This window comes from Flavobacterium sp. DW-iso2, from assembly GCF_058725285.1.
Window position 1 is genome coordinate 230,687 of record NZ_JBZXDY010000002.1, and the last position, 55,667, is coordinate 286,353.

The 55,667-nt window shown below is 34.0% G+C and carries 53 protein-coding genes and 2 tRNA genes (1 of these 55 cut by a window edge); 19 read left to right on the forward strand and 36 right to left on the reverse strand.

The window, feature by feature from the left end; all coding sequences use genetic code 11:
* Positions 1-1,018: the 3' portion of a glycerophosphodiester phosphodiesterase gene (locus AC4PRO_RS02405; RefSeq protein WP_492116158.1), read on the forward strand. Its footprint begins 182 nt before the window's first position; 1,018 of the gene's 1,200 nt are visible here — the last part of the coding sequence; the start codon falls outside the window, past its left edge; its stop codon occupies positions 1,016-1,018.
* A gap of 42 nt (positions 1,019-1,060) precedes the next feature.
* On the opposite strand, the gene AC4PRO_RS02410 is transcribed toward AC4PRO_RS02405, so the two are convergent.
* From AC4PRO_RS02410 to AC4PRO_RS02465, 12 genes are all read right to left on the reverse strand, one after another.
* On the reverse strand, positions 1,061-1,315 hold the full coding sequence (locus AC4PRO_RS02410; RefSeq protein WP_074721642.1) for a hypothetical protein: 255 nt from the start codon (positions 1,313-1,315) through the stop codon (positions 1,061-1,063).
* A gap of 139 nt (positions 1,316-1,454) precedes the next feature.
* Positions 1,455-2,330, reverse strand: coding sequence for an ACP S-malonyltransferase (fabD, locus tag AC4PRO_RS02415; protein WP_492116159.1), 876 nt, complete (start codon positions 2,328-2,330; stop codon positions 1,455-1,457).
* Positions 2,331-2,630: 300 nt separating this feature from the next.
* Positions 2,631-3,158: an NADPH-dependent FMN reductase gene (locus tag AC4PRO_RS02420; protein WP_074721638.1), complete on the reverse strand. Its 528-nt coding sequence runs from the start codon at positions 3,156-3,158 to the stop codon at positions 2,631-2,633.
* Between the two features lie 2 nt (positions 3,159-3,160).
* Positions 3,161-3,385 carry a (4Fe-4S)-binding protein gene (locus AC4PRO_RS02425; protein ID WP_492116160.1) on the reverse strand — a complete coding sequence of 75 codons (225 nt, stop codon included), beginning with the start codon at positions 3,383-3,385 and terminating at the stop codon, positions 3,161-3,163.
* Positions 3,386-3,387: 2 nt separating this feature from the next.
* A complete protein-coding gene (locus tag AC4PRO_RS02430) occupies positions 3,388-3,795 on the reverse strand; it encodes an OsmC family protein (RefSeq protein WP_492116161.1) in 408 nt (135 codons plus the stop codon).
* A 35-nt stretch (positions 3,796-3,830) separates the two neighbouring features.
* On the reverse strand, positions 3,831-4,115 hold the full coding sequence (locus AC4PRO_RS02435; RefSeq protein ID WP_492116162.1) for a GNAT family N-acetyltransferase: 285 nt from the start codon (positions 4,113-4,115) through the stop codon (positions 3,831-3,833).
* A 13-nt stretch (positions 4,116-4,128) separates the two neighbouring features.
* Complete coding sequence (locus AC4PRO_RS02440; protein ID WP_074721632.1) at positions 4,129-4,845, reverse strand: pirin family protein; 717 nt, start codon at positions 4,843-4,845, stop codon at positions 4,129-4,131.
* Positions 4,846-5,055: 210 nt separating this feature from the next.
* Positions 5,056-5,631 (reverse strand): Crp/Fnr family transcriptional regulator, encoded by a 576-nt coding sequence (locus AC4PRO_RS02445; protein WP_492116163.1) that lies wholly within the window; start codon positions 5,629-5,631, stop codon positions 5,056-5,058.
* Positions 5,631-5,966, reverse strand: a complete 336-nt coding sequence (locus tag AC4PRO_RS02450) for a DUF6370 family protein (protein WP_492116164.1) — start codon at positions 5,964-5,966, stop codon at positions 5,631-5,633. The genes AC4PRO_RS02445 and AC4PRO_RS02450 overlap by 1 nt, the downstream gene beginning before the upstream one ends.
* 2 nt (positions 5,967-5,968) lie before the next feature.
* Entirely contained in the window at positions 5,969-7,129 is a 1,161-nt protein-coding gene (gene purT, locus AC4PRO_RS02455) for a formate-dependent phosphoribosylglycinamide formyltransferase (protein WP_492116165.1), read from the reverse strand.
* A gap of 300 nt (positions 7,130-7,429) precedes the next feature.
* On the reverse strand, positions 7,430-8,617 hold the full coding sequence (locus AC4PRO_RS02460; protein ID WP_492116166.1) for a pyridoxal phosphate-dependent aminotransferase: 1,188 nt from the start codon (positions 8,615-8,617) through the stop codon (positions 7,430-7,432).
* Between the two features lie 83 nt (positions 8,618-8,700).
* On the reverse strand, positions 8,701-9,792 hold the full coding sequence (locus AC4PRO_RS02465; protein WP_492116167.1) for a fatty acid desaturase family protein: 1,092 nt from the start codon (positions 9,790-9,792) through the stop codon (positions 8,701-8,703).
* Positions 9,793-9,900: 108 nt separating this feature from the next.
* On the opposite strand from AC4PRO_RS02465, the gene rsmG reads away from it, so the two are divergent.
* Positions 9,901-10,530 carry a 16S rRNA (guanine(527)-N(7))-methyltransferase RsmG gene (gene rsmG, locus AC4PRO_RS02470; RefSeq protein WP_492116168.1) on the forward strand — a complete coding sequence of 210 codons (630 nt, stop codon included), beginning with the start codon at positions 9,901-9,903 and terminating at the stop codon, positions 10,528-10,530.
* A gap of 74 nt (positions 10,531-10,604) precedes the next feature.
* On the opposite strand, the gene AC4PRO_RS02475 is transcribed toward rsmG, so the two are convergent.
* Genes AC4PRO_RS02475 through AC4PRO_RS02485 form a run of 3 tightly spaced genes read right to left on the reverse strand, consistent with a single transcriptional unit; the run spans position 10,605 to position 13,576 of the window.
* Positions 10,605-11,300: a LytR/AlgR family response regulator transcription factor gene (locus tag AC4PRO_RS02475; protein WP_492116169.1), complete on the reverse strand. Its 696-nt coding sequence runs from the start codon at positions 11,298-11,300 to the stop codon at positions 10,605-10,607.
* Between the two features lie 36 nt (positions 11,301-11,336).
* Positions 11,337-12,515, reverse strand: coding sequence for an alpha/beta fold hydrolase (locus AC4PRO_RS02480; protein ID WP_492116170.1), 1,179 nt, complete (start codon positions 12,513-12,515; stop codon positions 11,337-11,339).
* Positions 12,516-12,562: 47 nt separating this feature from the next.
* Complete coding sequence (locus tag AC4PRO_RS02485; RefSeq protein ID WP_492116171.1) at positions 12,563-13,576, reverse strand: sensor histidine kinase; 1,014 nt, start codon at positions 13,574-13,576, stop codon at positions 12,563-12,565.
* Between the two features lie 340 nt (positions 13,577-13,916).
* Between AC4PRO_RS02485 and AC4PRO_RS02490 the strand changes: the two genes are divergently transcribed.
* A complete protein-coding gene (locus AC4PRO_RS02490; protein WP_492116172.1) occupies positions 13,917-15,005 on the forward strand; it encodes an NHL repeat-containing protein in 1,089 nt (362 codons plus the stop codon).
* A gap of 289 nt (positions 15,006-15,294) precedes the next feature.
* On the opposite strand, the gene pruA is transcribed toward AC4PRO_RS02490, so the two are convergent.
* The 15 genes from pruA to AC4PRO_RS02565 all read right to left on the reverse strand — a co-directional run bounded on the left by pruA (position 15,295) and on the right by AC4PRO_RS02565 (position 33,494).
* Complete coding sequence (gene pruA / locus AC4PRO_RS02495) at positions 15,295-16,923, reverse strand: L-glutamate gamma-semialdehyde dehydrogenase (protein ID WP_492116173.1); 1,629 nt, start codon at positions 16,921-16,923, stop codon at positions 15,295-15,297.
* A gap of 169 nt (positions 16,924-17,092) precedes the next feature.
* A complete protein-coding gene (apaG, locus tag AC4PRO_RS02500; protein WP_074721615.1) occupies positions 17,093-17,479 on the reverse strand; it encodes a Co2+/Mg2+ efflux protein ApaG in 387 nt (128 codons plus the stop codon).
* Positions 17,480-17,560: 81 nt separating this feature from the next.
* Positions 17,561-18,817 carry a type IX secretion system plug protein gene (locus AC4PRO_RS02505; protein ID WP_492116174.1) on the reverse strand — a complete coding sequence of 419 codons (1,257 nt, stop codon included), beginning with the start codon at positions 18,815-18,817 and terminating at the stop codon, positions 17,561-17,563.
* A gap of 82 nt (positions 18,818-18,899) precedes the next feature.
* Entirely contained in the window at positions 18,900-19,670 is a 771-nt protein-coding gene (locus tag AC4PRO_RS02510) for a class I SAM-dependent methyltransferase (RefSeq protein ID WP_074721611.1), read from the reverse strand.
* Between the two features lie 50 nt (positions 19,671-19,720).
* Positions 19,721-19,888 carry a GxxExxY protein gene (locus tag AC4PRO_RS02515; RefSeq protein ID WP_317040259.1) on the reverse strand — a complete coding sequence of 56 codons (168 nt, stop codon included), beginning with the start codon at positions 19,886-19,888 and terminating at the stop codon, positions 19,721-19,723.
* Positions 19,878-20,135, reverse strand: coding sequence for a GxxExxY protein (locus AC4PRO_RS02520; protein ID WP_492116175.1), 258 nt, complete (start codon positions 20,133-20,135; stop codon positions 19,878-19,880). The genes AC4PRO_RS02515 and AC4PRO_RS02520 overlap by 11 nt, the downstream gene beginning before the upstream one ends.
* A gap of 48 nt (positions 20,136-20,183) precedes the next feature.
* Positions 20,184-21,002 carry a type I methionyl aminopeptidase gene (map, locus tag AC4PRO_RS02525; RefSeq protein WP_074721609.1) on the reverse strand — a complete coding sequence of 273 codons (819 nt, stop codon included), beginning with the start codon at positions 21,000-21,002 and terminating at the stop codon, positions 20,184-20,186.
* Positions 21,003-21,045: 43 nt separating this feature from the next.
* A complete protein-coding gene (locus AC4PRO_RS02530; RefSeq protein WP_074721607.1) occupies positions 21,046-22,434 on the reverse strand; it encodes a TolC family protein in 1,389 nt (462 codons plus the stop codon).
* Positions 22,434-23,783, reverse strand: coding sequence for an HlyD family secretion protein (locus AC4PRO_RS02535; RefSeq protein WP_492116176.1), 1,350 nt, complete (start codon positions 23,781-23,783; stop codon positions 22,434-22,436). The genes AC4PRO_RS02530 and AC4PRO_RS02535 overlap by 1 nt, the downstream gene beginning before the upstream one ends.
* Before the next feature lie 4 nt (positions 23,784-23,787).
* Complete coding sequence (locus AC4PRO_RS02540; RefSeq protein ID WP_492116177.1) at positions 23,788-25,446, reverse strand: peptidase domain-containing ABC transporter; 1,659 nt, start codon at positions 25,444-25,446, stop codon at positions 23,788-23,790.
* A gap of 3 nt (positions 25,447-25,449) precedes the next feature.
* Positions 25,450-26,127, reverse strand: a complete 678-nt coding sequence (locus AC4PRO_RS02545; RefSeq protein ID WP_492116178.1) for a TetR/AcrR family transcriptional regulator — start codon at positions 26,125-26,127, stop codon at positions 25,450-25,452.
* A gap of 15 nt (positions 26,128-26,142) precedes the next feature.
* Complete coding sequence (locus AC4PRO_RS02550; protein WP_074722056.1) at positions 26,143-26,751, reverse strand: leucine-rich repeat domain-containing protein; 609 nt, start codon at positions 26,749-26,751, stop codon at positions 26,143-26,145.
* Positions 26,752-26,887: 136 nt separating this feature from the next.
* On the reverse strand, positions 26,888-28,405 hold the full coding sequence (gene gpmI / locus AC4PRO_RS02555; protein WP_492116179.1) for a 2,3-bisphosphoglycerate-independent phosphoglycerate mutase: 1,518 nt from the start codon (positions 28,403-28,405) through the stop codon (positions 26,888-26,890).
* Positions 28,406-28,545: 140 nt separating this feature from the next.
* Complete coding sequence (locus AC4PRO_RS02560; protein WP_492116206.1) at positions 28,546-30,960, reverse strand: DUF5916 domain-containing protein; 2,415 nt, start codon at positions 30,958-30,960, stop codon at positions 28,546-28,548.
* Between the two features lie 137 nt (positions 30,961-31,097).
* Positions 31,098-33,494, reverse strand: a complete 2,397-nt coding sequence (locus tag AC4PRO_RS02565) for a DUF5916 domain-containing protein (RefSeq protein ID WP_492116180.1) — start codon at positions 33,492-33,494, stop codon at positions 31,098-31,100.
* A 191-nt stretch (positions 33,495-33,685) separates the two neighbouring features.
* Between AC4PRO_RS02565 and AC4PRO_RS02570 the strand changes: the two genes are divergently transcribed.
* The 3 genes from AC4PRO_RS02570 to AC4PRO_RS02580 all read left to right on the forward strand — a co-directional run bounded on the left by AC4PRO_RS02570 (position 33,686) and on the right by AC4PRO_RS02580 (position 35,208).
* On the forward strand, positions 33,686-34,399 hold the full coding sequence (locus AC4PRO_RS02570) for a murein L,D-transpeptidase catalytic domain family protein (RefSeq protein WP_492116181.1): 714 nt from the start codon (positions 33,686-33,688) through the stop codon (positions 34,397-34,399).
* Between the two features lie 477 nt (positions 34,400-34,876).
* A tRNA-Gly gene (locus AC4PRO_RS02575) sits at positions 34,877-34,949 on the forward strand.
* Positions 34,950-35,135: 186 nt separating this feature from the next.
* Positions 35,136-35,208 (forward strand) — tRNA-Gly (locus tag AC4PRO_RS02580).
* 33 nt (positions 35,209-35,241) lie between these two features.
* On the opposite strand, the gene pepE is transcribed toward AC4PRO_RS02580, so the two are convergent.
* Entirely contained in the window at positions 35,242-35,949 is a 708-nt protein-coding gene (gene pepE, locus AC4PRO_RS02585) for a dipeptidase PepE (RefSeq protein ID WP_492116182.1), read from the reverse strand.
* 164 nt (positions 35,950-36,113) lie between these two features.
* Between pepE and AC4PRO_RS02590 the strand changes: the two genes are divergently transcribed.
* The 7 genes from AC4PRO_RS02590 (at position 36,114) to AC4PRO_RS02620 (ending at position 42,247) form a co-directional block, all read left to right on the forward strand.
* A complete protein-coding gene (locus tag AC4PRO_RS02590) occupies positions 36,114-36,851 on the forward strand; it encodes a peptidase associated/transthyretin-like domain-containing protein (RefSeq protein WP_492116183.1) in 738 nt (245 codons plus the stop codon).
* Positions 36,823-37,566 (forward strand): peptidase associated/transthyretin-like domain-containing protein, encoded by a 744-nt coding sequence (locus AC4PRO_RS02595; protein WP_492116184.1) that lies wholly within the window; start codon positions 36,823-36,825, stop codon positions 37,564-37,566. Before AC4PRO_RS02590 ends, AC4PRO_RS02595 begins: the two co-directional genes overlap by 29 nt.
* Positions 37,556-38,305 carry a BamP family beta-barrel-assembly machinery protein gene (gene bamP, locus AC4PRO_RS02600; RefSeq protein ID WP_492116185.1) on the forward strand — a complete coding sequence of 250 codons (750 nt, stop codon included), beginning with the start codon at positions 37,556-37,558 and terminating at the stop codon, positions 38,303-38,305. Before AC4PRO_RS02595 ends, bamP begins: the two co-directional genes overlap by 11 nt.
* A gap of 135 nt (positions 38,306-38,440) precedes the next feature.
* On the forward strand, positions 38,441-38,944 hold the full coding sequence (locus AC4PRO_RS02605; RefSeq protein ID WP_074721586.1) for a DUF6702 family protein: 504 nt from the start codon (positions 38,441-38,443) through the stop codon (positions 38,942-38,944).
* A 64-nt stretch (positions 38,945-39,008) separates the two neighbouring features.
* Positions 39,009-41,249: a M1 family metallopeptidase gene (locus AC4PRO_RS02610; protein ID WP_074721584.1), complete on the forward strand. Its 2,241-nt coding sequence runs from the start codon at positions 39,009-39,011 to the stop codon at positions 41,247-41,249.
* Positions 41,250-41,357: 108 nt separating this feature from the next.
* A complete protein-coding gene (locus AC4PRO_RS02615) occupies positions 41,358-41,684 on the forward strand; it encodes a Sec-independent protein translocase subunit TatA/TatB (protein ID WP_074721582.1) in 327 nt (108 codons plus the stop codon).
* Positions 41,684-42,247 (forward strand): phosphatase PAP2 family protein, encoded by a 564-nt coding sequence (locus AC4PRO_RS02620; RefSeq protein WP_492116186.1) that lies wholly within the window; start codon positions 41,684-41,686, stop codon positions 42,245-42,247. The genes AC4PRO_RS02615 and AC4PRO_RS02620 overlap by 1 nt, the downstream gene beginning before the upstream one ends.
* Positions 42,248-42,411: 164 nt before the next feature.
* Here the strand turns inward: AC4PRO_RS02620 and AC4PRO_RS02625 are convergent, their stop codons facing one another.
* Positions 42,412-43,053: an O-methyltransferase gene (locus tag AC4PRO_RS02625; RefSeq protein ID WP_492116187.1), complete on the reverse strand. Its 642-nt coding sequence runs from the start codon at positions 43,051-43,053 to the stop codon at positions 42,412-42,414.
* 81 nt (positions 43,054-43,134) lie between these two features.
* On the opposite strand from AC4PRO_RS02625, the gene rlmN reads away from it, so the two are divergent.
* Positions 43,135-44,178, forward strand: coding sequence for a dual-specificity RNA methyltransferase RlmN (gene rlmN / locus AC4PRO_RS02630; protein WP_492116188.1), 1,044 nt, complete (start codon positions 43,135-43,137; stop codon positions 44,176-44,178).
* 82 nt (positions 44,179-44,260) lie between these two features.
* On the opposite strand, the gene AC4PRO_RS02635 is transcribed toward rlmN, so the two are convergent.
* From AC4PRO_RS02635 to AC4PRO_RS02645, 3 genes are read right to left on the reverse strand one after another with little or no spacing between them, the layout of a single operon-like run.
* On the reverse strand, positions 44,261-45,343 hold the full coding sequence (locus AC4PRO_RS02635; protein ID WP_492116189.1) for a phosphoglyceromutase: 1,083 nt from the start codon (positions 45,341-45,343) through the stop codon (positions 44,261-44,263).
* Between the two features lie 17 nt (positions 45,344-45,360).
* The gene (locus AC4PRO_RS02640) at positions 45,361-46,767 is read right to left on the reverse strand and encodes a SusD/RagB family nutrient-binding outer membrane lipoprotein (protein WP_492116190.1); all 1,407 of its coding nucleotides are present in this window, start codon (positions 46,765-46,767) and stop codon (positions 45,361-45,363) included.
* A 10-nt stretch (positions 46,768-46,777) separates the two neighbouring features.
* A complete protein-coding gene (locus AC4PRO_RS02645; RefSeq protein WP_492116191.1) occupies positions 46,778-49,867 on the reverse strand; it encodes a SusC/RagA family TonB-linked outer membrane protein in 3,090 nt (1,029 codons plus the stop codon).
* A gap of 219 nt (positions 49,868-50,086) precedes the next feature.
* Between AC4PRO_RS02645 and AC4PRO_RS02650 the strand changes: the two genes are divergently transcribed.
* The 4 genes from AC4PRO_RS02650 to AC4PRO_RS02665 all read left to right on the forward strand — a co-directional run bounded on the left by AC4PRO_RS02650 (position 50,087) and on the right by AC4PRO_RS02665 (position 53,655).
* Positions 50,087-51,064, forward strand: coding sequence for a polyprenyl synthetase family protein (locus tag AC4PRO_RS02650; protein ID WP_492116192.1), 978 nt, complete (start codon positions 50,087-50,089; stop codon positions 51,062-51,064).
* A gap of 208 nt (positions 51,065-51,272) precedes the next feature.
* Positions 51,273-51,833, forward strand: coding sequence for an RNA polymerase sigma factor (locus tag AC4PRO_RS02655; RefSeq protein WP_492116193.1), 561 nt, complete (start codon positions 51,273-51,275; stop codon positions 51,831-51,833).
* Positions 51,820-52,521, forward strand: coding sequence for a hypothetical protein (locus tag AC4PRO_RS02660; RefSeq protein WP_492116194.1), 702 nt, complete (start codon positions 51,820-51,822; stop codon positions 52,519-52,521). Before AC4PRO_RS02655 ends, AC4PRO_RS02660 begins: the two co-directional genes overlap by 14 nt.
* 30 nt (positions 52,522-52,551) lie before the next feature.
* Positions 52,552-53,655, forward strand: coding sequence for a hypothetical protein (locus AC4PRO_RS02665; RefSeq protein WP_492116195.1), 1,104 nt, complete (start codon positions 52,552-52,554; stop codon positions 53,653-53,655).
* Positions 53,656-53,709: 54 nt separating this feature from the next.
* On the opposite strand, the gene AC4PRO_RS02670 is transcribed toward AC4PRO_RS02665, so the two are convergent.
* On the reverse strand, positions 53,710-54,786 hold the full coding sequence (locus AC4PRO_RS02670) for a hybrid sensor histidine kinase/response regulator (protein WP_492116196.1): 1,077 nt from the start codon (positions 54,784-54,786) through the stop codon (positions 53,710-53,712).
* Positions 54,787-55,156: 370 nt separating this feature from the next.
* On the opposite strand from AC4PRO_RS02670, the gene AC4PRO_RS02675 reads away from it, so the two are divergent.
* Positions 55,157-55,606 carry a response regulator transcription factor gene (locus AC4PRO_RS02675; protein ID WP_492116197.1) on the forward strand — a complete coding sequence of 150 codons (450 nt, stop codon included), beginning with the start codon at positions 55,157-55,159 and terminating at the stop codon, positions 55,604-55,606.
* Positions 55,607-55,667 lie beyond the last annotated feature (61 nt).

Consider the following 55,667-nt stretch of genomic DNA (forward strand, 5'->3'; position numbering starts at 1 on the left):
TAACGCCATAAAAATGGGTGCTGATTTCATTGAACCTGATTTGGTGATGACAAATGATGGTTTTCTAGTAGTGCGGCATGAGCCTATGTTGTCTGGTACGACTAATGTTTCTGAGATTCCTGAATTTGCGGCAAAAAAAACAACCAAAAATCTAGATGGTAAAGCAGTTACAGATTGGTTTGTGTCTGATTTTACGTTAGTAGAAATAAAGCAGTTGCGAGCAAAACAGGCTTTCGCCGAAAGGCCGCAACAATACAACAATCAATATGCAATAGTGACTTTTGGAGAAGTGATTGCTTTGGCAAAACAAAAATCAAAAGAACTAGGACGCACCATCGGGATTTACCCCGAAACAAAGCATCCTTCTTTTCATGAAGCGCAAAATTTACACATTACCGATAAATTATTAGAAGAATTAACAGCTGCTGGCTGGAATAATCAAGAGGCACCTGTTTTTGTACAATCTTTTGAGGTTACAAACTTGCAATACATTCGGTCTAAATCTACCGTAAAAACCATCCAGTTATTGAGTTGTTATGATGTGGCGCTAAACGGGGATTTGATTTTCACCGTTCCTGAAGGCGAATTTATTTCTGACGGAATGCCTTATGATTGGTATTTAAAAGGCAATAAACGAGACTTTGGTTTTTTTAGAACAGCAGCCGGATTAGATTTTGCTAAAACGTATGCAACTGGAATTTCTCCATGGAAACCCTTTATTATTCCGTACAAAGGAATGGATGCAGATAAGGATGGGAAGGCAGACGATGTCAATAAGGATGGAAAAGTAGATGAAGCAGATAAAACAGCTTTGTCACCTACAAACTTAATATCAGAAGCGCATAAAAGAGGATTGCAAGTACATACCTATACTTTTAGAAACGAAAGCCACCGTTTGCTCAGCGATTACAATAATGACCCAATTTTAGAATACCAAGCTTTTTATAAATTAGGAATCGATGGAGTTTTCTCTGACTTTACTGATACAGCGGTAAAAGCAAGAAATAGAAACTTTTAGCTAAAAAAATAGACTGCCAATTGACAGTCTATTCTAAGAATATTAATTTTCTGCAGCTTCTTTCATTTTTTCGCCTGCAGCACTCATTTTTTCAGCGCCTTTTTTTAGAGATTCACCCATTTTTACTTTGGTTGAGTCCACTGCTGCATCAACTTTAACGGCTGCTGTGTCTACTGCGTCACCCATTTCTGTTCCTATTGCATCAGTAGCTTCACCCACTTGATCTTTAGTTTCCTGCTTACAAGAAACTAATGTTAAAGTTGCAACAACTGCTAATCCTAAAAGTGTTTTTTTCATGTTTGTGTATTTTATAAATTATTGATTGGAGTGTATTCATTCCTTGTATAAAGATAAATGAAAAATCCCCACAAATTTTCGTTGTGAGGATTATTTTTATCTTTGAAACTGAATACTAAAAACTGCGACTGAATACTAATTATGCATTTGCAGTGACTGCTTCTCTGTCAATTTTTCCAATCAATCCAGCTAATACTTTTCCTGGGCCAACTTCAGTAAACAAAGTCGCACCATCAGCAATCATTTGCTGTACAGATTGTGTCCATTTTACAGGAGCTGTCAATTGGATAATTAGGTTTTTCTTAATCTCTTCTGGAGAGGATACTGCAGTTGCCGTTACATTTTGATATACTGGGCAAATAGGAGTCGAGAACGTAGTCGCTTCAATCGCTGCTGCTAGTTCTTCTCTTGCTGGTTCCATCATTGGTGAGTGAAATGCACCACCTACCGGTAATAACAAAGCGCGTTTTGCACCTGCTTCTTTCATAGCAACACAAGCCGCTTCAACAGCTGTAGTTTCTCCTGAAATTACTAATTGTCCAGGGCAGTTGTAGTTTGCAGCTACTACAACACCGTCTATAGAAGCACATACTTCTTCTACAATAGTGTCAGCAAGTCCTAAAACGGCCGCCATTGTGGAAGGTGTTATTTCGCACGCTTTTTGCATTGCAAGAGCACGTTGCGAAACTAATTTCAATCCGTCTTCAAACGATAAAGCGCCATTAGCAACTAATGCCGAAAATTCTCCTAATGAATGTCCCGCTACCATTTCTGGTTTGAAATCATCACCTAAAGTTTTAGCTAAAATCACCGAATGTAAAAATACCGCTGGTTGCGTTACTTTGGTTTCTTTCAATTCTTCGGCAGTACCTTCAAACATGATGTCTGTGATGCGGAAACCTAATATTTCGTTTGCTTTTTCAAATAAGTCCTTTGCTAATGCAGAGCTTTCGTATAAGTCTTTACCCATTCCTGTGAATTGCGCGCCTTGACCTGGAAATACATATGCTTTCATAAAAAGTTGTTTAAAGTTTAAGGTTTCAAGTTTATCTGATGATTGAAATAAAACCGTCTGCAAAAATACTATTTTTTTTAGGAGCAGCAACTTTTGTTCTTCTAATCAACAGTCGTCCTGCTGTGCGCTACAATCTTTTTATCCTGTCTCGTTTTAAAACGAGACAGGATAAAAAGGATTTTCACTTCCATCAGGGCTAGAGAGAAACAGTAGGGTTTTCAATAAATAAAAAAAGCGTTGTGCTTATAACAACACTTTTGTCTATAAAATTGGAATAAATCCTAGGTATGTAGTTGTCAATTACAATTCGATGGAATTGATGATTTCTAATAACTGATTGTTTAAATCGACATTAGTGATTCCATTCTTTGCATCAAAATTTTCATTGAAGCTCGGTAACGAGAAGCTTCCTTTGACTACAGCACCTTGAAAAGGAAAACGATTTTTTGCAATTTCTAAAACAGAACTTCCTCCTCTTGGCCCAGGTGATGTGGCTAATATTAGTGTTTGTTTTTCTTGAAATGTTTTAGCGTGAATTCTCGAAATCCAGTCAAAAATATTTTTAAAAGCAGTAGAATAGGCACCGTTATGTTCAGCAAAAGAGATCACAAGTAAGTCTGCAGTTCCTAATTTAGCATAAAAATCAGTGGCTAATGTTGGAATTCCAGTTGCTGTTTCTTTGTCTGTTGAGAAAATTGGCATTTCATAATCATTCAAGTCTAAAACTTCTACTGACGCATTTTCAAATTGTCCGGCAGCATAAGTTGCTAATTGTTTATTGATAGAGTCTGTACTGGATGAAGCACCAAAAGCGATAATTTTTTTCATTTTTATTTATTTTTAAAATAGGTTAATGCACCCGAAGGGCATTTATTTACGGTATCTATAATTTTTTCCGTCGAAGAAGCATCAATTTTTATCCAAGGCTTTTCTTTGGGTTGGAACACTTCAGGATTGTTGCGAACACAGTTTCCTGAATGAATGCATTTGGCAGATTGCCATACCACGGTAACTTCACCATTGGTATATTTCTTTTTAATGTCTTTAGCGTCCATAATTATAGCATTGTGTTAATTACAATATTATTTTTTAATAGTTTTGACACCGGACATTTTTCGGCAATAATTAATAATCGCTTCTTTATGTCGTCTTCAATTTCTGCTGGAAAACTAATTGATCTCGAAATTGTTGTAGTGAGTTCAGGATCGCTTTCTTGGTAAAAATTCAAAGAAATGTTTATTTCAGGAATATCCCATCCTTTTCGATCAATATACATTCTCAAAGTAGAGAGCGTACACGCGGCCAAAGAGGCTAGGAGTGTAGAAAAAGGATCTGGGCCAAGGTCTTTTCCTTCAATACTCTCTGGTTCATCCATAATAAGTTGGCCGTTTCTCCAAGTGATAGTACACAAATACTTTTGAGTGCCTATGTGTCCCGTAATATCTTTTTGTAATACATTTTCCATACTTTAATTTTTAAAATTGGGCCTTTCGGGCTAGATTACAAAACGTCTTTGTATTCAGGGGTTTTGTCAAAAAAGCTCTTCGCAAATGGACATAAGGGCAGAATTGTAATTCCATTTTCTCGGGCAAATTCAACTGCTTTCAGAATCATTTTCTTTCCAAAACCTTTGCCGTTGTTCCCCGGATTTACTTCAGTGTGGTTAATGATAATTTGAGTTGCACCCGCAAAGACAAATGTCATTTTTGCTTCGGTTTTATTATCTACTTTAAAATAAAACGTCCCCTTTTGATTATTGTGTTCTAATTCTATTGTTTCAGCCATAATTGGATTTTTATTAGTGTTTCATTGGGATTTCCATTAATAAAAACTCAGCATCTGAAGTTGCTTCAATATCCAGAGCAGTAACATCCCAAATTCCGAAGCCATCTCTAGTTTCTAATTCTTGTCCGTTAATCGTTAGGTTCCCAGAAAGTATAAATGCATAAACGCCATTGCCTTCTTTTTTTAAATCGTAAGTTGCTGTTACTCCTTTATCGAATTTACCCAAATGAAACCAAGCATCCTGATGAATCCAAACGCCTTCATCTTCTGCGTTTGGCGAAAGAATTTGTTGTAGTTTGTTTTTTCTTTCTTCGGGGTTTAAAGTGACTTGTTGGTATCTCGGTTCTACGTCTCTTTTATTTGGGAAAACCCAAATTTGCAACAATTTCGTTCTTTGGTCTTCGTTTGGATTGAATTCGCTATGCTTTACTCCAGTTCCGGCACTCATGACTTGTACGTCACCATTTTTGATAATTTCCGTATTTCCCATGCTGTCTTTGTGAGCCAAATCTCCTTCCAGCGGAATGGTGATAATTTCCATGTTATCATGTGGATGCGTACCAAAACCCATTCCGGCAGCAACGGTATCATCATTCAATACGCGCAAAGCGCCAAATTGAACTCTTTCTGGATTGTACCAGCTGGCAAAACTAAAACTATGATACGCATTCAACCAGCCGTGATCTGCGTGTCCTCTTGTATCTGCTTTATGTAAAACTGTAGTTGACATGTTGAAATTATTTAATGATTATTATAATGCAAATTTACAACCATTGAATGAAGAGGGCACTTAATGTAGATTAAGAAAGTACTCAGTGATCAGTTTATAGTTTTTTAGTATTCAGTTTGGTTTGGTGCATATTTTTTAAATCGTAATTTATTTCGGGATTTTTGATCGTTGAGACAATTCTAATCACTAATTCAAACTGATCACTGTCTACTACTTTCTGAGTAACTTCGATTTCATCTTACTAAAAAATTCTGGTGTAACACCAATATAAGAAGCAATTTGTTTTTGAGGTATTTTTTGAAGTAGCGTAGGATATTTTCTGCGAAATTTTTCAAAGCGTTCTTCTGCGGATAAACTTAAATTATCCATAAGCCGTTCTTGGTTTGCAACCAAGGAATTTTCGGTTAGAATTCTAAAAAAACGTTCCAGTTTTGGTATCGCTGCATAGAGATACTCTTGATTTTCTTTGGAAAGTGTAACAATTTCGGCATCTTCTAAAACTTCGATAAAAAGATTGCCTGGCTTTTGCGAAATTAAGCTGTACATGTCACCAATCCACCAACCTTCACAGGCGAAACTTAAAACATATTCGACGATATTATCATTGATATTGAAACTTCTTAAGATCCCCGAATTAATGAAATAGGAATGTTTGCAAATTTGTCCAGAATTCAATAAAATAGTTTTAGCTTTAAAAGTATGCGTTTCAGTTTTAGATAGAAACAATAGTTGTTCTTCTGGAGTAAGTGAAATGTGTTTGCTAATATTTTGAATGATTAGTGACACTATTTCTGCGGTGTTTTCTTTTCCTCAGGAAGTAATTTGAATGATGAAACTACAAAACGATTGTTTTTTATTTCACCTACAACTGCTGCTTTTCTAATAGCGGCGCAAAAGCCATCGCTGGCATGAGCATCACCATGAGAATCGAGGCTAGTACCATCTACAAAATACGATTTTCCGTCTATGCGTACTGCTAATTCGCAACCGTACCCTTCCATTGCAAACTGGCATTGTCCACAGGCAGCCTCTACTATTTGAGATTTTGATTGTTCTTTTTTATCCTGAGCGTTCGTTGCAACTGTGATAAATAAAAATGTTGCTAGTACTATTTTTTTCATAATTACGAATTTACTTTTACTAAGGTAGCTGCTTTTTTTGCTTTTTCCACAATTTCTTCGATAGGAGTTTCTAAAGTGTCATTGACTAGTGCAATTCCCATTCTTCGGTACGGTCTTGAAGTGGGTTTACCAAAGATTCTGAAATCGGTTTTAGGGAGAGACGCGATTTTTTCTATTCCCGAAAAACTTGGATTTGCGGAGTTTTCAGAAGCCGCAATTACGGCACTGGCCCCCGCTTTTTCTAAGGTAATTTCAAATATAGGCAGACTTAAAATAGCGCGCAAATGCAGTTCAAACTCGTTAAAGTTTTGTGTTCCAGCCAAAGTTACCATTCCGGTATCATGTGGGCGAGGGGAGAGTTCTGAGAAATAAACACCATCATCAGCAAGGAAAAATTCGACTCCGAAAAGTCCGGCGCCGCCAAGGGCTTCGGTCACTTTTTCGGCCATGTCTTGTGCTTCGTATAATTCTTTGTCTGAAATTCGGGCAGGTTGCCAGCTTTCCTGATAATCGCCTCGCTCTTGTCGGTGACCAATAGGCGCACAAAATAAAGTAGGATTGTTATTTTGAACAACGGTCAACAATGTAATCTCCGAATTGAATTTGACAAAGGCTTCTACAATCACTTCCACGACATCACCGCGAGAACCTTCTACGGCATAATTCCATGCTTTCTCGATATCGGCTGCTGTTTTTATGGTTGATTGTCCTTTTCCTGACGAACTCATTAATGGTTTTACTACGCAAGGCATTCCCACGGCTTCAACTCCTTTTCGTAATTCATCGGCAGTGGTGGCGTATCGATAAGCGGCCGTTTTTAGACCTAATTCTTTGGCAGCCAAATCACGGATTGCTTTTCTATTCATCGTAAAGTTTGCCGCTTTTGCAGAGGGAACCACGGTAATGCCTTGCTTTTCGTAATCATAAAAGCGTTCGGTACGAATGGCTTCTATTTCAGGGACAATAAAATCAGGTTTGTGTTTGGCTACAATACGATCTAAAGCTTCTCCATCAAGCATGTTGATGACTTCAAAACGATGAGCCACTTGCATAGCAGGAGCGTTTTCATAACTGTCTACCGCAATTATGGTTTGGCCGATGCGTTGTGCGGCAATTGTAAATTCTTTTCCTAATTCGCCTGAGCCTAGAAGTAGTATTTTCATGTTTTATGTTTTTCGTAGGGGCAGGTCGCGACCTGCCCCTACATATTATTGTCTGGACGTGATGTTTTCCGCGTGAGGGATTGCTTCGCCAGTTCGCTATCGCTCGTGTGTAGTGGAAATCCTTTTATCATGTAGCGCTAGCGGAATGAATAAAAGATTGCAACGTATAGCCCGACCTCGTTGAAGAAAAAGCCTTCTTTTTTTTTAACGAGGTCACGCCCTAAAACAAAAATAGTTTAAAATTCAAAGTTATGAAACTCTGAACCTTAAACTATTTTAAAAAATGGAAGGGTTTGTTACTTATGAAACCGCTTCTTTGATTCGTTTTAAAGCTTCTGTCAAAATATCTTCGCTTGTTGCATAAGAGAAACGGATACAATCCGGGTTACCAAATGCGTCGCCAGTTACGGTTGCCACATTAGCTTGGCCTAAAAGATACATAGAAAAGTCATTAGCGTCTTTGATTAAAGTTCCTCTTAATGTTTTGCCAAAGAACGAAGATACGTCTGGGAATACATAAAAAGCACCTTCTGGCACATTGATTTTTATCCCTGGAATTTCTTTCAATAAACCAACAACTAAATCTCTACGGCTGTGGAAAGCTTGAACCATTTCGTTTAATACTGATGGATCAGCATCTACAGCAGTAATAGTAGCACGTTGTGCAATACTGTTTGCGCCACTTGTTACTTGTCCTTGTATTTTTGTACAGGCCTTAGCGATAAATTCTGGACCTCCAATATAACCAATTCTCCATCCTGTCATTGCAAATGCTTTTGCAACTCCGTTTACGGTAACTGTTTTTTCTAACATTCCAGGGATAGATGCAATACTGCAAAAAGTCCCTGAGAAATTGATGTGCTCGTAGATTTCATCTGCAACCACAATGATGTTAGGGTATTTTTCTAATACTTTAGCTAATGCTGTTAGTTCTTCTCTGTTGTAAACAGAACCACTTGGATTACAAGGAGAACTGAACCACATCATTTTTGTTTTTGGCGTGATAGCTGCTTCTAATTGTGCTGGTGTGATTTTAAAATCGCTTTCAATAGAAGTAGGAACTTCAACTGGAACCCCACCTGATAATTTTACGATTTCGAAATAAGAAACCCAGTAAGGTGCGGGTAAAATTACTTCGTCACCATCGTTTAACATTACTTGTGCGATGTTGTATAACGATTGTTTTGCTCCTGTCGAAACTACAATTTGTGATGGTTTATAATCTAAATCATTGTCTCTTTTGAATTTTCTGCAAATAGCTTCTTTCAATTCAACATATCCATCTACAGGAGAGTAGGTGCTATAATTTTCGTCGATCGCTTTTTTAGCCGCTTCTTTGATAAAGTCTGGAGTATTGAAATCAGGTTCTCCTAAACTTAAACTGATAATGTCTTTTCCTTGTGCTTTTAGTTCTCTAGCCAAAGCTGCCATTGCTAATGTTTGTGATGTAGCAAGGTTGTTAATTCTGTCTGAAAGTAAGTGATTCATTAAAAAAAGTGTTGCTGGCCCTAATTTGTTAATAGAAAATAAGGGAGGTTAATTATTTATTTTTGTAGAATGTCAATGCATCTCTACATTGCTGGTTTCATTCCTAACTGTTTCAAATGTTTGAAATGAGCAATAACGGCACTTCGCATTGTTTTGTATTCATAATAGGGTAAATTGCATTCTTCTGCCGTTTCCTTAACGATTTTCGCAATATTTCCATAATGTATATGGCTGATATTTGGGAAAATATGATGTTCAATTTGGTGATTCAAGCCACCAGTATACCAGTTTACTATTTTGTTTTTTGGAGCAAAATTAGTCGTAGTAAATAGTTGGTGAATCGCCCAGGTGTTGCCCATTTCTCCTAATTCATTAGGAGAAGGATTCTCTGTCTCTTCGACCACGTGTGCCAATTGAAATACGATACTTAAAATTAATCCTGCAGTATAGTGCATGATAAAGAAACCGATCAATACTTTCCACCAAGCGATACCAATAACGATAGGTAATACAATCCAAACGGAAACGTAAATAACTTTAGTGATTATCAAAGTCGTCCAAAGTATTTTTGGACTTTTAGCTTCACCGTAGGATAATTTTCTTTTTAGGTAGTTTTTCATTTGCTTAAAATCGGTTGTGATAGCCCAATTGAAAGTTAATAAACCATATAAAAACACAGAATAATATTGTTGAAAGCGATGGAAAGAATGCCATTTTGCATCTTTTGTAAATCGTATGATACGTCCAGCATCCAGATCTTCATCATGGCCAGGGATATTCGTGTAAGTGTGGTGCAATACATTATGTTGTACTTGCCAGTTATGTACGTTTCCGGCAAGAATGTATATGGTACCGCCCATGAATTTGTTTACCCAGTTTTTATTAGAATACGAACCATGATTTCCATCATGCATTACATTCATACCTACTCCAGCCATACCTATACCCATAACGATTGTCAGCAGAAGGTGAGCCCAGAAAGGCATATCAAGAGTTAGAATTAAAAAGTAAGGCGCAAGAAAAACGGTTATCAAAATAACGGTTTTCAAATGGAGTTTCCAGTTTCCGGTTTTCTTGATATTATTTTCCTTGAAGTAATTGTTTACGCGAGAGTTAAGTGTTCTAAAGAACTTTAATTTATCTTGCTTTGCAAATGTAGGAGGTGTTTTGGTCATATAAAAATGTAATAAGTTCCAAAGATAATTATTATAAATTTTAAGTATGCCAAATTGAGTTAAATATTTCAGAGTTAAAAACAGTACTTTTGTTAAAAAATTTGAACGATGGACGAGATTCTTAAGTATTTTCCTAATTTGACTGATGTCCAAAAGGAGCAATTCAAAAAATTAGACTTTTTATATCACGATTGGAACGAAAAAATAAATGTTATTTCGAGAAAAGATATTGACGCTTTATATACAAAGCATATTTTGCATTCGTTGGGGATTGCAAAAATCATAGATTTTGTGCCAGGTACGTATGTTCTTGACGTGGGAACTGGTGGTGGATTTCCTGGAATTCCATTAGCGATTCTTTTTCCAGAAACACGTTTTCATCTGATTGATATTATAGCGAAGAAAATCAAAGTAGTTCAGGCTGTAGTTGATGCATTAGGACTTGAAAATGTTAAGGCAGATCAGTTAAGAGCAGAATTAGTGAAAGGTGATTTTGATTTTATTGTAAGTCGCGCCGTAACTAATATGCCTGATTTTGTGTCTTGGATAAAAGACAAAGTCAAAAAGAAAAGCAAGCATGAGCTGAAAAATGGTATTCTTTATCTAAAAGGGGGTGATTTAACAGAAGAATTAAAAGACTTCCCAAAAGCAACACAATATGATTTAGCTGATTTCTTCGAAGATCAATTCTTTGAAACGAAGAAAGTGGTACATGTACCGTTGAAGTTTACGAGTTAGGGAATTTAATAGAAGCAAGAAAGCCGAACCAGAATTTAATTTTGGTTCGGCTTTTTTGTTTCTAGTCCTTTGCTTTAAATTTCTTTTAAATAGTCCTGCCAAATTTCCTTATAACTGCTTCCTACTGGTATTTCAATGGTGTTTATTTCCACTTCGTTCTTAGTGTATGCCGCTATTTTCTTGGTATGAATAATATAGGAGCGGTGAATCCGTATAAAGTCAGGATTTAACAATTTTTCGAAAGCGGAGATGTTGTATTTAATATGATGTGAAATACTGTTTTCAAGATGGATCGTGACATAATCTTTCAAACTCTCAATGTATAAAATGGCATCAAAGACAATTTTGATATTTTTATTTCCACTGGACACAAAAATGTGGTTTTCGTTGCTTGGTTTTTCTATGATTTTTTGGTTTTGTAATTGCTTGAATTTTTCAATCGAAACAAAAAACCGATCAAAGGTAATGGGTTTTAAAAGATAGTCAATCACATTGAGTTCGTAACCTTCTAATGCGTATTCGCGGAAAGCAGTGGTGAATATTGCTTTAGGTGGGTTTTTGAGTTTTTTTAGAAAATCATTCCCTTTAAGTAAAGGCATTTCAATGTCGAGAAACATCAGGTCTATGGTGTTTGTTTCTAAAAAAACATAGGCTTTGAGTGCGTTTTCAAAAGAAGCTATCAATTCGAAGTTGTCGAAATGTGCCAGATGGGTTTCAATCAATTCTCTTGCCAATGGTTCGTCGTCTATAATGATACATTTGTATTTCATTCGAAAAAGAATAGGTGTTTTGAAATTTTTAAAAATCTAATTTAGCGGTTTTGAGTTGTCTTTTGTTATTCTTTCTAAAACTTCTTTGCTGTTTTTATTTTCAGGGTTTAGTTCGACAGACTTTTTATACATCGAAATTGCTTCTTCTTTTTTGTCTGTTTTTAGCAAAGCTTCCCCATAACTGTCATAAGCGTTTGAACTATTTGGATTTAATGTTATGTTAAGTTTAAAAACTTCTGCAGCTTTTTGATTTTCATTCTTTCTCAATAAGTCATAACCCCAAGTATTCAAATCATCTTCAGAATGATTGAAAGTCAAATCTGCACCTTTTTCGTCATTACTGGCTTGCATATTATATTGTATGATTCGTTCCTGAATTTCTGTTTTTTGCTTAGAAGTGTTGGCATAAATTTTTGAAATTGCAGTTATTACTAATGGTGGATTGTCCATCCAAATGCCGTGATGGCAAGCCTGAGCTGTAATGCCGGTAACGTTAGGATTATTTTCTACATATTTTTTATGACACTCTTTCCAACGTGCAATTAGTTCTGCTGTTTTTTCAGAGGGTAATTCGCTAACAAAATCAACGACAGGAATGTTTTGCGGAATAGAAATTTTACTCATTATTTTCACGGTTTCAAGAATAGTAGCAGACATAAAGTAAGTGCCTTTATTATTCTTTTTCCAGTTTGCTACAAGTTCATCACTTTGTGCCGCGACTATTTTTTCGATATGACCATCTTCATAAAAGTTGTGGTTGACATCGATCAGCACAACTCCTCTAACTAATTTAGGATGTCTTGAAGCATAAAGTGCCGAAAGATAGCCACCATAAGAATGAGAAACTAATACGATTTCTTTGTCGTAACCCAATTTTTGTAACCCGATTTCAAGATCTTCAATACTGCTTATGATACCGTGTTTAGATTCATCAGTTTGTAATGTATCAATAGTACTTTTGCCATAACCAGCTCTGTCGTATGTTATCAGAGTCGTATTTGTTATTTTAGAAGTTTGGTCTAATAATGAATTCCAAACAGCACCGCTATTTCCTCCTCCAGCATCAAATAGTATTGGTATTCCTTTACCTTTTACAATCTTGAAATGGATTTTGTGGTTGCCAACATCTACTAAGGTGTCAATGGTTTTGGATTGGCTATTCGCCGCGATAAAAGTGCTGAAAAATAAAATGCTAATTAAAAATTTGTGTTTCATAGATTCGTTTGATGAATGATTTTTTGAAAAGAAATTGATTTAAAATGCTAAAGATTAAGGCAAAGTTTAACAATGTATTTTGTTTGTGTTTCTTCTATTTCTAATCGATGGTTTTTTGGATATAATAAATCCAATTGTTTCCGAACGTTTTCGAGACCGATTTGTGATTTGTCTGATCTTCTCGCCGTTTCGTTTTGGGGTTTTGTATTTTCGATGCTAAAAATAATTTGCTGTTTTTTAGTTTCTAAATTCATGCGAATTACTGCTTTCTCGGTTTCATTGATCACACCGTGTTTGAATGCATTTTCTACAAAAGTCAACAGAATTAGCGGCGAAATTTTGCTGTCTTCGTGGATGTCTTTGGTAAACGAAATGTCTAGCCTGTTTTCGTTATAGCGTAATTTTTCTAATGAAATGTAGTTTTCCAATAAGTTGATCTCCTTTTTTATACAAACAAAATCATCATTGCAACGGTATAATACAAAATCCAGAATCTCAGATAATTTTGCAATTACTTCAGGCGCTTTTTCATCTTTTTTTAAAGTCAGTGTGTATAAATTATTTAAGGTATTAAAAAGAAAATGAGGGTTTAGTTGATTTTTTAGAAACTTCAATTCCATTGATTTTTTCTCTTCCTCCAGTTTTAAAAGACGTTGTTGCTTGCGATTAAAACTGATAAATCCTAAGATTATAATTGGATACGTAATAAAAGAAAATTCTCTGAATATTAATTTAAAAGAAGTCAGTCTTTCAGAAACTGACATTTTATGCCCAAGCCAGCCATCAAAGAAACTAGGGAATTTTGGTTCGAGATAGTAATATTTAAAAGTCATTAAAATCCCAAAAACAAGATAAAGCCAACCTGTTGCACAAATAATAAAAAACAGATATTTCTTTTTGTTAAGTGTTTGAGGAATAATCCAATAAATCAATCCGTAGGCGGCGGTTGCCTGTGCTAAAATCTTCCAGGCATAAACAAAAGTAAAATTATAATAACTTTCATCTTCAGACTTACCAGAAATGTATAAAAGCAAAAAGGAAATCCAATATACACAATGCATAAGGACTCTTTTAATGTCAAGGTTTTTAAAAAAAATCATATTCTGTTTTAAGTGGTGCCAAGGTAATAAAATATAGAAACGAGCTTCATTTGTTAGGACAAATAATAGCATTTAGCTTCTGAAAATAACCTTTTGGCATACGAATGCATTATTCTCTTAAAATTTGTTATTTGAATGCTAAAACAGTGTCTCTATTTGCGCATAAAATAGGCGAATTGTTCTGAGGTTATATTCGCTAAAAATAAATAAATGATGATCAAACTTATTGTGTTATTAGTTTTATTTCTAGAAAAAGAGATAAAACGAAACTTATTTTAAAAAATTAAAAACCATAAACTAAATGAAAGCAATGATTAAAAATGTAATGAGTACTGTGCTATTTATTAGCGCCTCATGTTTGTTTTCGCAAGAAGTCAAACAAGAAATTAGTTATAGTCCTATTTCGAAATCTGTAAAACCAACGCTTTTTGCTGATTTAGGAGAAACATGTACCACGCCAGACGGAATGGCCTTGGATAAAAAAGGAAATTTGTTTTTATCGATTACAAACCCCACTTCCTTTGAGGTTAACGGAGCTAAGATTTTAACTTTCGATAAAAACGACAAGCCAGTCACTTGGTTTGATCAATTACCGCTGCATCCTGAAACAAAAAGAGTTCATCCGATGGGAATGGAGTTTGGGCCGGATGGGAATTTGTATGTGGTAGACAATCAGTGTTTTGCAAGAAAAACGGATGCTTCGAGATTAATAAGAATTATTGTGAAAGAAGGAAAGCCTGTTAACGCTGAAGTTTTGGTTGAAGGATTCAATTTTTCAGATGGACTCCGCTGGTCTAAAAACCGTATTTATATTACAGATGCTTCGTTCAAAAATAGTATAGAAAGTGGTATTTATAGTTTTTCGCTAGAGGAACTAAATAAAAACAAGATTGTCTTAGATGCATCAAACAAACAAAAATATCTGATTAGTACTTTTACTTTGAAACCTGGAACCGATAAACATTCACTTGGAATTGACGGCATTGCATTTGACAAAAAAGGAAATTTATATGGAGGGAGTTTTGGCGATGGCGTGATTACTAAGATTGAGTTTTTTAAAGATGGTAAAGTAAAATCTAAAAAAGTGGTTTTCGATTCGGATCAATTAAAATGCAGTGACGGTTTTTTTTACGACAAGAAAAGGAATTCCATTTTCATAGCCAATTATGACAATAACAGCGTTCATCAGCTGGATTTAAATACAAATACCATCTCTTTGATTTGGGAAAACGGCAACAATGATGGCGCCGATGGACAATTGGATAGTCCTTGTGAAACTATCATTTATAAAGGGAAGTTACTAGTGGTAAATTATGATACTTTTAAAGGACCAAAGAATACGGAGATTGATACTTTTCATACTATATCTAGTTTCGAGTTGGAAGACTAAAATTGTAGCATTGTACTCGTTTTTGTTTTCGAAAATTAATAGATTATATTGTGTTTAACTCTAGGGTTCGGCAATTATAGTAATAAGCATAAGCTTAAATGAAAACTCAAATATCTTAAAACTAAACAGAACTGAAGATTTACAGAAAGTCAAGACTACTTCTAATGATGTCTCAAAAGAACTCAATACAATTTACGATATTAAAAAACCCACAAGATTTCAAGTTAATTTGAATCTTGTGGGTTTTTATATTTGACGTACTTCGTAAACTAACTTGGTACTTAAAAAACTATTCTCCCAAAAATGGGTATCTGTAATCAACTGGAGTTACAAAAGTTTCTTTAATAGTTCTAGGTGAAGCCCAACGCAATAAGTTCAATGGTGAACCTGCTTTGTCATTCGTTCCAGAAGCTCTTGCCCCACCAAAAGGTTGTTGTCCTACAACAGCACCTGTTGGTTTATCATTGATATAGAAGTTACCAGCGGCGTTTTGTAATTTTACAGTTGCTACTTCAATAGCATAACGATCTTGACTGAAAACAGCTCCTGTTAATGCATATGGTGAAGTAGCGTCAAGCAATTCTAATGTTTCTTCCCATTTAGCATCTTCGTAAACAAAAATAGTCATTACTGGTCCGAATAATTCAGTTTCCATTGTGGAGTAATGAGGGTTTGTTGTAACGATAACTGTAGGCTCAATAAAGTACCCTACTGATTTGTCGTAGTTTCCTCCAACGATGATTTCAGCGTCAGTATCTTTTTTAGCTTGGTCAATAAAACTAACTAGTTTATCAAATGAACCTTCGTGAATCACTGCAGTAATAAAATTACCAAAGTCTTCAGGAGATCCCATTTTCATTGATTTTACATCAGTAATAATTTGCTCTTTTACCGCTGGCCAAAGGCTTTGTGGAACATAAGATCGGGAAGCTGCTGAACATTTTTGACCTTGAAATTCGAACGCACCACGCACAATTCCTGTAGAAACTTGTTTTGGGTTAGCGCTAGAGTGAGCGATAATAAAATCTTTTCCTCCAGTTTCTCCTACGATTCTTGGGTATGTTTTATAGTGATGGATGTTTGTTCCTATTTTAGCCCAGATATCTTTAAATACATGAGTTGATCCTGTAAAGTGCAATCCGGCAAAATCACGACTTGCCAAAACAGTGTCAGTAATCATTTGAGCATCTCCAAAAACCACATTGATAACTCCATCAGGAACACCTGCTTCTTTGAATACTTCAATAATAATTTGTGCTGAGAATACTTGGCTATCACTTGGTTTCCAAATTACAACGTTACCCATCATCGCTGCACTTGCAGGAAGATTAGCAGCAATTGCTGTAAAGTTAAATGGAGTGATCGCATATACAAATCCTTCAAGAGGTCTGTACTCTAAACGGTTCCACATATCTGAAGTAGACGTTGGTTGATCACCATAAATTTGTGTCATGAATTCTACGTTAAAACGTAAAAAATCAATTAGCTCACAAGAAGCGTCAATTTCTGCTTGGTGTACATTTTTAGATTGTGCAATCATTGTTGCAGCATTTATTCTAGCTCTGTAAGGCCCTGCGATCAATTCAGCTGCTTTTAAGAAAATAGCTGCGCGTTGTTCCCAAGCCATATTAGCCCATGCAGTTCTAGATTCCAATGCATTTGCAATGGCTTTCTCAACATGCGATTTTTCAGCAAGATGATAAGTCCCTACGATATGTTTATGGTCGTGTGGTGCCGACATGTTTTTAGTGTTTCCAGTTCTAATTTCTTCGCTTCCAATATATAGAGGTACGTCAATTTTAGAATTCCACATTTTAGTATAAGCTGCTTGAACGGCTGCTTTTTCAGGTGAATTTGGTGCATACCCTTTTACTGGTTCGTTTACCGCTTTTGGTACGTGAAAAAATCCTTTTAGCATGATATTGTAATTTGTTAATCTGTTAGTTTACAGATAAGATTAGACAATTGAATAAATATATTATTCGAAATATTACGAATAATTTATTTCACAACAAAAGTACAAAGGATAATTTAAAAATATGGTAAATAAAGGATAAGAAAGAGAAATATATTCAGCAGAGCAAAGATTAATTCAATGCAAACGGAGCACATAATTTAAATGTGGGTATAAAAACTTTAAAGTTTTTTGTACTCGTGAAGTTAATCATATTAAAGTAACCTTTCATAGCGCCATAAGGAGAAGATAAAAGACATCCAGAACTATAAGTATGAAGTTCACCAGGTTTTAAAACTGGTTTTTTTCCAATAATCCCTTCACCGTCAACTACTTCGATATTGTTTAAAGAATCATAAATTTCCCAATGACGAGAAGTTAGTTGAACAGAATCTTTACTATGGTTCTCTATTGTTACCTGATAACTAAAGGCAAAGTGGATCTTATAGTTCTTGAAGTATGTGCCTTCAAAACTAGTCAATACCGAAATTTTTATTCCTCTTGTTATTTGAGATACCATTATAAAATAGTAGTTAAGTGTCTATTAGATAACAAATTTACAAAATTTTGACTTTGTATCGAGGCTTTTCGAACTATTTTTTTAATTGATGATGTTTAAGGAGTTAGCGTTTCCTTTTCCAACTACTCTGTCATATCGATCTGTATTTTCGCGATAGTAGACTAAAATTGAATAATCATTTTCAGTTTGATAAAAATTGCCGTCTATTGCGTTTTCATTATCGATAGCTCCTTTACGGTCAACAACTACGTATTCAAAATTTGTAAATCCTTGTTTTATCAAAAGGGCTTTTTCATAAATCCCTTTTTTTGGATTATAATCCATCTTGAATTCAGGAGTCAGACTGTAATTATTAAACATCCCGTTAATGTAGATTTCGTTGTCGTTATTAAAAGCAGGAGCAGAGAGGCTAAAATAAACCCAAGCGTAATCAGCTTCAATGGCACTATTAGCAGCGTTTAAATTGCGAACGACAAAATTACCATTTACATCTTCGTAAACGGAATAAGGGAAATTTGCACGAGCATTATTTGTGTATAAAGAGGAATTATAGATTTCTGTACTTGAATCAACTCGTGATATGTTATTATTGGCGGCTCTAACATCTTTATTTTCAAAATACAAAAATTCATTGCCTGCCCAGTATTGAGTTTCAGTATCGTATTTGTATATTAAATCATTACCAATAGTGTATTGCGGTGGAATATTTTTTATTTCACTATTGAACTTTCCATTTTGTAGCAATACCACTTTTACATTTTTTAAAGGGTTTTGAAAAGTAATGGTATTCGATTTTATAGAAAAATCTAGGTTCTGTTTGTATTCTAAATTGCTTACCGTTCTTGCTCGTTTTACTTGAATGGGAACCGTGACCAAGTCTTCATACAAAATGAATTTTCTTGTAAACACAACTTCTTTATCGTTGTTTAAAATTTTCAGGATGTAATTCCCACTCAAACGTAGCTGTTGTGTAAATTGGTTTGGGATAGATAAGGTATAATGCGAATAAATCTGTAACGTATTAAAGGAGTTGGTGTAATTCTGAATTCTTTGGTTGTCAAAACCTTGCAAGTATTCGTTTTTAGGGATTTCAGAATGTTTCCAGTTGTAGTCACAATGAATGATTTCGTAATAATAATCTGCTTCATTTCCATATAAATCATCAAATTGCAATTGGAATCCGCTGCCTAATTGAAATATCGGAACAACATTTTGATTGTTCTGAATAAACGAAACGGTCTTGATGTTAAATGGAGGTGCAATTTCATTTTCTACTTGTGCAGAAGCTGAAGTGATAATGAATAGCAGTATTATTTTTCGAAAAAAGGAATGAAGCATAATTATTAAATTGCGGAATGGTAAATATAACGAATTATGCAACACCATTATTATGCCAATTACTTGCCGAGTTTTAAATGTGCTATTTAAAACAAACAGGGATGACTTCCCCTTTTGCCAAACAGTACTTTTCGACTAGTTCTGGAGCAATTTTATTAGTATAATCTTCTTCGATTACTTTAAATCCGATGCTTCTTAGTTTATCAAAATAATCACGGCCATATATGCGAACATGATCGTATTGTCCAAATATTTTAGCGCGTTCTTTTTGATCCGTAATGGTGTCATCAGAAAAAGTAGTTGCTCTTGATAGATCTTGTGGAATTTGTAAAATCGCCATTCCGCCAGGTTTTAAAACACGATATAGTTCTTGCATTGCTTTAGTGTCATCTGGGATGTGCTCTAAAACATGATTACACAAAATAACGTCGTACTGATTGTCTTCAAATGGTAAATCGCAAATATCTGCTTTTACATCTGCCAACGGAGAGAATAAATCAGTGGTCGTGTAATCCAGATTTTTCTGGGTTCTAAATAATTTATAGAATGCCTGCTCAGGAGCGAAGTGAAGTACTTTCTTTTTTACATTGGAAGTAAAAAAATCAGATTCGTTATTTAGAAACAGCCAAAGTAAACGATGTCTTTCTAAAGAAAGTGTACTTGGTGATAGTACATTGTTTCTTTGTGTTCCGTAGCCATAAGGCAAGAACGTTTTAAAACTTTTTCCGTCAATAGGATCGGTAAATTTATCTCCTTTTAAAGCTAAAGCTAAAACAGGTCTAGCGACATAACTTAAACGAATAAGCAATGGGCGTGGGATGGTATTGAGTATTAATTTAAACAGTTTTTTCATAAGTTGTTACACAGAGATTCGCTAAGGATTCACAGAAATTCACAAAGTAATTAAAAATTATTTTGTGAATTAATGAATCGTTTTATGTTATTTTTTAATGTTTTTGAATTAAAATTAATCAATAACCCTAATGAATAATTGCCTAATTTTAAATATGTGAGTATTTGTGCAAAATGAACTGAAGTAAATTCTTCAACAGTTTTTAATTCAATAACCAACTTGCCTTCTATGCAGTAAGTCGATTCGATAGCCTTGTTCTAGTTTGATTTGTTTATAGTTGATAGGAAGTGGTATTTCTTTTTCAACCTTTAATCCAGCTTTTTGAAGTTCATAAATCAAACACGCTTGATAAGCTGATTCTAAAAGTCCTGGCCCTAAAGTGCGATGTACTTCAATAGCTAATCCTATAACTTTATAGGAAAGTGCATTTAACTCTTCGCTTAATTCTAGAGGGCTATTTTCCATAAAATCACTTTTAAAACTTAGCGAATCTTAGTGCTGCTTTGCGAAATTCTATAACACTAATGGCACTTTTCTAAACTCATCCTCTTCAGTACTCACAATTCCTAAGGCTTGATACACATAAGCAAATGTGGATAATATTTCCGGTTTGCCGTTAATAAGTGCTACGTCGTGTTCAAAATGAGCACTTGGTTTATTATCAGCGGTGGTTATTGTCCAGCCGTCCTTGTGCTGTTTGATGTTTTTAGTTCCCAGATTGATCATAGGCTCTATAGCTACAACCATACCTTCGACAAAAAGTTTACCACGACCGCGCTTTCCGTAATTAGGCATCTCTGGATCTTCGTGCATTTTTTGCCCAAGTCCATGTCCAACTAATTCGCGAACTACTCCGTATCCGTACGATTCTGTATATTTTTGAATGGCATTACCAACATCTTCTACGCGATTTCCAGCTTTAAATTCGCGGATACCTACGTACAAGGATTCTTTGGTAATTTGCAATAGTTTTTTTGTTTCCGGATCTACTTCGCCAATTTCGAATGAATAGGCATGATCTCCATGGTATCCATTTTTGTAGGCGCCACAATCTACTGATATAACATCACCACTCTTAAGAGGCGTATTGTTTGGAATTCCGTGTACCACTTGCGCATTTGGACTCATGCATAAAGAGTTTGGGAACCCATATAAACCAAGGAAACTAGGAACAGCACCATGGTCACGAATGAATTCTTCTGCTAATTTATCTAAATGTAATGTAGTAACTCCTTCTTTAATTTCAGAAGCAATCATTCCTAATGTTTTCGATACTATTAAAGCACTTTCGCGCATTAATTCTATTTCTTCACGAGATTTAACTATAATCATACTTTCTTATTTTCAGTTGGCAAAAGTACGATTTTAAAATTATTTAATCAGGATTGGCCATGATTTTAAAAAGTTCCGAATTGGAAACGTAAAAACGATTCTCTAATATTATTTGTGCAAGCTGTGCGCTAACCAAATTGTTTTCGCGAGTGTTGATTAAAAAAAGCGAGCTTTCGCCAATAGAAAACAAGCGTTCTTCGGCATTAAGCATGGTACCATTGTCTTTAACCAGAGCCTTAATTAATGCTTTCTGTTTCGAAAGTGATTCGATTTCAAATTTTTGAGCATTGATTTTATTGGTTAACTGAACTTTCTCTAAATTCAAAACGAACTCAGTTTCCTGTATTTTGTACTTGGCCAATTTTAAACTTCCACGCTCTTTTCTTAAAAACAGAGGAAAATAAAAATCCAAACCAATTTTGTAATCTTGAAATTGATAGTTGTCAATATAGCTTGGTTCAGACAAATAAGTATAACCAATATCAATTTTGGGCAATAACATATTCGCTTTTAATTTCTTTTCAATAGTTAAAATATCGATTTTGGAAGTAAGAGCGTTTATTTTTGGATGATTAGCAATGTCAAAGTCCTGATTTACTAAATCATTTGTTTTTAAAGTTTCTTGAATAGTGAATTCCAATTGGCTTTCTGGAATTAGCGCATCTGAAAGTTCTAGCGGAATATTGTTCTCTAACCAAAGAAAATTAGATAATTCCAGTTTTGCTTTGTTTAATTTAAGTTGGGCATCTTCTAAACTAAGCAATCTATTTTTCACAATGATTCCAGCTTCTATACTGTCAATTGCCGGTTTGTCACCTTGTTTAATTAAAGATTGAATTCCCTTATATCGAGTTTCTGCATTTACTTTATAATTTTCATACAATTTAACTTCATTGTGAGCTTTTTTCCAATTAAAATAAGATAGAGAAGCATCATATAAAACAGCAATAGCTTGTAGTTTTCGCTCTGCTTGGCTCAGTTGGATTTGTATTTTGGCTTTTCTTACATCAGCCATTCTTTGGTTGATTAGCAAACCTTGTCCTAATGGAACACTTATTCCTAGTGATGTTAATCCTTTATTCGGAACTGTATTTTCAGGGTTCAAGTAAATCCCTTCGTTATTGTCAAAACCAGCTTTAATCTCAATTCCATACCAGGTGGGGATCTTAAAGCTGCTGTTCAAAATCGAATAATACTCGGTGCCTTTAAATTGTTTTTTATTAAAATCGACTTCGATTTTAGGGTCAAAACCACCACGAGCCATCAGGAGGTTCGCCTGTGCTTTACTAATTTCTAAATTGGCATTTTTTACGAGTGGATGGTATTTTTTTACATAGGCAAGATATTCATTATAGGTGAATTCACTTGCGTTATTTTTTTGTCCGAAGACAGAAAATCCTACCAACAGAAAAAGGAGAAGTACGTATTTCATTATTTCTTTGGGTTAGTTTCTGTAGTTGTTGTTGTGTAATAATTAGGGGGGAATCCATTTAAATTTCTCCAAACTTCAAACCAGATAGGAACAGTTTTTAACAAGGCAATTGTTTGTGCTCCTGAACCAATGCTAAGTTGTTTTGGCCATTTTGCCTCGCTTTGATCTGGCGCAATCAACACTCTGTATCGGCCGTTCGGACTTATAAAATTACCTATCGCGACAATTTTTCCACCAAAGGTACCGTATGAAATGTCAGGCCATCCTGAAAACACGATCGTTGGCCATCCATCAAACCACACTCTAACTTTTGTGCCTGTGCTCAGTAAAGGAAGATCGATAGGGTTGACATAGGTTTCAACAGCGATGTCATACTCAGCGGGCATTATCGTTACAATGGGAGTTCCCTCCTTAATAGTTTCTCCTATACCAGATTGCAATGCTCTATTGATATAGCCACTTTGTGCTGCTTTAATGTAATAGAGACCATTTCGAATACTATAATTTACGTATTGGTTTTCCAGTTTACTTACCTGCGCCTCAGTATCGAACTGATTGCTTAATGCCGTGTATTGATCACTTTGTGTTTTGGCAATCTTTTCGGCATACTCGGCATTAATTCTATTGATTTCGACTTTAGAATTGATGTACTCGTTTTTACTTGTGAGTAGCTTATTTTCTTGGGTTATGATTTTTGCATCAGCTTCTTGAAGCTTTAAACGTTTTTCCTCTACATCAGATAAGGGTTTAAGACCTTCATTATTGAGTTGAAGCGATCTATTGTATTGCGTGTTTGCAATTTTCACGGTTGTTTTTACAGCTACTAGGTCGATACTGTCGCTTTTTATTTTTAGAACAGATTGTTTAATTTTATTTTGAGCCTGTTCGATTTTTAATTTTTGTTCATTTTTAATAGATTGAATTTGATTAGAAAGGGTAGTTACTTTAAAACCGTAAGACTCTAAAGATTGCTTTTTTGCATTCACTTGGTTTTTGGTATTTTCTACTAAATTTGGATCCATATAATCCTCTTTAATTTCAGAGATATAAAGGATTGTGTCCCCTTTATTTACAAAGTCTCCTTCTTGAACATACCATTTTTCTAAACGACCAGATATTACACTTTGAATTGATTGCGGTCTTTGGTTGGGCTTCAAAGTTGTAACGGCACCAGTACCAGAGATATTTTGTGTCCAAGGCAAGAAAAGTATAGCAAATCCAAGTATTGAAATTAGCGTAATTATTCGATTTAGGATTTTATAAGGTACTTTATTACTCAAATTTTGGATGGTCTTGTATTTATCCAAAGATTCAAGCTGAGTTTTATTATTGTCAGATATATTAAGCATTTTTCTATTTTTTAGTGTCTAAAAGTACTTGTCCTTCGTGCATGATTATTTTTCGGGTGCAATTCACATTCCAATATGGATTTTTCGATGAAGTAATAATGGTCCACTTATTTTTATCAGAGGTTATAAAATCAATTATTTCATTAGCGACTTTTTCATCCATTGCATCTGTAGGATCTTCATAAAACAAGATCTTTGGTTTGTGAATAATACTGCGGGCTAATAGTATTTTTTGTGCATTTGACGATGACAGTTGTCTGCCTTCTGGAAATAATAAGGTGTTTAATCCATTAGGCAACGTTTTAATAAAGGAGGTTAACTGGACACCATCTAAAGCCCATTTTAAATCTTCTTGACTTATAGAACTATCATTGAAAGTAATGTTTTCTAGAATCGTTCCTTCAAAGGGCGTTTCACCTTTAATAATTGTTCCTGTATGGGATCTATAGTGTTGTAAATCAAGTTTTTGAAAGGTCTCGTCATTGATATAAAAAGAACCAGAAGTAGGCTGTATCAACCCGGATAACAATCTAATTAGGGTTGTTTTGCCAGAAGCGTTCTCTCCTTCAAGAAGTATTTTTTCCCCTTGTTCAATTTTCAAGTTTAAGTTTTTCAAAATGTTGTCTTTCGAATCTGGAAATTTGAATCGCAGATTATTTGTCGCTAAGGTGATACTCGTTAAACAATTTAAAACATTAGTTTTTGATTCTTCTTCTAACTCTAGGTCTGTGATTTGTCCAATTTTTTCAACAGCAGTTAAAACATCATAAAAGGTTTCTAGCCCAATAATTATTTTTTCAACTGAATTGATCAGTAACAAAATAATGATTTCAGAGGCAACAAATTGTCCAATATTCATTAGTTGGTTGAGCACTAAATACCCTCCCACCGACAATAAACTCGCTGTAATAATTATTTTAAAAAAAATTAACTGTGTAAATTGTCTCTTTATAATATTAAAATGCTGTTCTCTGTTGTTTAGATAAATACCCACTAGATTATCATTTTTTTGTAAGGCGTATTTAAAATTCAGCTCGTCTCTAAAACTATAATTATTACGGCCTATTTCTTGAAGCCAGCTTGCCACTTTATATTTGTATTTAGATTCATTTAGGCTGGTTTGTACTCCTGGATTGAATGAAAATTTAAAAATAAAATATAAAAGAAAAAATAAAAGTGCTCCTAATGCAAGGAAAAAGGGGTGATATAAAGATAATAGAATGATTCCGAAAGCTATTTGCAGTATTGCTGCAGGAAAATCTAATAATAATTTTGAAGCCCCTTTTTGAATTGTAAGCGTATCAAAAAAGCGATTTGCTAATTCTGGTGGATATTGGTTGTATAGCTCTTCAAATTTTATTTTGGGTAGCCGTGCTGCAAACTCAAAGGAAGAACGTACAAATATTTTTTGTTGTAGATTTTCAGTAATTCTCAATTGCATTAAGGATAGTAGGCCTACTAAAGCAACCCCAACAACCACAAGAATGACAAGGACAATCCATGAAACACTCACTCTGCCTGATTGAATAAAATTAATAATTGCTTGAATTCCTAGAGGTAATGATAAGCTTATTAATCCTGCTATGATAGCATAAAAGAACAATTGGGTTAAATCTTTCTTATCGAGCTCTAATAAGTTGTAAAGTCGTTTTAGAGGGGTCATGATCTATTTTTTTTTTAGTAAAGTTAAAATAAGGTTAAGGTAAAATGCAGTTGGACTGATTTCCTCGTTACAATTAGTAATTGTTTTTAAATGATCTCTTAAAAAATGCTGATGAAGTGCCCCTTCAATGATCGAAGACGCAAGACTTCTAGCGTATTGATATTCAGGATTTACTTCAGTTATTAATTCTACTAATCGAGTAATTACTCGTTTGTAAATTAAAAAGAATCCTTCCTTGTTTTCTTCGTCAACCTCTTTGGTATGGAGCGTTTTTGTGAATTCGGTAATAACTATTTTATTTAAAACGGATTCGTTTACATGTTCTGTAGCCAGATCATCTTCAATTTTCTCTGTTACTACAGTTATCGCTTTTTTTAATTTTTCAAATGAATCGTCAACGTTGGTTGTGGCAAAAAATAATTTGTACTCAATCCAACTCCAATACCATGAAGAAAGATACAACAATAATTTATGTTTGTTTTCAAAGTATCGATAGATTGAACTTTCGTTAGAATTAATTTTTGCACCTAATTTTTTAAAAGTAAAGTTATCAAACCCTATCTCATCTATTAAAATGATACTTTCTTTAATTATCTTTTTTCCAAGAGCTGATGTTTCAGGATCTTTTACAAAGATTTTATCTGAAATTTGAATTTTTATATTTGTGATTAAACTATGCATTTGAATTGTTTACGTTTAAAAATCGATTTCAAAACCAAAATTAATATTTTTAAGTTCGACGTTGTCAAGTGGTACACTATTTTCATTCAAATATAAATGCTTCAAGTGAGATAAAGAATTAATGTTTTTCGGGAATTCCTTTAATTCATTTTGACGCAAACTCAAATACTCTAAATTTTGAAGTTTTAACATTTCACTAGGCATATAATTGATTCGATCATTATCGAGATATAACGATTTTAGATTTGGCAACTTTGCTAAAATGTTTAATGATTGAGGTAAGTCTAAGTTTTCCTCATCATTTAAATACAAATTTTCTAGGGTTTTAAGTCTTGAAAAGTCTTTAGGTAGCACCTTAAAATCGTTTCCACTTAAATCTAATGTTTTTAATTTTTTCAGCAAGAACAATTCTTTAGGTAGTTCTTTTAAATGATCATCCTTTAAACTTAGATATTCTAAATTAACAAACTTAGAGAAGTCTACTTTTTCTAAATCAATTTTGTTGTTGCTTAAATCAAGACGAATAATCGTCTCAGGGTTTGAGAGTGAAGTAGTATTTTGAGCATTACTATTGCTATTAAATAGTAGCGTTATAATCAAACATTGAAGAAGTAAATTTTTCACAGCATTTTTTTTTGAGATTAATAAGCGCAAATATAATAGTGTTACTATCGAAAATAATAGTAATACCTAGATTATTTTTATAAAAAAGGCTATTCGATATGAATAGCCCTTAAAACCAGGTAGTTATAATAATGGCTTAAAGCAACGAATGTTGCGTCATCACTGCGGGTTTTTCAATTCCCATTAATTCTAAAATAGTTGGAGCAATATCACCTAGAACTCCATTTTGAATTTGTTTTAATTCTTTGTCTACTAAAATAATAGGGACAGGGTTGGTAGTATGTGCCGTATTTGGGCTACCGTCAGGGTTGATCATCGTTTCACAGTTTCCGTGATCTGCAATTACGATTGTGGTGTAATCATTAGCTAATGCCGCTGTAACTACTCTTTCGACACATTTGTCAACTGCTTCACATGCTTTGATTGCTGCACTCATAATTCCGGTATGACCCACCATGTCGCCATTAGCAAAATTAAGGCATACAAAATCGACGTCTCCTTTTTCAAGTTCTGGAACTAAGGCATCAGTTAATTCAAAAGCACTCATCTCTGGCTGTAAATCGTAAGTAGCCACTTTTGGAGAATTTTTCAATATCCTTTTTTCGCCTCTAAATGGAATTTCTCTACCACCTGAAAAGAAAAAAGTTACGTGCGGGTATTTCTCTGTTTCAGCAATTCTAATTTGGGTTTTATTTGCTTTTTCTAAAACTTCTCCCAATGTTTCTGTGATGTTGTCCTTGTTGTACACAACTTTTACATTGTTATACGATTCATCATAATTAGTCAGAGTTACATAATACAAACTCAATTTGTGCATGTTCTCTTCGTGAAAATCTTGCTGAGAAAGGGCTTCGGTTAATTCTCTTCCCCTGTCAGTTCTAAAGTTAAAGAAAATAACAACATCATCCTTTTCAATAGTGGCCAATGGTTTGTCAGCTGCATCGGTCATGACGATGGGATGGATGAATTCATCTGTCACATTGTTTGCATAGCTTTCCTCGATACTCGCTACGGCATTTTTTGAATGTGTTCCTTGTCCGTTTACCAATAAATCGTAGGCTAGTTTCACTCTTTCCCAACGCTTGTCTCGATCCATAGCGTAATATCTTCCTATTATTGAAGCTATTTTTACAGTAGTGTTTGCGATATAATTTTCAAGATCTTGGATGTATTTTTTTCCTGATTTTGGATCAACATCACGACCATCAGTGAAAGCATGTACAAAAACTTCTTTCAAGCCGTAATCTTGGGTTGCGTCAATCAATCCTCTTAAATGGGAGGTATGAGAATGCACTCCTCCATCTGAAACCAATCCTAAAAAATGTACTTTTTTATGATTGTCTTTTGCATATTGGAAGGCATCCTTAAGGACTTGCTCTTTGGCCAATGTTTTATTGGCAACAGCCAGATTTATTTTGGCTAAATCCTGATAAACGATTCGTCCTGCACCAAGGTTCATGTGTCCTACTTCACTATTTCCCATTTGTCCTTCTGGCAACCCCACGTTTAAACCGTCAGTTCGAAGTTGGGCACTTGGGTAATTTTTATAAAGACTATTTATAAACGGAATATTGGCGTTGTCGATAGCAGATACTTTAGGGTCAGGAGATTTTCCCCAACCATCTAATATCATAAGTATTACTTTTTTGTTCATTATAATTTATTTTAAACAAAGATAAAGTATTTCTAAAATCTTCGAAGCGAACAAAATCACTATTATACATTCAGGAGAGAACGTACCCAAATAATGTTAATTTTGCTGCTTAATGTGTCTTTTTTTAAAATTAATGCACCTTAGAATTTATTTTTTATGGTATTATAATCAATGAAGTATTTGACACTTATTGAAAAGGTATGATTCAAGGCCGCATTGTTCAGTAAATTAGTGAATTTTTCGCCAAATTTTTTATTGATTTCTCTTTCAAAATTAGCTCCATTATTTCGATATAAAACAGAAATTTGACTACCGGGGGCAAACCACCAAGAGTATGATAAATCAAAATTCCAAGAATAAAAATTAGAGTTTTTATTAGTAACGTAATTGGTATAATCGACTAGTTTTCCGTTTTGTTCTAATGATAAGTAGTTTTTATTTTCGGCATAAGACCAATATTGACGAATAGCTAAATCAAAATTCATTCGGCTGCTAATGGAGTATTTCCCTGAAAGAGTATTGGAGTAGGTGGCTACTTTTCTATTAGCGAAAATTATTATTTGTGGATTAGTTGTGTTTAGATCAGCAATGCGATCTACAAATCCTTTATCGTTGTTTTTTCTTTCGAAATAAAAATTGTAGTTTAAAGAAAACTTGTTATTAAAACGATATCTAGGCCCTAGTGAAATTTCAAAAGTGTTTCTATTCGTTTCATTAAAGATGGCATAATAAGGATTAAAGTCAAATGCGAATTTGTTATTATAATTAGTCGAGATATAAAGCCAAGCATTATATCTTTCAGGGAGAATTACGTATCTATTATTATCTCTGGCTTCGTAGAAATCGTAAGATTTAATTGGACTTATATTGGTTCCAAATCCTACATAATGATTTTTTTTGGTGTCAATATTTACGTTTATGTTGATGTTGTTTCCTTGAGTTTTACCCGTTTCCTTATGAAACTGTGTATATAAATTGTAGTTAACTCTAAACGTGTTAAAGTGTTTTGTTGGGTTTAAAATCCTATAATTCGCATTTCCATAAATTGAGTAGTAGTTAGTCTCGAAATTGATACCCAAGTCGTTGTTGTCATACTTTTTAGTGACTAGATCAGCACCAAAACTATATCTGTATTTTCCGCTAGTTTCCGCAAAATTCATTGTGGTGGAAAAACCTTTTTTTTCTTCCAAAGCATTGATATAACTATATTTAAAATTACCAGAAAGGTTATAAGTATTTTTCTTTGTGTTTAAATCCCAAACTAAGGCTGATACATTTGCATCGCGAAATTGCGCGTTTCTAGTGACATTGGTATTAATAAAGGATATGGAGGAGTTCTTTCTAAAGCGTTGATCTAAAACTAGTACATTATAATTAGTTAAAGGCGCGACTTCTTCCCTACGAGTTTCTTTTGTTATTGTATTCTCAATAGTGGCATAGGTTTTTTCGGTTACTGCATTTAAAATTCCAATTCCTAACCCTCCTTTTGTTCTCCCTGAAATTTTTAAAGCGTTGATTAGGTTCACACTTGATGGGTTGTCGGTGATTGTTTCCTTATCAGTAGTCGTTGGGTATATTGAAGGTCTTCCGCCAATTCTTCTTGAATACAATAAATTCCCTTTACTAAATAAGTCGGTGCCTTCAGTAAAAAACGATCGATTCTCATTAAATTGCTGTTCAAATGGACCTAGAATTAATAGTTTATCATCATATTTTGTTTGTCCAAAATCAGGTATTAGCATAGCATCTAAGGTGAAAGCATCATTAATTCCATATTTTATATCTAATCCTCCTTTCAAGGTGCCTGTTGTTTTTTGGCTAGAATTTGAATTTAGATAAAAGGAAGTATAGGGCAAAAGAAATAATCGAGTAGGAGGCTTGATGTTTTTAATTCCTTCAAGAACTCCAGATTGCTGTATAAAGCTACCTACTTTTGAATCAATGAAATTCCAAGTATATTTTTGACGGTCACGCCTAATTTCTCTAAAAAAGTTAAGCCCCCAAGTTTGTTTGTCTTCAGCTGAGAAACGCAGTGCAGCATAAGGAATCCTCATTTCTACAACCCAACCAAAATCAGTTATTATCGCTTTACTTTTCCAGATTGCATCCCATGAATAGTCTTCCCCAGTACTTTCAGTTGAGATACAATCCGCTTGTCCATCTGATGCTGAAACAAAAAATTGAAAATTCTGTTGCCCATCATTATATCCATTAATAAAAATTCCGAAAAAATCTGATGTACCAAAGTCATCTCTTTTTGTGATTTCGCGTAAGATTTTAGTAGGCTCATTGTCATACAGTAAAGCAGCGATATAAATCGCGTCATTGTCATATAAAACCTTTACTTCGGTTCTTTTATTTTCAGGGATAACTTTGCCATTATCGGGTTGATACATAATGAAATCAGTGGCGATAGGTGCTGACTTCCATATTTCTTCATCTATTTTTCCGTCTATTGTAATGTTGTCAGTTATGAACTTAGTTTGTAAAACTTTTTTTTGGCTGTAGCCAAAAGTGTATACTAAAACGCATAAGATCAAAAAAAGGTTTTTCATGTAATTATCTGTTGATGAAATGAAGGTAGTCGAAAGCCATTTTTTTATGTTTAGCATGCTGCCAAAATTGTACTATAAATGACTTTAGATAATAGACTAATTCCAAAACAGATTGTTACAGTTTATTGTGAAAAAAATCAAAATTTGTTTTTTATAACATTATAATCGATGAAATAGCGAACGCTTACTGACAGTATATTAGTCATATTACTATCAAACACATTTTTCAGGTTGGTGTTCAATCTTTTTTCGACATTACGACTGCCTTCTTGTGCATAATTGCGGTATAAGACAGATAATTCACTTCCTGGTGCAAACCACCAGGAGTAGGATAAATCAAAATTCCATGAGTTAAAATTTCTGTTTCGATTTAAAGTATAGGTGTCATTTTGTGATAAATCACCATTGTCTTGCAGAGTAAAAAAAGCTTGGTTATCAGAGTACGACCAGTAATAACGAGCCGTTAGATTAAGAGTCATTTTATTAGTGATGGCATATTTACCTGTAAGATCATTTTGTAGAATTTCTCTGTCTCTTTGTCCAAAAACAATATCATTATTTTCAAAGCCTACCCATCCTACATCATTCTTTTTATGAAGATAGTCGATTACTAGCAGGACGGAGAACTTGTCGTTTACTCTGTATTTTGGGCCAATTGCAAGTCCGTAATTAATTCTTCCTGCTTGGTCATATTTTGTAAAACTTGGCGTAAAATCGAAAGTAAAGGCGTTGTTTCGATTAAATTCGACACCTAAGTAGCCACCTATACTTTTAGGTACTTGTAAATATCGACCGTAGCTTCTGGGTTCATAAAAATCAAATGTTTCAAATGGACTTATATTAAAACTTAGTTCATAATAATGATTTCGCTTTGACGTAGCTTTAATCGTTGGTTTATAGTATCCCTCTTGAAGTTTGCCAGTAGTAATGTCATATAGTACACTGAATTCATTAAAAAATTTAAAAGTGTTGAAAGTTTTTGTAGGATTTAATATTCGGTAACTTAGATTGGTGTAAAAATTGTAATAATTTGTATAAAAATTTATGCCTAAGTCGTTGTTATCGTATTCTTTAGAGGTGTATCTTCCAGAAAATGCGTACCGATATTTCCCAATCGTTTTGGCAAAATTTAATGAGGATTTAAAACCATTGTAATCCTCTATATCGTTTATTGCACTGTATTTAAAGTCTCCATATAAATTATATGAATTTGCCTTAGTGCTAAGATCAAATAATAAAGCAGAAACATTTGCGTCTCTAAAACTACCATTTCGGGTTGTGTTTGTGTTTACAAATGAAACTGATGAGTTTTGTCTAAAACGTTGGTCAAAAACGAGGACATTATAATTAGTCAAAGGTTGTATTACTTCTTTTCTAGTCTGTTTGGTGTCATTGTTAAGAATTGTGGCATATGTTTTTTCGGTAATTCCATTCAAAAACCCAATCCCTAAGCCGTTCTCGGTTCGCCCAGATACTTTTACAGCATTGATTAAATCGACTGAGCTTGGGTATTTAGTAATTTCCTCATTGGCTGCTATTGTCGGTTCAGTGGTTGGTGAGCCTCCTATTCTTCTGGAATAGAATATATTTCCAATATTAAATAGATTAGTTCCTTCTGTAAAAAAAGGTCTATTTTCCGCTAGTTTTTGTTCGAATGGTTCTAAGTTTAAAATAGCATTGTCGAATTTTGTTTGTCCAAAATCCGGCACTAAAATGGCGTCTAGCGTAAAAGAGTCGTTAATACCATACTTTATGTCAAGTCCGGCTTTCAAAGTTCTATCTGCTGTAAAATCATCTTCTTGGTAATAGGCAGAAGTATAAGGTATAAAGAAAAGACGTATGGGTGGTTTTATATTCTCAATTCCTTCGAGCGTTCCTTCTTGCGCAATTACGGCTCCAATTTGTGTGTCAACACGATTCCAAGTGTACTTTTGAACATCGCGTTTTATTTCCCGCATGAAATTCAAACCCCAAGTTTGTTTTTGTGCATTCGAAAAACGTAAGGCGGCGTATGGAATTTTCATTTCTACTACCCATCCAAAGTCCGTCAAGCTCACTTTACTTTCCCAAATGCCATCCCAGGAAAAATCTTCATTGTCTTCGGTTGCTAAACAATCCATTTGTACTCCACCGGCACTCACATAAAATCTAAAATCTTGCTGCCCGTCATTAAATCCATTTATAGAAACTGAAAAATGATCAGATACACCAAAGACATCTCGCTTGGTGACTTCTTTTTGTATTTTACTTGGTTCGTTGTCATGCATTACTGCTAGGATGTAAAGTGCTTCATTATCATAAAGTACTTTTACTTCTGTTTTTTTGTCAGCGCTTATTTGTTTGCCATTGTCGGGTTCAAACATCACAAAATCAGTGGCTACCTCGGTATTTGTTGTCCAGGAATTCTCACTAAAGTTACCGTCGATAGTAATGTTTTCTGTAGTAGATTTCGCCGTAAGGCTCTTTTTTTGACTATTGGCAGTAAAATTGAAAATAAATAAAAATAATATCGGTAAATAGGTTGATTTATGCATAATTTAGTAGTAGGTTTAAGCAAAAATAATATAATTAACATATAAAGCAAATATAATCAAGGTTTTTAATGTAGTAATAAAATTACAAAGGTCTTAAATATTAGCTTTTTAGCGTTCTTTTTTTAAAAAAACTTGTTTTTAGTTCTATATTTGCAATCTTAGAATTTATGTTTATAACGTAATAAAAATCAATGATTTATAAAATTTCCCCAGCTCTAGTATTATTGTTTATTTCATTAACCTCAAGTAAATTATTCTTTCCGGAAGCCAAAAAGGTCGCCCGAATTGAAGTAGTCAAATCGAGTTCAGACACCAATGAAGAGACCGTTTACAGCAACCTACACTCTGACCAATATCCTTTACCACAAAAAGAAAGTTTCACAGAAGCACTTAAAGGGTTCTACTTATTAAAAGAGAAAGGATTAGTTAGTAAAAATATACTGACTCTTATTGACTTTAGTATGTCGTCCAATTCTAAAAGACTTTGGGTGATTGACCTGACCACTAATACAATTTTATATAATTCTTTAGTCGCTCACGGAAGAAATACAGGAAATGAATTTGCTACCAGCTTTTCAAACTCAGCGGAATCTTTTAAAAGCAGTCTAGGGTTTTATGCAACAGGTGAAATATATAGTGGAAAGCACGGTAAATCACTAAGATTAGATGGCTTAGAAAAAGGAATAAATAGTAATGCCAGAGACAGAGCAGTTGTTATTCATGGCGCTGATTATGTTTCTAGTTCTTTTATACAAAACAATAAACGACTAGGGAGAAGTTTGGGTTGCCCTGCAATTCCCTTGAATCTTGCTTCCGATATAATACAAACAATTAAAGACAAGTCCTGTTTGTTTATTTATTATCCTTCAGATAGCTATAAAATAGCTTCCAAGTTAGTTTCGTAAACTTGTTTAAGCACAAAAAAAGACGCCGTTTGTAAAGCTACAAACGGCGTCTTTTTTTATAACAAGATTTGGAGGGGAGTGAGTATTAAATTTTTATTCCTTCACGTTTCTAAAATGGTCATTCCTTAAATTTGAGATTGATTATTTTCTTCGAATAAATAGTTTTTTTGTGTGTTAAGAAGTATTTCTGTTGAATCTTGATTGAACAACAGGCGAAAAACGGGACGTTGTTTCTAAATCATCACGATGGAATGTACCATTTTAGATGAGCTTGCTATGTCTTAACACTTCTTATGGGACTAAAAATAGGGTTGTGAATGTTACTTTTTTAAGAAAAGGCATCCTGTCGTAAAAAAATATAAGTTGTAACAATTTAATTTTAAAACGGTTATAATTTAACTGTATTTTTTTTGTAAAATTTTCATCAAAAAACTTGTTTCAAAGCCAACTTATTATTTATATTTGCACCATAGTAATGCGAAAGTAGCTCAGTTGGTAGAGCTCCAGCCTTCCAAGCTGGTTGTCGCGAGTTCGAGCCTCGTCTTTCGCTCTTCAAAGCCGAAACTTAATTGTTTCGGCTTTTTTTATTGGTACAATAGCCCTGTTTTTATACATTTCGAAGAGGGTTGAAAATAGTACTGGATCATTCTTAATTTCGCAAAATAAAGGTTTTTAATTTTTTTTAAATAAAACTTGCGTTGGTTCGAATTAGTTTGTATATTTGCACCCTGTTAATGCGAAAGTAGCTCAGTTGGTAGAGCTCCAGCCTTCCAAGCTGGTTGTCGCGAGTTCGAGCCTCGTCTTTCGCTCTTTAAAGCCGAAACTTAATTGTTTCGGCTTTTTTATTTGACATAACTGATGTCAGTTCCGGTTTGAAGTTCTTCAGCGGTCTTATTTTGTTTGAAAAGTTTGGCTGACAGTTCTCCTTTTACTATTATTTTAACTCCATCTACTTTTAGCCAACTTCCTTCTCGCAATCCTAAAACAGGAATGTTGTTGTAGGCATGAAATTCTTTTATTCTGGTGTCGCGTGTTTCGCCCATATGTTTAGATTGTAAGTCTGCGTCTAAAAAATGTGCGTTAATGTCAAAAGGAATTAGTCCTAAGGTTTTAAAACTTGGCGGATAAACAATAGGCATGTCATTAGTAGTTTGCATACTTAGCCCGCAAATAACGCTTCCCGCGCTGGTCCCTAGATAAGGAGTTCCTTTTTTTACGGTTTCTGCAAGAGCGATCATGATGTTGTTTTTGTACAATTGAGATACCAATACAAAAGTATTTCCTCCGCCTGTAAAAATCCCTTCTGCGCTTTCGACGGCTGATGCGGCATCATCATATTCATGAATTCCTTTTATCGCTATATTTATTTTGGCGAAAGCCGAAGCAGCCTTTGCGGTGTATTCTTCATGCGAAATGCCACTGGGTCTTGCGTATGGGATAAAGAGTACCGTTTTACAATCGCCAAAGTGGATTTTTAATTCGGGTAATAGGTATTCTAAATAGTCACTTCCGTGCAGTGTAGATGTGCTTGCAATGATAATGTTTTTCATTTTTTGTGTTGTTTTATTCCGGCTAAAGGTATAAAATCGGGTTTCTTATTTTTGTATTTTTCGTTTTTTATTAACTTTTTTTTACCAAGTCCTTAGTAATTAATTTGGAACGGATTAAGATACTTTTACTGCTTAACAATAGTTGGGTGATATAAATAATTATTATGGTAAGGTTGAGGTTTCTTTTTTTACTAGTTTTTACGACTGCTGCTGTGGCACAAGGATCTGTTTCTCCTGAATTAAAGGGGATGGTAAATGGGGATGGATTTAACGTCGACGGAATTTATATTATTAATCTAGCCACTGAAAAAGCAGCAATTACAGATGGAGAAGGGTATTTTGTGATACCTGGGTTAGCTGGGGATACATTGTTGTTTTCGTCGGTGCAGTATAAAAGCAGACGAATTGTATTAATGGAAGAGGATTTTGCAAAAGGACTTTTTTTTGTAAAAATGACGCCAATAATGAATCAGTTAAATGAAGTGGTAATTCGGCGATATGATAACATCAATGCAGTTTCACTAGGTATTATTCCGGAAAACCAAATATCCTATACGCCTGCGGAACGTAAATATGCAACTGCAAGTTCCGGTAAAACGAATCCGATGGGATTTGATCCATTGATTAATTTTCTGAGCGGCAGAACGGCGATGCTAAAAAAAGAAATGAAGGTGGAGAAGAAGGAGTTTTTTATAAAGGAGCTAGAATCTATGTTTGACAGGAGTCATTTTGTAGATAAGCTGAAGATTCCAGCAGACTACGTTAAAGGGTTTGAATATTATGCTGTAGATAACGATAGATTCACCGTAATTTTAGAATCAAAAAACAAAGTAATCACTGAATTCTTATTAGGGGAATTAGCTGTAAAATATAATGAAATCATTGCCTGTGAAAACGAATAATACTTTTATCTTCTTTCTGATTTTACTTGTTCAAGTTGTTTCAGGGCAAGGTGTGGATTCTAAAAGAATTCATGGAAAAATTAGTTTTGTTTCAATTGCTGTAGAAGGTGTGAATATTTTAAACTTAACGACAGAGCGGTCGACAGCTTCTGATAAAGAAGGATTGTTTTTTCTTTTTGTAAAAGAAGGGGATATTTTAGTTTTTTCTGCTGTAAATCTCGTAACTTTACGTAGACGAGTTAGTAAACTAGATTTGTCCGCTGAGATTGTTCAATTTCAAATGATTGTTGAAAGTATTGACTTAAAAGAGGTTGTCGTTGATAAAAATACTCAGATAAGCGCAGAGAATTTAGGGATTATCCCTTTTGGACAAAAAAAATACACTGCTGCCGAAAGAAAGTTTTATACTGCGACCTCTGGTGGAGGTATCGACGGACTTTTGAATGCGATTTCAGGACGAAAAGCCATGCTTAAAAAAGAAGTTGCAGTGGAATATAAAGAACAAATGTTAGTCAAGTTAGACTACCTTTTTTTAGCTGAATATTATACGGAAACATTAAATATCCCTGAAGAGTACATCCGGGGATTTCAATATTATTGTGTTGAGGATAGCGATTTAGTTGCGTCTTTGAATTCAAGGAATAAAACATTATCTCAATTCCTAATTATTACTTTAGCCAAGAAATACAATAAAATTATATCAAATGAAAACTAAAATTGGAATCTTATTATTCTCTTTGTTTTGCCAGTTTTGCTTTGGGCAGAATGAATCTAGAAAAACATTGAAAGGTCAGGTTAGAAATGATTTGGCGCCAGTCGAAAATGTAATTGTTTTTGATGCTAATTCAAAAACGGGTGCCGTTGTCAATCAATACGGTTTTTTTACTGTTATGGCTAAAGTGAATGACACACTGGTTTTTTCGAGTTTGACATTTAAATCAAAAAAAATTGTGCTTTCTGAAAAAGATTTCATTACCCCTCAATTTGTTGTAACACTTGAAGTGTTTACAAATGAATTGAAGGAAGTGTTAATCGCAGCCAAAAAAGAACTTAATCCAGTTGCCGGAGGCTCTCAAAAATATGTCGATTTGATGTATTTTGGTGATGACAAGTCTGCGCTAAAAAATACAGCGATGCCGCGAGATGGAAGTATTGAGTACGGGACGGACTTTGTTAGAATATACAAAGATGTTGTAAAAATACTGCGAAGAAACAATCCTGAAAAAATCGACTTTTACAAAGATACAAGCTTCTCAGAGCTTGTTTTGAAAAAAGTTAATTATTCTTTTTTTGCTAATACGTTGAATTTAAAAGATGATGAGATTAAACTCTTTCTTGTTTTTTGTGAGAACGACCCTAAATCAAGAATGTTAATGCAACCCAGTGAAGAATTTCAACTTATGGATTTTCTAATCACAAAAAATAAAGAATATAAAAAAATCACCACTTTTTAGGTAAATGTAGAGGATATACTTTTTTATGTGTACTTCCAAATCTGATTTTGCTTTTAGTAAGGGGAATTCATTTCAACTTATTGATTTTCTTGCTACAGTAAACTAGGAGTACAAAAGAATTGCTATTTTTGTAAAATGAAAAAAACAATATTATATCTCTTTTTCGGAATCTTCTTCCTGAGCTTAACTTCTTTTGGATTTCATAAATTTTATGTAGCGGTGTATCAAATTAATTATGCGCCTGAAAAGGAAATGTTACAAATTACCTCCAGAATTTTTGTAGACGACTTGAATAAAGCCCTGGAAAAAAAGTACAAGAAGAAGCTTTATATCGGTACAGACAAAGAATCTCCTGAAGATTTGGTTTTGCTCAAAAAGTATTTATCTGAATACTTTACAGTAAAAGTCAACGGGCAATCTAGGCCTGTTAATTTCTTAAGTAAAGAATTAGAAGGGGATGTTCTTATTTGTTATTCAAGTATAAAAGACATTCCTAAATTAAAATCACTAGAAGTGTATAACGCTATTTTAGTTGATTGGGATTCAGAGCAGCAAAACATTGCTCACTTCACTGTTTTAGGGACGAAACAGAGTTTTCTTTTCACCGCTTCTTCAACTAAACGAATGTTAAAATTCTGATTAAATAACCGTTATTTGGTAAAAAACAGTATTTTCACGCACTTAAATAATTCGAATTCTATCCATGAAAAAAATCACATTATTTTTTATTCTTCCGGCAATGTTATTTGCTCAAGAAAAAGCAACAACGGTAACTCCAAAGCAATCAGGTAAGTACGATACGAATAAGTTCAGTCAGATGTACGATTTATTAGCCACGCCTAATATGTTTCGTAATGCTGCAGGTGCTCCCGGTCCAGCTTATTACCAACAACAAGCAGATTATAAAATAGACATTGAGTTAGATGATAAAAACGCTAAATTAAGTGGTTCTGAAACGGTTACTTATTATAACAATTCGCCAGATAATCTAGATTATTTATGGGTTCAATTGGATCAAAATCAAGCGGCTAAAGATTCTGAATCTCCTCTAGCTGAAAGCGAGAGAATTACACAAACTTTTCCAGCTTCTGGTTTTGCTGATAAATTTTTAAAGAAAGATTTAGATCGTGGGTTTAATATTGAGTACGTTAAAGATGTCAAAGGAGCTCTAATGACTTATACTATCAATCATACGATGATGAGGATAGATTTGGCTTCTCCATTGAAACCGGGTACTTCAATTTCATTTTCAGTTAAATGGTGGTATAATATCAATGATTACCAAAAAGAAGGGGGTCGTTCTGGATATGAACTATTCGAAAAAGAAGGAAACAAGATTTATGTAATTGCACAATTCTATCCTAGAATGGCAGTTTACAATGATGTTGAAGGTTGGCAAAATATGCAATTCTGGGGAAGTGGTGAATTCGCTGTGCCTTTTGGAAATTTTGACGTTAACATAACTGTTCCTGCAGATCACGTTATGGAGGCAACAGGAGAATTGATGAACAGAAGCGAAGTGTTTACACCAGCTCAAGTAAAAAGATATGAGTTAGCTCAAAAAACATTCGATAAACCTGTAGTAATTGTTACGCAGGCGGAAGCTGAAGCAGCTGAAAAAGGGTTTTCTGACAAGAAAAAAACCTGGAAGTTCAGCGCTAAAAACGTTAGAGATTTTGGTATAGCAACTTCAAGAAAATTTATTCTTGATGCGATGGCTGTACAATTAAGTAATTCAACTACGATGGCTGTTTCAATTTATCCTAAAGAAGCAAATCCGCTTTGGGGAGAAACGTCAACAGTAACAGTAGCGCACACATTAAAAAGCTATTCTTCACATACTTTTGATTACCCTTATCCGAAAGCAGTTTCAGTTTCTGCAGAAGATCAAGGAATGGAATATCCAATGATTTGTTGGAATTTTGGTCGTCCTGATGAAAATGGAGTGACAAGCGAGCAAATTAAAAATGGGATGATGGGTGTTGTGATTCACGAAGTAGGGCACAACTTTTTTCCAATGATCGTGAATTCAGACGAGCGTCAATGGACATGGATGGATGAAGGATTAAACTCTTTTATGGAGTTCATGGCAGAGCAGGAATTAGGAACTAACTTTCCTTCAAGACGTGGTCCTGCAAAAAATATTGTACCGTATATGAGTGGGGATCAAAATTTCTTGGAACCTATAATGTCAAATTCAGAAACTATCATACAGTTTGGAAACAATGCATACGGAAAACCTGCGACAGGATTGAATATTCTAAGAGAAACGATAATGGGTAGAGAATTGTTTGATTATGCTTTTAAAGTATATGCAAACCGTTGGAAATTCAAGCATCCTACTCCAGAAGACTTCTTTAGAACAATGGAAGACGCTTCTGCTGTTGATCTGGACTGGTTCTTTAGAGGGTGGTTTTACTCCACTGACTTTGTAGATATTGGTATTAAAGAAGTAAAACAATATTATGTTTCTGAAACGGCTACAAAAGAATTAAAAGACGCCAAGGTAAGAAAAGGTCGTTTTGGTTTGGATAAAGGACCATTTGTTTATTTAGTTGCAGAGAACAATGCAGAGTTAAAACCAAATCAAAAGAAAGCGCTGAAAATTGAGGATGTAAAATTGCTTTCGGATTATGTAAGTACACTTACAGCTGAAGAAAAAGGAAGTCTTAAATCTCCAAAATACTTTTATGAAGTAGAGTTCAATAAACCAGGCGGAATGATTATGCCTATACTAGTTGAAATCACATATGAGGATGGTACAATTGAAAACTTCAAATATCCAGCTCAAATTTGGAGAAAGAATAACGAGAGTGCTAAAAAGGTGTATGCTACTGAGAAAGCAATCAAGAAAATTCAAATTGACCCTAAATTAGAAACAGCAGATATTGATGTGACTAATAATACTTGGCCAAAAGGAGAAGTAAAAAGTAAATTTGACTAAGTAATAAGCTTAAAAAAAAGACTCAATTTTGAGTCTTTTTTTTTATGAAAAATTTAAAAGTCGGGGATTCTAAATTTGGTATCTTTGCAGCAATTAAAATTAATAGTTATGTTTGGTATAGGAGGAGGAGAGTTAGTTTTTATACTGTTTATTGTGCTAATGCTTTTTGGTTCAGATAAAGTACCAGAAATGGCTCGAACTATGGGTAAGGCTATGGCGCAATTAAAACATGCGACTAACGACATAAAAAGTGAAATTCAAAAAGGGGTTGAGGCTAATGGTCTTGATGCAAAATCCTTGTCAGATATGACGGGTAACTTTAATACCCAGATTGATAAAGTTAAGAATGACCTTATGGGTGATTCCATTACTCAGGCTACTAAAGTTAAGGAAGATATAGAAGAGATTACTGGACCTGTAAAACGAAGTAAATAATGCTCGATAAAATTCTGTCTCTGGATACTGAATTACTCATCTACTTGAATAGTTTAGGTTCAGAAAGGTATGATGGTCTTTGGCTAATAATTACCCAACAACTCTATTGGACTCCTTTTTTTCTCGTGCTTTTATACTTTATTTATAATAAATTAGGAGCAAAACAAACGCTCTATTTTATTTTAGCTATCGCCGTTTTAATTGCATTCACGGACCAAGTAACTAACTTGTTTAAAAATGGATTTCAAAGACTGCGTCCCTGCAGTAACCCTGAAATTAATACCATAATACGAGTAGTTCAAAGTCGTACTTCCTTTAGTTTTTTCTCAGGTCACGCTGCAAATAGTATGGCAGTTGCCACATTTATTTATAGTGTTATATACCGTCATTACAAATATGGCTACTTACTGTTTTTATGGCCACTAGTTTTCGCTTATAGTAGGATTTACTTGGGCTTGCATTATCCGATAGATATTATTTGTGGATATTTATTCGGGATATTTTCAGGGTATTCAGTCTTTAAAATATATCAAGTAGTCCAAAAAAGATATTTTCCGCTTTAATTTTCGGGAGCAATTCCAGCTGTTCATTTCAATCTTAGGGATGAAAATGGTTTTTTCAATAACAATAAAGGAGCTTCCGTTGGTCGCTCTTTTTTGTTTAGAAAAAATTCATTTTTATCCCTAAGGATTTTTATTTCCATCGGGGCTAAAAATAAAAATTACAATTACAATACTCGACTTACCGTCAATCCATCACGAATAGGCAACAAAACAGTTTCAACCCTTGGGTCATTTTTTAATAATACATTGTATTCTACCAGTATTTTTGTGCTCAGATCATTTGGATGAATTGGTTCTAGAACCTTTCCGCTCCATAAAACATTGTCCGAAAGGATAATCCCTCCTTTATTCATTTTTGGCAAAATGATATTGAAATAATTAATGTAGTTTTCCTTATCAGCGTCAATAAAAACCAAATCAAATTTCACATCCAATGTAGGTATAATGTCCACTGCTTCACCTAGATGCTGAACTATTTGTTTTCCCCAAGGCGACTTGTCAAAATGCTTTCTTTGGAAATCAATTAGTTCTTCTTTGATGTCAATGGTATGTAGTGTGCCGTTTTCTTGCATTCCCTCGCACAAACACAAAGCAGAATAGCCCGTATACGTTCCGATTTCGAGAATATTCACTGGGCGAATCAATTTAGCTAGCATGCTCAAAACGCGTCCCTGAAAATGCCCGCTTAACATGCGAGGCAATAAAATTTTTTGGTAGGTTTCTTTATTTAAAGCGGCTAATAATTCAGGCTCTTTTTCAGAGTGTTGCTCAATATAATCTTCTAAGTCTTGGGAAATGAAGTGCATTTGTACTGGTTTTTTCAATTTGGTGTAAAGTTATTAAATTATCAAAACAACAAATCAAGAAATAGTCATTAAATTTGCAGCATGCAAATTGAGAAAAAAGACATTCGAGCCGTATCTAAAGAATTATTACGTGAATTTTTTGTTACCCATGGGGACAAAGCTTTTCGCGGGAATCAAGTATACGAATGGTTGTGGAGCAAGGGGGCTCACAGTTTTGAGGATATGACTAATATTTCTAAGGAAACACGAGCCATGTTAGAAAGTAACTTTGTTATCAATCACATTAAAGTGGATACAATTCAACGTTCTGACGACGGAACCATAAAAAATGCAGTTCGTTTGCATGATGGTTTAGTAGTAGAGTCTGTTTTGATTCCTACTAATACCAGAACAACAGCCTGTGTTTCTAGCCAGGTGGGTTGTAGTTTAGATTGTAATTTTTGTGCTACAGCACGATTAAAAAGAATGAGAAATTTAGAGCCAGGTGAGATTTACGATCAGGTATTGGCGATAGATAAAGAGAGTCGTTTGTATTACAATCACCCTTTGTCAAATATTGTTTTTATGGGAATGGGAGAACCGCTCATGAACTATAATAATATGATGAAAGCAATCGAAATGATCACTTCGTCAGAAGGTTTAGGGATGTCTCCTAAACGAATTATGGTTTCCACCTCAGGAGTGCCTAAAATGATTAAAAAATTAGCAGATGACGATGTGAAAGTCAAGTTAGCAGTATCACTGCATTCTGCAATTGATGAGATCCGTTCTAAAATTATGCCTTTCAGTAAAAATTTCCCTTTGGCTGATTTACGCGAATCATTGGAATATTGGTACAGAAAAACCAAAAGCAAAATTTCCTATGAATATGTGGTTTGGAAGGATATTAATGATAATAAAGAGTCCATTGATGCCTTAGTTAAATTTTGTAAATACGTTCCTTGCAAAGTGAACTTGATAGAGTATAACCCTATTGATGACGGCGAATTTCAGCAAGCTTCAGAGGAAGCGACAAATGCTTATATTAAAGCATTAGAAGCAAGCGGAATTGTGGTAAAAGTGCGCAGAAGTAGAGGAAAAGATATTGACGCTGCCTGCGGACAACTAGCGAATAAACAAGCTTAGTTTTATCAAATATAGTCTGGGAATCGAAATAAAAAAGGGTTTGACTGATCAGTCAAACCCTTTTTTTTGATAAGTGTTTTTTTTATTGCACTACTCCTATAATCTCTTTTGCAATTGGGTGCTCCGCTTCAAAGGTATATCCCATAATTTTTGCCATTGTTTGTGCAAATTGATTTTGGTACAATTGAGATTCTGTTTTCATTTCTCCTTTAGCTTCAATTTTTGGTCCCATAGCTGCAAACCATATTTCATCAGATCCTTGAAACTTATTACCATGACTCGTCCATTCTGCTTTTACTTTATCACCACGACCATGATCAGTAGTGAAAACTAAAGCCGTTTTGTCTTTGTATTGTGGGTCATTTTGAACAAAATTCCAAATTTCTCTTATCCACGCATCCACTTGATGTGCCGCATCTAGATAGGAACGGTAAAAACCAGCATGCGCCCATTCGTCTGTTTCTCCATAAGAAATATAGAGGACACGTGGTTTAGTTGTTTTTAATTCTTCCAATGCACCATAATGTGTGTAAACATCTAGGCATTCTTCTTCGTGGAAAGGTTTAAAGGAATCGGCTAGCATGGCATTAATTAGTTTTTGTTTCTCTGTGGGATTTTTACCACCTACATTGTCAAATGCTGAGATTACAGGAAAACCAGCTCGTTTTTCATTCAAAATATTATCAAAAGCATCCCAAGCGCCAAAAGCGGCTATTTTTCCTTTTATTTTTGTTTGCTTGTTTAAATATTCTAAAATAGTAACATTAGGATTTACAGGATAGTGATTAGAATTGATTAATGTATCGGCATAACCAGTCATTATTTCGTTGTACCCAGGATAGCTAAACCAGTATGGATTGGCATTATTAACCTTGTTTCCAAGGCTTCTATTGCCATAAATTTGTCCTTTTTTTGCTAATACAGACCACATAAAAGGCATTAGTTTTTCCCTGCGTTCATTAATGTTTTCAGCCCAGTATTTTTTATAGATATAGCTGCTGTCATTTTGATTAAACTTTTTATCTCTAGCCAATGTTTCATCCATTCCCTTGAAGGCCTCTTGCCATCTAAAACCATCGGTTGTAATGATAATTATGTTTTCAGCTTGTTGTGCTTTTGTAACAATAGCACTAAAAAGAATCAAAATTAAAAATATTTTTTTCATGTTTGTTGTTTTTAAAATTAAAAATTATCCCACCATACTTTTGCGTTAATATCATCGCCACCCATTTTTTGTAAAGCGGCACTATTGTTTTCGGCATTTACAGACTGTTCTAAGCTAGGATACATAATGCGTCTTGGAACTTTGCCATTATTTTTTGCTCCAGGACCCGCTTTAATAAAACTAGGTTTTCCAGTTCTCTTCCAGTCAAACCATGATTCTACTCCAGTATGATATAAAGCTAACCATTTTTGAGTATATAAAACTTCAGTAGTAGCGTTATAAGGAGCAGTAGTAGTCAAGTAATCTGTAGGAATAAGCACATTCCATTGTTTAAAAGAAGCTTCTACCGCAGTATTGTAATACGCTTGAGCAGATCCCGTTGTAATAAGATTGCGCTGGCTTGCTTCTGCTAACAAGAAATTCAGCTCGCTATACGTCATGAATATTGCCGTTATTTTTGTTTTGGTATAGAAATAATCTTCGGCTCTTCTTGAATATTTTTTTGGCTCACCTATTTGGTCTAAAGTAAGTCCTGGCTCAAGTCCTAAATGATTTGTAGTTCCTACAATTGGATCAATCCACTCTTCAAGTCTTGGGTCATTATTTGCAAACAATGTGTTTACCAAATTAGTAGATGGAATAACAATATTGTACCCATACAATCTATTTATACCATCACTCATTGGAGAAATATTAGGATAACTTCCTGAATAAAAATAAGTAGCATTATCAGCATTAGATGCAAATACAGGATATTGAGCAGGTTTAGAAATGATTTCGTTTAGTTTAGTACTCACGTTTACTTTATTAGAAATGCGCATCAAAAGTCTTAAATGAAGTGAATTGGCAAATTTTTTCCATTTCAACATGTCTCCACCAAATAATAAGTCGCCTTCAACCTTTGTTTTGGTATCAATGATAGCATTTGCCTGATCTAAATTTAAGAGCAGCTGTGTGTAAATTGCTTCTTGCGAATCGTATTTTGGTTTCAAAATTCCTTCTTCTCCTTTTGATGCTTCAAGATAAGGCGCATAACCATAAGAATCAGTAATAATGCTCATAGTATACGTTTCAAGAATAAGACTTATAGCCTCGTAGTTCTTATCATTTAATGCGATTGCTTGTTTTTTAATGTCATAAATATCATTAAGCCATTTGTACATTCCCCAAAAACGATTGTCAGCGCCCCAGTTGTAAACGTCTAGTTCGTTGTACTCGTAGTTACCGCCATATTGAGCAAGAATGTCACCAAAGTTGAATGAATTTGTAACGTTAGTGTTTGCTAAGTTAAAAATAACGTTAGGTAGTAACTGCTTAGGTTGTGAGGTAGTAGGTTGATTTTTATTAGTGTTTATTTCTTCAAAACCATCAGTACAAGAAATACTGACGCTTAATAATAATGTAAATAATATGATTTTTTTCATGATAATTTTTTTAGAATGAAGCATTTAATTTGATTCCGTAGTTTCTGGATGAAGGCAGTTGCAATACTTCAAATCCAGGTAGTAATGTACCGCCGCTTATTGCTTGAGTTTCTGGATCAATGTTAGGGACTTTCGTCCAAAGCGCTAAATTATTCCCTACTAGACCAATGCTTACATTTTGCATTTTTACGGCTTTAGTCCATTTTTCAGAAAATCTATAATTCAAACTCACTTCTCTTAATTTGACATAAGACGCATCAAATGAATTAGCCTCTATGTTGTCTCTACGAAACGCATTAGAGTAATACCAGTTTTCAGCGCTTATTGAAGTAGTATTAGGACTGTAAGATCCGTCGGTATTTTGTACAACACCTTCGCCTATTATTCCTGTTTCTCTGCCTGGTAATGAAACGGCAAGTATGCCACTTTCCATTCCTATAGCATTTGTCATTGAATAGATTTTTCCGCCATGTCTTAAGTCAAACAGCGCATTTAGACTGATGTTTTTATATCTTAAATTAGTAGCAAGTCCTAACATCCAATCTGGATTATAGTTTCCTATTTTTTTTATTTTAGTATCTAATATTGGTGATCCTGTATTGTCATACACAATTTGGTTGTCTGGACTTCTTAAATAACCACGACCATATAAATCTCCCATTCGTTCTCCTACACGAGCTTCAATAGTACCTCCATTGGGGCCTTGGGCGATAATATAATTATCAATTCCTGGAGTTAGTTCTTTTACAGTACCTCGGTTTTGAGTAAAATTGGCGTTAAGCGACCATTCAAAATTTTTGGTTCTAACTGGAGTAAGTCCTAAACCGATTTCGATTCCTTTGTTTTGAATTTTACCTGCATTAATCACATTAGAATTAAAACCTGCAGCCTGAGAAATATCTAAACCTACAATTTGGTTTTTAGAGTTGGTGATATAGTAACTTGCATCTAATGTTATTCTCTTTTTAAAAAATTGTGCTTCAATTCCCGCTTCGTATGAGGTGGCAATTTCAGGTTTTAGATTACTGTTTAAAATAGTATTAGGATTAGTTAATGTTCCTGGCAAAGAGCCGTTATCATAAGTTTTTACTAATCGATACGGATCAGTATCATTCCCTACAGAGGCAGCATTTACTCTTAATTTTAAGAAGTCAATATTCTCATTCATTTCAAATAATGATGTTGGAATAAAACTTAATGAAGCAGAAGGATAAAAATAAGAGTTGTTGTCTGCAGGTAGGGTTGATGACCAGTCATTTCTAGCTGTTAAGTCTAAATACAAGTAATCTTTATATCCTATATTTACCAAACTATACATACTATTGATGCGCTTTTTGTAAATGTTTCGAGATTGTATAGGCATCACATTGATATTTTGCAAATTGTAAATGCTGGGAATACTAATTCCTTGTCCTTCAATTTTACTTTCAGACGTGTATTGATTCATGCTATTTGCTCCGTAAGAAATTTTAAAGGAGAAATCGCCAAAAGTATGATCATAAGAAAGCAACATATCAGCATTGTATTCTGTAAATGCAATGGTTTGCTCGCGGTACATTCCTTGTGTGTATCGTGACGATCCAATAGGTCTGCGTGACCATCTAAAATCATTTGAATTATCCATACCTATTCTCGCCATGAATGAGAAATCATTGCTGATTTCATAAGTAGAGGAAATGTTTCCAAAAATGCGCCCTTTTTTAAAGGCATTGATGTTTTCATAAGCAATCTTGAATGGATTGTCTCCCCAGCCAAACATGCTATTTTGTTTTACATCTTTTACAATCCAATAATCTTTCAGCCAGTCTAAGTCAACATTGGTATGGTTCCAAAGTAAATTATACATGATACCTTGGCTTCCGTAGCCAGTAACCGGAGTATTGTCACTGGAACTTTTAGTATATGTAGCTACAGTAGCCAGTTTCCACTTATTTGAAATGTTATAATTAAGATTCAAACTGATGTTTTCTCTTTTTAAATTAGAGTTAGGAACAATGTCTTCGCTGGTTGTTTTTCCGTAACTCAATCTGAAATTCGTTTTTTCATCAGAACCAGAAACAGAAACTGAATTTGAAATAGAACTTCCTTTTCTAAAAAAATCATTTAGGTTGTATCTAAATTCAAAGGGTAATACTTGCCCTTGTCCTACAGAATATCCTGGACTTCCGTTTTGTAATAATGAAATGCCAGAGTCAAAACGAGGGCCTAAATTTGTATCTGCACCTGCATCGTAAATTTGTTTAGAACCAGCGCCATACACACCTTGAATTTCAGGTAATCTTAATGCTTCGCTTGTCATAAAAGAAGAGGAAATTGAAACCCCTAAACCTTTGCTTTTCTTGCCTGATTTAGTTGTAATTACAATAACACCGTTAGCAGCGCGAGAACCATATAAAGCAGATGCTGCTGCCCCTTTTAGTACATTTACACTTTCAATATTTTCTTGATTAATTTCTGACGCACCATTTCCATAATCTGTAGGTAAATCAGCTTGACTTGTTGAAGAGCCTCCCACGCCATAGACGTTATTGTTAATAGGAATTCCATCTACAATAAATAAGGGACCATTGTTATTAATGTTTAATGATTTGTCCCCGCGAATCGTAATTCTTGACGAACTCGCGATTCCATTACCAGAGCCAGAAATTTGCACCCCTGATATTTTACCTGTTAGATTTGAAACAAAATTAGCTGAGTTCACTTTATTAATATCATCTGATTTTAACTCTTGTGACGCATATCCTAACGCACGTTTATCTCTTTTAATTCCAAGAGCAGTTACAACAACTTCTCCTAGAGATACTGAATTGTCATCAAGTACTATATTTTGGTTTTCTTCATTGTTAATTAAAACTTCTTTAGAAGTAAAGCCCATAAATGAGAATACTAATGTTTTTCCTTTTTCAGTTTTAATGTTGTAATTACCATTTCCGTCTGCAATGGTTGCAGTTTTCGTGCCTTTGACTAAAATAGTTGTACCGGTAAGTGGGAAACCTGACGAATCTGTTACTTTTCCTGATATTGATTTTGTTTGTGCATTCACTAAATGCACACAGAATAAAAGTAAAAGAAAGAGTAAATTTTTTCTTGAAATCTTCATTTTTTTGTTGTTTTGTTTTGTTGGGCAAACTTAAAATTCCGATTGTCGGGTTAGATTAAGTTAAGTTTAACAAAGTATTCAGTACAATTAAGAATAGGTTAGCTGTGTAAATTTTCTGATTTGGACGCTTTATAAGATGTCTATTATTTAACACAGATTGTATTAAAATTAATGGTAAGGCTATATATATTTGTTAAAAGGTGTAACTTTGAATTCTAAATGAATGTTACTTCACAAATAAAACAGCCCATCTTTAAAGAAATGGAACTTTTTGAAAAAAAGTTCTATGAATCGATGACTTCGCAAGTGGCGTTGTTGAACAGAATCACATACTATATAGTGAATCGAAAGGGCAAGCAAATGCGCCCGATGTTTGTTTTTCTAACCGCTAAGATGGTTTCTGCAGGAATAGTTAATGAAAGAACCTATCGTGGTGCATGTGTTATTGAACTAATTCATACCGCAACCTTAGTTCATGATGACGTAGTGGATGACAGTAATCGTCGTAGAGGTTTTTTCTCTATCAATGCGCTTTGGAAAAATAAAATTGCAGTACTTGTTGGCGACTATCTATTATCCAAAGGATTGTTACTTTCTATAGACAACGGTGATTTTGATTTGTTGAAGATAATTTCAATCGCTGTTCGTGAAATGAGCGAAGGCGAATTACTCCAAATAGAAAAAGCGAGAAGGCTTGATATCACAGAAGACATTTATTACGAAATTATTCGAAAAAAAACGGCTACACTTATTGCCGCCTGTTGCGCTCTTGGAGCAAAATCAGTTATTGAGGATGAGATTCAGGTAGAGAATATGAGAAAGTTTGGCGAGCTCATTGGAATGGCTTTTCAAATTAAAGATGATTTGTTTGATTATACAGATGAAGCGATTGGGAAACCAACTGGTATCGATATTAAGGAGCAAAAAATGACGTTGCCATTAATTCATGTTTTAAACACCTGTACTTCTAAAGAAAAATCATGGTTGATCAATTCGATAAAAAACCATAATAAAGACAAAACAAGAGTCAAGGAAGTAATTGCTTTTGTAAAACACAATAACGGTTTGGCTTACGCCGAAAATAAAATGATTGAATTTCAGCAGGAAGCACTTTTATTATTGGATAATTATCCTAATTCAGATTTCAAAGATGCCTTAATCTTGATGGTGAATTATGTAATCGAAAGAAAAAAATAATTAGTTAGTCAGAAAATGAGATAATTGTAAAATTATTTAAAGCGATTTAAATGATTGATAATGTTATTGTTACAGGTGTATGGCCGTCTAATTTTTTTAATTTATATTTTTCCATACAACCTTTTTGCATCCTTTCTCGTCTATGTATATAGAAGCCTATTATTAGTGTTTTAACTGAATACTAAAAACTGTACACTGAACACTAACAATGAAAGTAATCAACTTACATCAAGAAGAAACTGAAATGATTCGGTTGGCCATCGAGAATAATCGAAAGGCACAGCAGTCTATTTATAGTCGGTTTTCTCCTAAAATGTTAGGCATTTGTAGGCAATACATTAAAGATTTACAACAAGCAGAAGATGTCATGATTGCTGCTTTTATGAAAGTTTTTACAAATTTAAAAGCGTTCCAGCATAATGGAAGCTTTGAAGGATGGGTTAGACGAATAATGGTCAATGAATGCATTTCTTATATTAGAGTTCACAAGAAGTTTAAGTTTATCGAAGATGAAATTTATGTTGAAGAAGGTTTTGATGCTGCTGATAGTCAATTTTCAATAGCTGATATTCAACTATTAATTGATAGGCTGCCGGATGGTTATAAAATGGTTTTTAATTTATATGCTATCGAAGGTTTTAAGCATAAGGAAATTGCCACAATGTTGGGAATTAATGAAGGTACGTCAAAATCGCAGTTATCACATGCCAGAAAGATTTTGCAACAGCAGATTAATACAATAAAAAATTACGAGTATGGAACTAAGTAACTTGGAAAGCCAAATAAAACAGAAGCTGGAAAGTAGCACTATTCAGCCTTCGAGCGCAGCCTGGGGAAAACTGGATCTGATGTTAGATGAAGATCAAAACACAAAAAGGAAGAAGAAATTCTCTTGGATTTATATAGCAGCCAGTATATTTGGGTTTTTACTGATTGGGACAGTTTTTAGTTATCTAACAGAAACGAAAAGTATAGAGCAGGGAAATGGAGTAGTTATACATCATAAAGAGAATGAAAAAAGAGGTCTTGATGAGAAAGTGATAGAAGAAGGAGAATTGATGAATACAGCTTCAATCCCTGACGAAAAAGTAGTTGTTGTTTCAGAAAAAAGACTTGATAAAACTATAAAGAAAGAAAGAGTAGTAACTAATCATATTAATAATAAAACGGAGCGTTCAATCATCAATCAAGTCAATACACCACATTGGCAAAACAATCAAAACAAGTCTGCATTAATTGCAGAGAAATCAACACCTACTATGGGAGAAGTGGTTGCTCAAGTTGTAGTAAGTACCGATGTCGTTATGAAAAGTAGTAAGGTAACTGTGGATGCTTCGTATTTATTATCGCAAGTTGATACTGAATTAGAACTTTCTTTCAGGGAGAAAGTAATTAGTAAAGTGAGTAAAAATTACCAAACTGTAAAAGTGGCTTTTGCCAATCGTAATCTAGAATAAATCATCAATCAATTTTAAAATTAAATCATCATGAGAAATTTCACCATTTACTTAGCAATTTTTTTATGCCTTATGGCGAGTAAAATGCTAGGGCAAGAGACCTTTGAAAAGCAAGCGAAAAAAATTGCTTTGAAAATTGAAAATGTTACTAAGGAGCAAAAAGAAGCCTTAAAAGTCGAAGTAGAGGAAGTAAATCTCCAATTAGAAAAGGGAACCATTTCACAAGAACAAGCCAATTTAAAAAAGCAGCAATTGGCGCAAGCAAGAGCAACAATAATTGAAAATAAAGTCGCTATGGCTCAGGAGGAACTAAAAGATTTAGTGCAAGCGCAAGTGGAGGGTAAAATTAGCAATATGGAATCAGATGGAGATCGGTCCGGCGGGACAATGATTATTATAGGAGGTAGCACTGATTCCATTGGAAAAAATAAAACGGAGATTAATGTTACTTCTATGAAGGTTTATAAAGGGCAAAGTGAAAAAGAAGATCGTCAGTCAAAAAGAACGACAACTCAAGTGGTTCTTGCAACAGGTTTAAATAATGTTGTTATAGATGGTACTGCAGCTAAATCAGATTTTAGATATTGGGGTTCTCATTTCTATGAATGGGGATTGACATACAATACAAGGATTTTTAAAAACAACAATTTGTTACATGCCAAATATGGATTTTCGTTAATGTACAATAATTTACGAGTTACTGATAATAGGCGTTTTGTAATAGATGGCAAGCAAACAAATTTGGAGGTAAATCCAATTCGCCAAGAGGACTCTCGTTTTAAGAATGTGAATTTAGTTTTTCCGTTGCATTTAGAATTTGACTTCACCAAGCCGAAATTAAGAGATGGGAAGACTTATTTTAAAACACATGACAGTTTTAGATTCGGTTTAGGAGGATATGTTGGAACAAACCTGAAATCGAAGCAATATATTAAGTATGACATTGACGAATACAAATCGAGAGAAATAACTAAAGGTGATTTTAATGTGGATAGTTTTATATATGGATTAAGCGGTTATGTGGGTTATGGAGCGACTAGTTTGTATTTAAAATATGATTTAAATCCTTTATTCAAAGACAATGCTGTTAAGCAAAATAATGTGTCGTTAGGCGTTCGATTTGATTTTAATTAGGTTTAGTTTGAGTTAGTTAATAAACCCTTTCAGATATTGAATCATGAAAGGGTTTTATTTCTTATAAACAGGTAGCAAAATAGAAATTTTAGTGCCTTCAGTTTCTCTAGATGATAAACTCATAATTCCATTAGATTTCTTTATGATGGATTTAGTGATATATAGCCCTAGTCCTAGTCCTTGTTGTTCTCTTTTATCACGATTAAATTGTACTGTAGCATCAATCAACTTTAGTTCTTCCTCTTTAAAACCAATACCATAATCAAATATATTAATTTGATAGTAATCATCACTAAACACGCTTCCTTCAATAACTACTTTTTTATTTTTTGGAGAGAACTTCAAAGCATTGTCTAATAATTCAAATAAAATAAAATTGAGATTGTCTTTACTAATAGCTAATTCTGAATTAGTTAATTGAGAGACGATTCTGTTTTTTTGTTTTTTATGAGATACCGAAATCCTACTTAAAACATTTTCGAACACATTTTCGATTTCCGAAAATTCATTGTTTAATGTTTCAAATTTGTTGTTTTTCAGACTCTCTAAAAGAGCAATGTTTTTCATCGTCCTATTCAAGCGTTCACTAGATGTTTTAATTCCTTCGTAAAAAGAACTAATATCCTCTTGTTTTAAATTGTAGGAATCGTTCATTAGTATGTCAATTGAACCTAAGATCCCATAGAGAGGAGTGTTGATTTCGTGAGATAGAATTCTGGGGTCACCTGCATATAAAGTATTGGCATTTTTAATTTTTGCGAATCTTATTATTTTCGACTCTACGACTTTTAATAATTCATCTACCTTAAATGGTTTCGTTAAAAAGTCATCAGCTCCCTCGTTAAAAGAATTACGCATCAAGTTATCTTCTGTTTTCGCTGTTAAAAAGATGAAAGGAATAGTACTTAAATATTTGCTGTTTTGCACTATTTTTTGAAAAACCTGCCCGTCCATTACTGGCATCATGATGTCGCATATAATTAAGTCAGGAGACCAAGTATCTAAAATCTCAAGCGCTTCTTCTCCATTGTTAGCTGTTTTAGTCTCATAATTTTTTAGACTGAGTAATTCATTTATTGTTTCTCTTATATTTAGCTCATCATCAATAATCAGTATTTTGTTTTTATTCATTTGGAAAATGTAAGGTGAATTTGGTTTTAATATTTTATTTCTCGTTCAATAAGTTATAATGGTTTGTTTTTTATAAGAATTTCAATTAGGTTAGTTGAATTGCTTTAACTTTTTTTAAAAGTCACTCATTGATATATGTGTTGCATTTTAATTATTTCTAATTCTTACATATAAATGATTCTTAAACCATCATTTTATTTAAATGATCAAAAATGTCTTTTAGTTTTAGAGATAATATTGTATTTAATTTTTTTTTCAAGGTCAATACATGAAGTAAATTTATTTTAATTTGGGGTTTTAACATATATAAGTATCGTTAAGTAAAAAAACTTAACAGTTAATTTAATATTTTTATGGTTATTTTAGCGAAATGATCGATGCAAAAAAAAACATAGTTTTAATTGAAGATAACCTCGCTTTAGGGGAGTCTATTATGGATTTACTGACTTTAAGTAATTTTGATGTGAAATGGCTTAAAAACGGTTATGAAGCGTTGCTATATATGAATGGAAATTTGCCTGACATTATCATAAGTGATTTAATGATGCCTGTTATGGGTGGAGATGAGCTATTTTTAAAAATCAGAAAAAGCAGTAAATTTAATACTATTCCTTTCATAATTATCACTGCTAATATTGATGAAGAAACTAAATTGGAGCAACTTGAGAATGGCATTAATGATTATATTATGAAACCATTCAAAACTCGAGAGCTAATACTTAAAATTAATAATATCTTGCATTTAAAGCATCAAATAGAAGAAGAAAATAAACCTAATCCTTTTTCAAAAGTTATAATAAAATTCATTAATGTCCGATAAAAAATAAAATCGTAATATTTTATTTTTTATCTATTTGATTTTCATTGTTTTAATTTTCATC

Excerpts from the sequence above, each read along its gene's own strand:
- AC4PRO_RS02410 (WP_074721642.1), bottom strand. The coding sequence starts at position 1,315 with ATGAAAAAAACACTTTTAGGATTAGCAGTTGTTGCAACTTTAACATTA.
- fabD (WP_492116159.1), bottom strand. The coding sequence starts at position 2,330 with ATGAAAGCATATGTATTTCCAGGTCAAGGCGCGCAATTCACAGGAATG.
- AC4PRO_RS02420 (WP_074721638.1), bottom strand. The coding sequence starts at position 3,158 with ATGAAAAAAATTATCGCTTTTGGTGCTTCATCCAGTACAGACTCTATC.
- AC4PRO_RS02425 (WP_492116160.1), bottom strand. The coding sequence starts at position 3,385 with ATGGACGCTAAAGACATTAAAAAGAAATATACCAATGGTGAAGTTACC.
- AC4PRO_RS02430 (WP_492116161.1), bottom strand. The coding sequence starts at position 3,795 with ATGGAAAATGTATTACAAAAAGATATTACGGGACACATAGGCACTCAA.
- AC4PRO_RS02435 (WP_492116162.1), bottom strand. The coding sequence starts at position 4,115 with ATGGCTGAAACAATAGAATTAGAACACAATAATCAAAAGGGGACGTTT.
- AC4PRO_RS02440 (WP_074721632.1), bottom strand. The coding sequence starts at position 4,845 with ATGTCAACTACAGTTTTACATAAAGCAGATACAAGAGGACACGCAGAT.
- AC4PRO_RS02450 (WP_492116164.1), bottom strand. The coding sequence starts at position 5,966 with ATGAAAAAAATAGTACTAGCAACATTTTTATTTATCACAGTTGCAACG.
- purT (WP_492116165.1), bottom strand. The coding sequence starts at position 7,129 with ATGAAAATACTACTTCTAGGCTCAGGCGAATTAGGAAAAGAATTTACA.
- AC4PRO_RS02460 (WP_492116166.1), bottom strand. The coding sequence starts at position 8,617 with ATGAATCACTTACTTTCAGACAGAATTAACAACCTTGCTACATCACAA.
- AC4PRO_RS02465 (WP_492116167.1), bottom strand. The coding sequence starts at position 9,792 with ATGACCAAAACACCTCCTACATTTGCAAAGCAAGATAAATTAAAGTTC.
- rsmG (WP_492116168.1), top strand. The coding sequence starts at position 9,901 with ATGGACGAGATTCTTAAGTATTTTCCTAATTTGACTGATGTCCAAAAG.
- AC4PRO_RS02475 (WP_492116169.1), bottom strand. The coding sequence starts at position 11,300 with ATGAAATACAAATGTATCATTATAGACGACGAACCATTGGCAAGAGAA.
- AC4PRO_RS02480 (WP_492116170.1), bottom strand. The coding sequence starts at position 12,515 with ATGAAACACAAATTTTTAATTAGCATTTTATTTTTCAGCACTTTTATC.
- AC4PRO_RS02485 (WP_492116171.1), bottom strand. The coding sequence starts at position 13,576 with ATGCATTGTGTATATTGGATTTCCTTTTTGCTTTTATACATTTCTGGT.
- AC4PRO_RS02490 (WP_492116172.1), top strand. The coding sequence starts at position 13,917 with ATGAAAGCAATGATTAAAAATGTAATGAGTACTGTGCTATTTATTAGC.
- pruA (WP_492116173.1), bottom strand. The coding sequence starts at position 16,923 with ATGCTAAAAGGATTTTTTCACGTACCAAAAGCGGTAAACGAACCAGTA.
- apaG (WP_074721615.1), bottom strand. The coding sequence starts at position 17,479 with ATGGTATCTCAAATAACAAGAGGAATAAAAATTTCGGTATTGACTAGT.
- AC4PRO_RS02505 (WP_492116174.1), bottom strand. The coding sequence starts at position 18,817 with ATGCTTCATTCCTTTTTTCGAAAAATAATACTGCTATTCATTATCACT.
- AC4PRO_RS02510 (WP_074721611.1), bottom strand. The coding sequence starts at position 19,670 with ATGAAAAAACTGTTTAAATTAATACTCAATACCATCCCACGCCCATTG.
- AC4PRO_RS02520 (WP_492116175.1), bottom strand. The coding sequence starts at position 20,135 with ATGGAAAATAGCCCTCTAGAATTAAGCGAAGAGTTAAATGCACTTTCC.
- map (WP_074721609.1), bottom strand. The coding sequence starts at position 21,002 with ATGATTATAGTTAAATCTCGTGAAGAAATAGAATTAATGCGCGAAAGT.
- AC4PRO_RS02530 (WP_074721607.1), bottom strand. The coding sequence starts at position 22,434 with ATGAAATACGTACTTCTCCTTTTTCTGTTGGTAGGATTTTCTGTCTTC.
- AC4PRO_RS02535 (WP_492116176.1), bottom strand. The coding sequence starts at position 23,783 with ATGCTTAATATATCTGACAATAATAAAACTCAGCTTGAATCTTTGGAT.
- AC4PRO_RS02540 (WP_492116177.1), bottom strand. The coding sequence starts at position 25,446 with ATGACCCCTCTAAAACGACTTTACAACTTATTAGAGCTCGATAAGAAA.
- AC4PRO_RS02545 (WP_492116178.1), bottom strand. The coding sequence starts at position 26,127 with ATGCATAGTTTAATCACAAATATAAAAATTCAAATTTCAGATAAAATC.
- gpmI (WP_492116179.1), bottom strand. The coding sequence starts at position 28,405 with ATGAACAAAAAAGTAATACTTATGATATTAGATGGTTGGGGAAAATCT.
- AC4PRO_RS02560 (WP_492116206.1), bottom strand. The coding sequence starts at position 30,960 with ATGAAAAACCTTTTTTTGATCTTATGCGTTTTAGTATACACTTTTGGC.
- AC4PRO_RS02565 (WP_492116180.1), bottom strand. The coding sequence starts at position 33,494 with ATGCATAAATCAACCTATTTACCGATATTATTTTTATTTATTTTCAAT.
- AC4PRO_RS02570 (WP_492116181.1), top strand. The coding sequence starts at position 33,686 with ATGATTTATAAAATTTCCCCAGCTCTAGTATTATTGTTTATTTCATTA.
- pepE (WP_492116182.1), bottom strand. The coding sequence starts at position 35,949 with ATGAAAAACATTATCATTGCAAGCACATCTACACTGCACGGAAGTGAC.
- AC4PRO_RS02590 (WP_492116183.1), top strand. The coding sequence starts at position 36,114 with ATGGTAAGGTTGAGGTTTCTTTTTTTACTAGTTTTTACGACTGCTGCT.
- AC4PRO_RS02595 (WP_492116184.1), top strand. The coding sequence starts at position 36,823 with ATGAAATCATTGCCTGTGAAAACGAATAATACTTTTATCTTCTTTCTG.
- bamP (WP_492116185.1), top strand. The coding sequence starts at position 37,556 with ATGAAAACTAAAATTGGAATCTTATTATTCTCTTTGTTTTGCCAGTTT.
- AC4PRO_RS02605 (WP_074721586.1), top strand. The coding sequence starts at position 38,441 with ATGAAAAAAACAATATTATATCTCTTTTTCGGAATCTTCTTCCTGAGC.
- AC4PRO_RS02610 (WP_074721584.1), top strand. The coding sequence starts at position 39,009 with ATGAAAAAAATCACATTATTTTTTATTCTTCCGGCAATGTTATTTGCT.
- AC4PRO_RS02615 (WP_074721582.1), top strand. The coding sequence starts at position 41,358 with ATGTTTGGTATAGGAGGAGGAGAGTTAGTTTTTATACTGTTTATTGTG.
- AC4PRO_RS02620 (WP_492116186.1), top strand. The coding sequence starts at position 41,684 with ATGCTCGATAAAATTCTGTCTCTGGATACTGAATTACTCATCTACTTG.
- AC4PRO_RS02625 (WP_492116187.1), bottom strand. The coding sequence starts at position 43,053 with ATGCACTTCATTTCCCAAGACTTAGAAGATTATATTGAGCAACACTCT.
- rlmN (WP_492116188.1), top strand. The coding sequence starts at position 43,135 with ATGCAAATTGAGAAAAAAGACATTCGAGCCGTATCTAAAGAATTATTA.
- AC4PRO_RS02635 (WP_492116189.1), bottom strand. The coding sequence starts at position 45,343 with ATGAAAAAAATATTTTTAATTTTGATTCTTTTTAGTGCTATTGTTACA.
- AC4PRO_RS02640 (WP_492116190.1), bottom strand. The coding sequence starts at position 46,767 with ATGAAAAAAATCATATTATTTACATTATTATTAAGCGTCAGTATTTCT.
- AC4PRO_RS02645 (WP_492116191.1), bottom strand. The coding sequence starts at position 49,867 with ATGAAGATTTCAAGAAAAAATTTACTCTTTCTTTTACTTTTATTCTGT.
- AC4PRO_RS02650 (WP_492116192.1), top strand. The coding sequence starts at position 50,087 with ATGAATGTTACTTCACAAATAAAACAGCCCATCTTTAAAGAAATGGAA.
- AC4PRO_RS02655 (WP_492116193.1), top strand. The coding sequence starts at position 51,273 with ATGAAAGTAATCAACTTACATCAAGAAGAAACTGAAATGATTCGGTTG.
- AC4PRO_RS02660 (WP_492116194.1), top strand. The coding sequence starts at position 51,820 with ATGGAACTAAGTAACTTGGAAAGCCAAATAAAACAGAAGCTGGAAAGT.
- AC4PRO_RS02665 (WP_492116195.1), top strand. The coding sequence starts at position 52,552 with ATGAGAAATTTCACCATTTACTTAGCAATTTTTTTATGCCTTATGGCG.
- AC4PRO_RS02670 (WP_492116196.1), bottom strand. The coding sequence starts at position 54,786 with ATGAATAAAAACAAAATACTGATTATTGATGATGAGCTAAATATAAGA.
- AC4PRO_RS02675 (WP_492116197.1), top strand. The coding sequence starts at position 55,157 with ATGATCGATGCAAAAAAAAACATAGTTTTAATTGAAGATAACCTCGCT.